The sequence below is a fragment of the Phormidium sp. FACHB-1136 genome, assembly GCF_014697375.1.
Classification (GTDB): domain Bacteria; phylum Cyanobacteriota; class Cyanobacteriia; order Phormidesmidales; family Phormidesmidaceae; genus Nodosilinea.
This window is the reverse complement of the sequence record NZ_JACJRS010000023.1, coordinates 1-57,671: the sequence shown is the minus strand read 5'-3', so window position 1 is coordinate 57,671 and position 57,671 is coordinate 1. Positions and strand designations below refer to the sequence as shown.

Here is a 57,671-nt window from a genome sequence, read left to right as displayed (position 1 = left end):
CATTGATTTCCTGAGTACTTTGTCCCTGAGTACTTTGTCCCTGAACACTTTCAAGGAATGATTCTTTTACTTCAGTTGAGGTTTTATGGCCTGGAAATTCTAACGTAGGTTTAGAAATAGTACTTTTTATAAGATCAGGATTGCTCTTCCCCACTCTCTGAATACTTTCAGGTGATGATGATTTAATCTCTGATATAGTCTTATTGATGGCTAACTCTGTTGTAGGTTCAGATATAAGATCTGGTGTAAATAATATATTGCTTTCACCAGATCTCTGGATGATTTCAGGCTGTACTTCCTCAGAACTTCTCAGACTTTCAACAGTTAGAGGGTTTTCTATTGGTGAGGATATAGCCCCTGCTCTGGACTCGGGATAACTATCATTCGATAGCTGAAGGCTAGCAAGTAATATCTCATCCTCCTCTTTGGGCTCAGGATAGTTATCATTCGATTTCTGAAGGCTATCAAGCAATGTTTCATTATCCTCTGATAGAACTTCAGAGCTTAAAGAAGCCTCTATGGGCTCAGGTTTAGAATCAGAGGGGAAGAAAAGACCAGCCTCGCTAAATCTCTGCACACCTTCAGGAGATAGTGCTCTAGGAACTGATAGACTTTCTGGATTTAGAGAATCTGTTGTGGATGTGGGTATGAGTTCGGTTGAGGGGATAGAATTGTCTGATCCAAAAGCCTTGAGTCCAACCTCAGAACTAGGCGAATTCATCTTAGATGTTGCTAGAGCATCTGATAATAATGCTAGCGGACTATCATTTGTTCTTTGAACATTTTCAGAGGGTAATGTTTCAGATCTGGGTAGATTCTCAGAAATCAAGGACTCTGCTGTGGGTGTAGAGATAGAATCTGTAGAGAAGACCGCACGGCTCTCGCTGGATGTCTGAATACCTTCAGGAAATGTGGATTCAGTTTTTTGTGAATCTTTAGATTTTTGTGAAGGGATAGAAATTGGAGTGACTTCAAAAGTTGAAAAATTTGCTGAAGATATCAAATCTTCTGAAAGCGTGAATTTCTGTTCACTAGATCTCTGGATTATTTCAGGTATTGATTCCTCAGATTTTGGAAGAGTATCAGAACTCAAAGAATGGTTTGTAAATATCTTATCTGGAGATATTGATGTGGAATCTCCTGCAAAGTTAGTCGTGTTCTCACTGATTCTCTGAACACCGACAGTTGATGATTTTTCAACCTTGGATGGAACTTCAGGGTTGGCAAGATCTGCGGTAAGTGCTGGCGTAGTATCTGCTTGAGGTGAAGGCATAGAACCTGCGGAGAAGAGAGAACTGTCATCACTCAGTTTTTGGATATTTTCAGATGATGCCATCTCAGCTTTTTGGGCACCTTCAGGAATCAGGGAACTCGCCGCAGGTTTAGAGGTAGGATTTTCGGGAGAAGTAAAATAGTCTTCACTAGATCGCTGTTTTTTTTCAGGAGAGGATACCTCAATCCCAGACAGAATTTTAGAATTAAGAAAATTACTAGCAGATTCAGGTACTTGACCTAGCGAAATAACGGGATTTTTCTCACCTACCCTCTGAATAACCTCAGACAGTCTTGTCACCCCTTTTGGCAGAACCTCAGAATTGAGGGAGTTTTCTAGAAAATCTTTTGGGGAAGCAGGATTATTTTGACTAGATCTTTGAATATGCTCAGGTGATGAGTATTCAGTATTGGGTCGAGTTTCAGCGCTGAGAAAATCTGTTGCAGCTATTGATATCGGATTTACTAAGGAACTGAAATTATCATCACTTTCTTTTTGAATATTTTGAGGTGATAACTGTCCAGCTTTTGCTAAATCCTCAAAGCTTGGAGGATTGACTATAGAAGCAGATTCTGCATCGATTATGAAGCCGGGATTGCTCTTCTGATATCTTGGTATTCTTAAAAGCGATGCTTCTTTATCATCAGCCTTTAATGGGTTCTCCAAGCTTTGAAAATTTGTCATTGCTGTCGATGTAGTATCCGATGACAGATTGGATGCTATATCACCAGTCTTCTGAACACCTTGAGGTAATGTTTTCCCATGCATTAGCGAATTTTCTGACCCCGAAGAATCTTCCATAGGTGCTGATGTAGCATCCGATAGGAGATCGGACGCTACATCACTAGATCTTTGAATATTTTGAGGCCATGAGTTCCCAGGCATTAGTGGGTTTTCTGGACTTGGGGACTCTGTTATAGATGATGATGTAGCATCCGATGAGAGGCCGATATTATTATCGTTAGACCTTTGAACACTTTGAGGCAATGTCTCTCTATGCCTTAGTGAATTTTCTGAATTTGGAGAATCTGCCATAGATGCCGATGTAGCATCCAATAAGAGATCGGAGTTATCATCACTAGATCTTTGAATATTTTGAGACCACGTTTCCCTAGGTCTTAACGAGTCTTCTGGGCTTGGGATCTCTGTCATGGGTGCTGATGTAGCATCCGATGAGAGGCCGATATTATTATCGTTAGACCTTTGAACACTTTGAGGTAATGTCTCTCCATGCCTTAGTGAATCTTCTGGATTTGGAGAATCTGTCATGGGTGCTGATGTAGCATCCGATAGGAGATCGGACGCTACATCACTAGATCTTTGAATACTTTGAGGCCATGAGTCTTCAGGAATTAGTGGATTTTCTGAGTTTGGTAGCTCTGTCATAGATGCTGACATAGCTGCCGATGAGAGGTCACTATTATTATCGTTAGGGCTTTGAACACTTTGAGGTAGTGTTACTCCATGCCTTAGTAAGTTTTGAGGATTTGGAGAGTCAGCTATCAGTACTGATGTAGTATCTGCCAAAGAAGAGGAACACTTCTCGCTAGATCTTTGGATATTTTCAATGGATGATGATGATGTTTTATCTGTTCTAGGCAGAGCTTCAGGACTTGTGAAAAAGGTAGAATTAGGTTCATCTAATTTTTGAATAATTTCAGATGAAATAACTTCATTTCTTGGGATGACTTCAGCTTTTGTGATATTCGCTGCAGAGTCAAATGTAGGATTTTCACTAGGAACAAAGCCAACCTCATCTGACTTTTTAATATTTGTAGAAGGATGAATTTCTTCGGACTTTGGCAATATGTTGATATCTAATAAATCTACTAGAGATGTAGATATAGCATCTGCTGAGAAGATCGCATCACTATTGCTAAAATTTGGAATGATTTCAGCTCCCAGTTCTTCATCTATAGGTGAAGTTTTAGGATCTGGAACATCTGATACGTGACCAGATATAGAATCGGTTGGGAAGGTTGGGTGAATTGCGCTAGATCTCTGAACGGTCGTATTCGATAATGATGACTGAGGTTGGCTTTCATCATTGAATGGAGTAGCGCTGGATTGTGTGTCTAATGTTTCTGATTGGGTCTCAGGTGTTAGCGGTACTGTAATAGGTTCTTCGCTGGAACGGTGGATGATTTTAGAGGAGACTTGACTGGATTGAGGTAAAGGTTCTGGAGTATCTAGTCTATTTAAGGCATCTGAGTGATGTTCAATCTCTGAATTAATGACATCCTTAGGCGTCTCTTGCAACGATTCGACCGAGAAATAATCGTTTTTTGCAATGGTTTGGTTTGATTGAAGAGAAATAGAATATCCAGGATTAGAATCAGACGTTACTTCTAACGCTGTCTCTGGTTGGGAAGAAAAACCACTTTCATTTGCCTGCTGTGTTTGCAGAGGAGTGGGTGGGGTGGAGAAATCAATCACAACAGGCAAATGATCGTGCCCTGCTAGAGGGTGGTTTTCTGTCCCTGGGGTTGGCTGGATTTTGGTATTGGGCTGGGGGTGGAAGAGGCTTTCTAGAGATGTGTCATTGGGTGTGGTTGGAGACGGTGGGGTGCTTTCCGAGGATGAATGGCTTTGAATGAGGGGATTCTCAGACGTTGGAGTAGGGATTGAAGGGATATTTTTCGGTGCAGATTGTCTGTTCACTAAGCGAGGTGCGGACGCTGGGAGAATATGTCCTGAATCAGCGGGCAAGGAGACCTCACCCCTACGATTTGACGGGTTGAGAATCGGGTTTCTCTGATTCGGATTTGGTATGAGAGGATATTCAGAGGTGGGAGTGGAAGCTGAGGAGACGTTCTCACCTGGAGCATTTATTGAGATAACAGGATGGTCAGATGTTGAGGAAACGTTCTCTGGTAGAGCCTTTTCTGATGTGGATTTTCTGTTGATGAGGGGATGCTCAGCGGTGGGGGTGGCCTCTTCGGTGAGAGGTTCGATATCGGGAAGGCCAGCCGGAAAAAAGTAGGCTAGGTCGAGCACGCCCAGGGTACGTACACCGAGAGGCTGGTGATGACCCAGGGGTTGATTGGCGGCGGCGGCGAGGGAATCGACCATTGGCACAGAGAGAATGGGGAATTAGTTGCTAGAAAAATAGCCGGAGGCATCGCGCCGAAGATTGGTAGATGCGCCGCCACTGCTACCTTTGAAGACGACTTTCAACCCCTCGTAGGCAAGGGTCAGTTCTTCAAGAGCTACGGTGGAGGAATCGGCCTGGAGGGTGGGGGCTTTCCAACTAATTGGAACGGCCCCAATCAGCGTCCAGCACTGCATTGTTTCGCCCGCTTGGTTGAACAGTAAAATGTTGATATTGCGACGGTAACTAGGCGGATTGCTACTGCCGGATCGCTGGGTCAGGAGAGGCGAAATCCAGTCCCAAAAAACAGGATCATTGCTGAGGCCGCGCCGTAGGGTAACGTCGGAAAATTCCGCTGGCCCTAACAAAATTCGTTGCTGTTCGTTCACTCCCCCTTCCATTAGGATTTCTTTTTTAATTTGCACACCTAGGCCACTGCACTCGCTAAAGGAAGCCGTGATTTGGCTCTCGATTTCCACATAAAAACGGTTGGAGGTGACGTAGTTGAGCCCAAAGGTGTCGGCTCCGTTTTTGGCATTGGTGGAAGAGGGGGGTGGCATGGTTTTGGTTATTGGCTCTTAGCGGTTAGGGGCGGATTAGAAAATACGACATACGTCCTAATAGAAAATTAACGGGTTCGTTGGCGGAAAAGGTCTGTTTGGAGGAGGGTATAGATGTGGTCGCAGAGGTGCTGGAGAGCGATGGGGTCGTCTAGGATTTCGGCAGCGAGTTGGCTGATGGTCGCTCGGTCTTCGTTGGTGAGAGCGTCGGTGTGGAGTAATGGTGTCCCGATGGGGGTAGATCCTTGAGCAGGGTTGGGCACTGTGGGGAACTGGCTGGTAAGATCTGTGAGGTTTTGGTGGTTTGCCATGGCAGTTAGGGTCTCGCCGGGGTTGGGTGGGGACGTGCCGCCGTGTGTCCGTCCAGGGGATTGGGGCTATTCGGTAAGGTCGTTGATTTGGTCAATCCAGCGGTTGCGATCACGGTGTTCTAGGGTCAGGATTTCCTCCAGCGTCCAGTGAACCTGCATGGATAAAAAGGCTACCTCCGCTTGCAGGTCGGCGGCGGGGTAGCTTACCACTCCCCCGCCAGGGCAAGTTCTAGATGAAAAACGTGTTGGCATTGGGGGCATTGGGCCGGAAGGTGAACTTCTCCTGACTGGTTGATGCGGTTATAGAACTCACGCAAGTAGGCCAAATCTACGGTAAATAGGTCTTCCAAACAAGCAGGGGTGAGATTGCCCAGATTGCCGAGACGGGTGATGACCTGGGAAAGCATGACCAAATCCCCATAGCCCGGTTGAGCCTGGGCGGTGCGGTTTCGCGCTACCGTCATCTCGTCGCGGGCGGTGGCCAGTCGCATTACCCCCCGCCGATGCAGGACGCCATCGGCCCCCACGAGGCCACGGGGGAGTTCAAAGGGAAATTCAGTGGGGGGGAGGGGGGAGGGCATGGGGGAGTCGAGAGTCGAGAGTCGGGAAGAGAAAATCGAGAGGCGTGACTAGGGGGTGAGATCGTTGATGTGGCGGTAGAAGCGTTGCAGGTAGTCGAGGTCGCAGGCGAAGAGGTCTTCGATCACCAAGGGTGAGACTTCAGGGAGGGTACCGAGGCGGGTGATCACCCGCGACAGAATCAGCACTGTGGCGTAGGCGGGGTTGGCCCGCACCCTGGGATCGCGCATGGGCACAATTTCGTCCATGGCTTTGGCGAGGCGCATAATTCCCTGTCGATGGCAGTTTCCGGTACTGTCTAGGTAGCCCTTGGGTAGTTCAAAGGCGAATTCTAGCTGAATTGACCCAGGTTGTGGGGTAGCGGGCGAGGCTGGCGCAGAGGCCACAGAGGCCACAGACCCCGACGCAACCGAGGGCTGGGCCGGGGCAGATTTGACCACGGGGGGCAAGTTCAGGTTGTTGCTCATTTGTATGGCCATCGGTCACCTAGCCTTGTGGAGTTGAGCGTTATCGGTGGTGCATTGCTTCGCGTTGGCAAAGCCTCGCCTTGGCGTTATGCACCTACGTTAGGTGGGTTTGACTCCGGAGCGTTTGAGGGATTCCACGACAATTTCCATTTCTTCGATGTTAAAGTCGCCGCTTTTAACGTCGAGGTCGGAGATTTTGTAGCGCATGGGCCAAGCGCGTTCAAAGGTGAACCGAAATTGTTCTTCTCCCGCTTGGTTGTAGATGACTAGGGAGCCATCCCGACGTTGGTCGGCCCATTGACCGGATTGCACCTTATCCAGCCAATTCCAGAGGGTCATGGAGGTGGTGAGTCCTCGCCGCAGGGTGAGGTTGGTATAGGTGGAATTTCCTGGCAACTTAGTTCGGATCACTCGCCCCTTAGAATCGCCATTTTTGCCCCAAAGTTGGGGCGTTACCTCACTAATTTCGATGACATCTTGGGACGACTGGAAGCCACTACAATCCATAAAAATTCCGTCCACGCTATCGGTGCTGCCGTCGAGTTTGATCTCTAGGTAGAACCGGGCGCTGGTGAGAATTTCTGGAAAGGCTAGCATGGTTTGGTTTCCTATACCTTGCGAGTTACCTGAGTAAAGTATAGCTCTAGGCTATCTTCCGCTAGTTGTCCACCACTATCCACGGAGAGGGAGTTAATTTGAGTTGCCGTACCGGGAAATAGATCCGTGAAGTTAAAGCGCATGGCTTCTTTACCGTCTGGATCGTAAATCACTAAGGATCCGGTTTTTCGGCTTTTGGTGGCCTCAGAACCGCCGCCAGAATAGGTATCAACGTGGCATTTGTTGTACCAATCGTAAAGTTTCTTTTGGTCGGATTCGTTCCCCCCTACGTAGGTGAGTGTGATCCGAGAATCATACTCCACACCACCAATGGTCGCCTGGGTCTGGGTTTTGGCATCCTTGGAGACGCCAATGGCGGCATCCCCCCCGGCCACCTTGAGCGAAATGGAAGGGCCACTCACCTTTTTGACGAACAAACTGGTGACGCCATCAATTTCAAAGTAAAATCGCGAGCTGGTTAAATACTGAACCATGATCAGTTATTCCTCAAATAACACCAAGTACTCACATCCCTACTACTTCGTTCGGTTAAACTTTTCGCAGGTAATGGTATAGGTTTCCTCAATGTAGCTATCGGTGGTGATATCTAGATCGGCACACTTGTATTTAGAGGGCCAAGCTACTAGGAAGTCCCAACGAGCCACCTCTTTGCCATCAGTATCATAGGCGGTGATACTACCTTCCTTGGTGCTGTCTCGCCATTTGCTTTTACCCCCATTGGAAGCAGGTAAGCATTCCTCAAACCACTTATACATTTTGACACTGGTGCTCGACCCATCGCCGCTGGCGATACAGACACAGTCAAAGTTAAATAAGCCTTCAAAGCCTGCTGAGTTGACCTGCCAAATAGTTTTGCCACCCTTAGTAGTGCCTACGGCCTGTTGTCCACCTTGGACTTTAGGCTGGTAGTTGGGAATATTAACGCTCTTAAAGATCGCTTCTTCCCCTTCGGCAATTCCCTTAATCTCCAAATAAAAACTACTGGGAGCAATGGGTGTATTCAGTTCTGCCATAACAACGTTTCCTCCTGAAAATCATACAAAATGGGGTATCCTCCCCCCGATCTAATTCGAGATATCAGGGAGAGGAATGGGGATCTTTACTGGTTAGGTGCCCATTGGCTGATGCGGAAGATGACAAATTCCGCCGGACGCACGGGGCAAACGCCCACTTCCACGTAAAGGCGGCCCAGCATCATGGTTTCGTGGGTGTTGAGTTCGCCATCGCATTTGACGTAGAAGGCTTCGGCGGGGGAGGCCCCAAACAGGGCACCTTCGCGCCAGAGCCGTTCTAGGAAGTTGCTGACGGTGCGGCTCACCCTGGCCCAGAGGTCTTGGTCGTTGGGTTCAAACACCACCCACTGGGTGCCGATCTCGATGGATTTTTCGATGTAGCTGAGCAAGCGGCGTACGCTGATGTAGCGCCACTGCACGTTGTCGGGTTCCACCAGGGTGCGGGCACCCCACACTTTGAGGCCCCGCTGGTAGTTGGCGAAGTTGCGGATGCAGTTGATGCCCATGGGGTTGAGCAGTTCTTGCTCGCGCATGTTGGTTTCGTAGGAGAGGCCAATCACGCCCCGTGGGGTTTCGTTGGCCGGGGCTTTGAACACGCCACGGGATTCGTCGGTGCGGCACCAAATGCCCATCATGTGGCCGCAGGGGGGCACCATAATCGGGCGTCCGGCGTTGCGGGGGTTGGCCACTTTAATCCAGGGATAGTACAGCGCCCCAAACATGGATCGGCGGTTGAACAAACTGAGCCACTGGGCCACGTCCTGGGGTTTTTGCTGCTCTGGAGCCACCGGATCCATGCTCTTACCAGGCTTGACCGGGGGCGCATCCAGCACCGCCATACGGTAGGCGGGGCCGGGGAAGGAGTTTTCGCACATGCTGAGCATGGATTCCATCACCCCATGCACCTGATCCATATCCATCAGGCCGTTTTGGTAGACCCGCATTAGGTCGGGGAAGGCGATCATGGCCGCTTCATCCACCTCAAACATGCCCTGCATCCCGGTGCGGTCGTCTCGCTGGCCCTGGATATCGCGGGAGAGGCGGCCTTCGGGGGAAATGTAGGGCGGGGGGGCCACTTCATAGATCCCATTGGCGGGGCGGCGGGAGAGGGCTTGACCAGAGACGGAAATATCCGCCAGGGTGACGTATTCCGAATCGGCCAGGGCGGTGACGACGTAATCGGCCACGTCGGCCTCCGGCTCTGGGTTCATGGTGAGGTTGGGGTAGCGCTCCAGTTCTTCGCCGTTTTGGGTAACGATGACGGTGAAAAACTCCCCGGTATTCAGGGGCGGTTCGGCGTCTTCGTCGGCATCGTCGCCCAGGGGCTTGGGTTCGCCATCGGTAACCACCACCCGCACCCGACTGCCTCCGGCGGGGGGCAGGGCCGGGGCATCGCTGGCCTCCGCCACTTGCAGGTTAAACCGCAGGGCGGGCTTGCCGCTGGAGGTCATTAGCTTGTGGCCCGTATCCTCTGGGGGGGGCACCGGGGAACCGGGCAGGCGGGTGCCAATGCTGGTCACCCAACAGCGACCACCACCGTTCATAAACCAGCCATTCACCGCAAAGGGTAGGTAGGCATCAAAATCGGTAAAGCCGTCGGAACCGGGTTTGGCAAAGGCTTCGAGATACTGGTTCCAGTTGGTGACCAGCATGGGCTTGAAGAGTTCGGCATCGCCCCGCACATCTTCGGTAAAGCCGATAAAGCCGCCCACGCTGAGGCTGACCCCATCAATGGGGCGACTACCGCGATCCACTTCTTCGACGTATACACCGGGAGCAAAATAATCTAGGGCCATGGGCCGCCATCCTTTTCTAAGCTAGGGGTTCGGTTTTGGGTCTATCTGGAAATTGGGCGCACAAAGGCCACCGCACCTCCTCACGGCGGCGCATGGGGCAGCGGCAACTCGTTTACCCCCAGCCGCTCGCCTAGGGGCACATCAAAGGGAGCCGTCACCGAAATTTGCAGGGCCGGACGCAGGGGAATGCCCAGGGTGAGCCAAAAATCGGGCTGGGCCATGAGGGTAATGGGGGCCACATGCAGGGGCAGGGCCGGATAGTGGCGCAGGGTTGGTGACAGGAACCGCTGGGGCAAATGGGGCGATTGCAGCAGCAGACTGAGGCTTTCTGACAGGAGGGTCTGCTCCCCTAGGGCGGTGTGGTCACAGGCCATCAGCGCGAACACGATATTGAACCAAATCGGCTGCAATCTGTCCCCCTCATCTACCCTGAAATCCTCAGCCCTACCTAGGCCGGAACCCCGGTAGGGCTGAGGATAGGGACTCTGGGCCGACTGAATCTCATAGTGGTATAGGTGCAGGCAGGGCTTCATTTCATGGGTGATCTGCCCTGGATAGCCAAAGTCAATCTGCTCGGTGCCCGTAAGGGTGGGGCCGGATGCCAGTAGGTTCGCTACCGCCTGGGCAATGGCAGAGATCATAGACCTGACCGAATAGGTTCGCAGGTATAGCTTAGGCCCGCTCCATCGTCTCCACGATTAGACTTAGGTCGAAACTTTGGCCGATCCATAGACGATCCCCCTGGGCGGTGGTTGATCCCCACCTAGCCAGAATCCCTCTGCGTCAGTCCTTCCTAGGGCGAGGGAATTCTAAATTTTGTTGAAAAAGTACGGCCAATCTGCAAAAAAAACGAGACACTAGCCATAGTTATTCCTTTGTTTTTCTTCAATTTTTTTTAAACTCCTTTTACAAGAAAATAACCTGATATATAGCCCTAGGAGCCCCTTGCCATCCCCCACCCCTACAGCCCTAGAGCCTTAGAGCCTTCAAAACCTCAGAACCTTCAAAATGGATGACTGGATACACACTAGTTGGCTGGCAAAGCTTGCTAGAACCCAGTTCCGGCAAGGGTATGCCCACTAATAAAGCATCCAAGCTCAGCCCTCATCCCCCAACCCCTTCTCCCTTAGGGAGAAGGGGAGCCAGATTCAGAACTCCTCTCCCTTGGGATAGGGGCAGGGGTGAGGGCTCAGGTCATGGCAAATGGATAGTCATTTCTATGGAACACTCCAAAGAGGGTTAGGGGCTAACCCCTACATTATCCCAAGGCTGTAGGGGCGCGGTTGCCACGCCCAACGCAGGATACTTTGTCAGTCAACCAGAGATACACGCCTTGTTTTCACCTAACAATTCCTAGGATATCCCCCTAAGTTTCCCTCTAAAAAGGGGATAAAAAAGGGGATCTGATCCGCCAATATCATTCATATGGAATATGTCTTAAGAACTTAAGCTTTTATTCAGAATTAACCGAGCCTTCATCGTTCTATTGATGGGTTTACTGAGAAGCTTCTCCAGGTCATCTGCCAAGATTTTTGCCTTTTCGTCCTTTGGAAATCCTAGCCATGATGATATCAGCGGCCCCAATGGTACCTCAGCCCAACCCCTATGAACCTGAGGAAAGTGGGGAAAGTGAGGATTTAGGCTGGGGGGATGGCTCGTCGGTCTGCCAGTTGCAGCTTAGGGGACTGGTGCGGCAGGGGGCGGCGGCGGCGGGATGGATGGCCTACGCCATGGGTTCGCAGTGGCAGAGGTGCCAGGTGGTGGCCCCAGGGGTGGCCGAGGGCACTGTACCCGACTCGGCAACCGTCACTTCGGAAACCTTTTTGCAGCGTCTTACCCGTCAGACCACGGAGGTGCAGCCGGAGGTGTGGGCCTTTTGCCATCGCCCCCCCAGGCCGGGGCCGGGATGGATCTACGGCGTGAAGTTTCGGATTTTGCACAGCACCGACTGGGCCTATGTGCTGCTGTGGTTTCCCGATGCCCCAGATTTCGGTGTCCCAGGTCTGGCTACCCCAGAGGCCGAGGCTCTAGCCCCGACCTTTCCCAACCTGCTGACCGAGGTGGCGGCATTACAAACGGCCCTGCGGTTGGATCGGGAGCATCAGCATCAACGGCAACAGGTGGATCACTACCAGGACATTTTGCGTTGCCTGGAGCACCAACTGCGCCATCCCCTGGCTATGGTGCATCTCTATGCGGCGAATCTACAAAACAGCTTGACCCAGGAAGGCGACCGCCAACAGGCCCAAACGATCCGCGAGGCGGTGGGCCACCTCAGCGATCAACTCACGGATTTAATCGCCGGATGCCAGCGCTCCCAGGTGCAGGCGGAACGATGCTCGGTGCCTGATCTGTGGGCGGAAGCATGGCAGGGGCTGCGGTTGGTGGCCCAGGGTAAAGGGGTAAGCCTGGATTTGGGGGATCGCCCCCTGACGATCTGGGGAGACCGGGCGCAGTTGGTGCAGGCCTTTACTAATTTGCTGCACAATGCCCTTTGCTTCAGCCCGCCCCAGGGTCAAATTCTCGCCCAGTGGCAAGCCTTTCAGCGGGAGGTGGTGATCACCCTGGCGGATCAGGGGCCGGGGTTGTCGCCAACGGATCTCCAGCAGATGTTTCGGCCCTACTATTCCCACCGTCCCCAGGGCAGCGGTTTAGGGTTAACGATTGCCCGCCACATTGTGCAGCAGCACGGCGGTAAACTCTGGGCCGAGAACCTACCCCAGGGCGGCGCACAGTTTTCCCTGGCGTTACCCCTGGCCTGCCCCTAGCCGACGTTCCGGCCTGGGGCTGGAGAGAGGGAATGGTGTCTGAGTTCGATGGTGTCTGAGTTCGTCTGAAGTTCCGCGTTTGGTCGTTGTTTTCTACCCGTTATGGATAGCCTCGCTCCCGTTTCGCTGCTGTTGGTGGATGATTCTCAACCCTTTCGCCAGGGCATTCGTACCCTGCTGGAGTTTTACAATGCCAGCGCATCGCCACCGCTGACGGTGGTAGGGGAGGCGGTAACCGAGGCCCAAGCGGTGAAGCTGGCCCAAACCCAGCACCCTACCCTGATGCTGCTGGATATGGAACTGGCCCAGGGCAATGGTTTGACGGTGTTGGGCCACCTGCGAGACATGGCCCACGCGCCCAAGGTGCTAGTGCTGTCGGTACATCGGGAGGATGAGTGGGTGTTTCGGGCCATGCAGGCCGGAGCCCAGGGCTATGTGTGCAAAGACCGGGTGGCCGACCAACTGATTACCGCCATCGCCACAGTGTTGCGGGATGAGGTCTATCTATCGCCGCAGCTTGCCGCCAGCTTTTTCCGGCTGTTTCGGTTCTATGGGGGCCAGCCTCGCCACAGCAACCACACCGTCCACCTCACGGATCGCGAACAGGAGGTGCTGCACTGGCTGGTGCAGGGCGCGTCTAACGATGCCATTGCCCGCCATCTCCATGTCACCGTGGCCACGGTGAAGGCCCATCTGACGGGCATTTTTGAAAAACTCAACGTCACTAGCCGCACCCAGGCCATCGTCAAAGCCCTCAAACTCGGACTGGTTTCCGCATGAGCAACCACCTCGCCATTGCCACCGTCACCGCCGTGCTCCAGCGCACCCTCCAGGCCAGCGTGCAGCGCCATGTGGAATCGGTGCGGATTTCCACCGTGGCCCCCCACCGCATTGGTCAGGGCACCCCCGAAACCGGGATTAACCTATTTCTCTACCACGCCAGCCGCAACAACGCCCTGAAAAACCCCGATGCCCAGGCCCAACGCGCCCGCAACAAACGCACCCCCTGGCGACAAACCGCCCTCGAACTGCACTACATCCTCAGTTTCTACGGCAACGAGGCCGAACTGGAACCCCAGCGGCTGATGGGCAGCGTCGTTCGCACCTTTAACGACCGCACCACCCTCTCCACCCAACTGATCCAAGACACCCTCAACGACTCCACCTTTAATTACCTAGAGCAGTCTGATCTGTCCCAGCAGGTGCAGGAATTGCAGATTGTGCCGGAGGATTTGTCCCTAGAGGATTTGTCGAAGGTGTGGTCGGTATTTTTCCAAACCCCCTACGCCCTCTCCCTGGCCTACAAAGTGATGGCCGTGGTGATCGATGGCGAAGACCCCGCCGAACGGGCGCTGCAAGTGCGGGAGCGGCCCATCCAGGGCATTGCCCCCTTCCCCAGTCGGCCCCAGGTCAATCGGGTGTTGGCCGACACAGGGCCGTACCACCCCATCCTGCCCACCACCTGCCTCCAGATTCAGGGCCATCACCTCAAGGGTGTTCACACCCAGGTGCGCCTGGGCCAGCAGGAGGTTACCCCCCAGGATTTGGCTGACGATCAGATCAGTCTGTCCTTGGCCACGGTGCCCACCCTACGGGCCGGAATCCAAAGCCTGCAAGTCATCCACCACCGGGAAACCGTGCGTCACCCAAGCGAACCCGCCGCCCCCAGCCTGGGCCTGAGTTCTAACCCGGTGCCCTTTACCCTCTGCCCGGTGCTGCAATCCGTCCAGGTTGAGGAGGTCTCGAACCACGATGGCGACACCTGCACCGCCCGCCTCAGCCTCACCGTTACGCCCACCGTGGGGGCCAGTCAGGGGGTGATGATCTCCCTCTACGAATGGTCTACCCAACAGCCCGCCACCTACCTAATGGAAGCGCCCTCCCGCACCGAAGACAGCGACCAGCTCACCATCGCCGTCCAGGGCATCCAACCGGGCACCTACCTGGTGCGCCTGATCATCGACGGAGCCGAAAGCCCCCTCGACATCGACCCAGACCCCGCTAGCCCCACCTACCAGTGGTATGCCCAGCCCAGGGTTCACATTGCCTAGGGCCATTCGGTTTCGCCATCGGGTTTGCTACCATACCCAACATCAATCCTAGAGAACATTAATCCTAGAGAACGCAACCATGACAACTCCCTTTCGTGTGGGTGTGGCTGGCCCGGTGGGATCCGGCAAAACGGCCCTGGTAGACCATCTCTGCAAGACCCTGCGCAACCGCTTCTCCATTGCCGTGGTCACCAACGACATCTATACCCAGGAAGACGCCCAGTTTTTAGTGCGCAGTCAGGCGCTCAGCCCCGACCGCATTGTGGGGGTGGAAACCGGGGGCTGTCCCCACACCGCCATTCGCGAAGATGCCTCCATGAACTTGGTGGCTATCGAGGACTTGGAAGCCCGTTTCGACCCTCTGGATCTGGTGTTTGTGGAAAGCGGCGGCGACAACCTGGCCAGCACCTTTAGCCCCGAACTGGTCGATCTCACCCTCTACGTCATCGATGTGGCCGCCGGGGACAAAATTCCTCGCAAGGGTGGCCCCGGCATCACCAAATCCGACTTTTTAGTGATTAACAAAATTGACCTAGCCCCCATGGTCGGAGCCAGCCTAGCGGTGATGGATCGCGACACTCGCACCATGCGCGGCCCTCGCCCCTTTGGCTTCACCAACCTCAAAACCACTGACGGACTCCCGGCCATCGTCGATTTCATCCTAGACCGGGCTGGTCTCAGCCCAGAGGATCGCCCAGCCCCCGTTGCCCTGGAACCGTGAGACTTCCCCCGATGACGGCCCTTCCCCCTTCTCCCTCGGTCGATCTCACGCCAGCGGTCATTCAGCGGGTGCGGGAGGGGGTAGCCATGGCCCAAAACCCCACGGTGCGGCGGCATATTGCCCAGGATTTAGAAGCCCTGAGCGCTATGGCCTCTGGGCGGGCCGATGGGCGAATGAGCGGTCGGTTTCGGCGGTGGCTGCTGCGGCGCTTTATCAAAGCCTTTTTCCGGGTGCAGATTGAAAATCCTCAGTACATTCCCACCCAGCCCAATGTGCTGGCGGCCAACCACCTCAGCCACCTAGACCCGTTTTTGATTCTGGCCTTTGTGCCGCCCCACCCCTACTACTACATCCTGGGCGATGCCCGCACCCTCTACAACAAACGCTGGAAACGCTGGCTACTGGGTTGGGCCAGGGGGGTGATTCCCCTAGAGCGTTGGTGGAAGGAGGAGATTGCGGTGATGGCAGCAGCCCAGGCCGACCGTCCAGATTTGGTAGATCTCGCCGCCACCATTCAGCAATCGGTGCCTAATGGCAGTTCCATTCAGCAAATGCGCCAGATTGACCAGGCCGTGCAAACCATTTTGGGCCGAGGAGACGGGTTGATGATCTTCCCGGAGGGCCGTTTGGGGGAGCGGGAGGGCCAGATGCATCCCCTCAAACGAGGCACCGTGCTTTACGCCATGCGATCTGGGGTGCCCATTGTGCCCGTGGCCATCATTGGAACGAAGGAACTCTACTTTCGCAAACGGCTAACCCTGCGCTTTGGCCCTCCGGTGTCGGTGCCCCACCAGGCTCGCCCCAAGCGTCAAGACATTGATGCCGCCCTGGCCCAGTTTGAGCAAGCCTTCGCGGCACTGCTGCCTGCCAACTACCAAGATCCCCCCGGCCCCAAGTTCCTGGCCCACTGGCTCAACCACCTGTTTTGGTAGAGGCCAGCGACCCCACGACCAAGCGTCCGCGTCTCATTTTTTGGCAAAAGGGCAACAAATTCATGCCCAGGTGGAACAATGGTAAGTACCATCGTTTGAGCCTCGTTCCCGAAATTGTTTCTGTTTTGGAGCCTCTGGTTAGGGCTGAAACAGTCAGTGGCAATACTCTAGTCAGACTAACGGTGGGATCTTCGGGTTTTCTGCCCTATTCCCTACCCTGTGCCCATGCGTATCTCCACCGTGCCAACGCTGTCTCCAGAGTGGATTCTGGAACTTGTGGCTGAGATGACTCTCCAGCGCCAGGATGGTAGGGCGACGGGGGGGATTGTGCAGGGGATGACCACCCAGGTGCGGGAGGTACTCCAGGCCGACCGCGTACTGATTTACCACCTGTCCTCCCAGTCGGAGCCCATCGTTGTCGTTGAGGCCCATACTCCCGCCGTTGCCGATCTCCTAGGGCAGCGGGTCTTGGATCCGCTGGCGGGGGCCGCTTGGTGGCCGCACTATCTACGGCGGCAGTCCGTCGCCATTGCCGATGGATCCGACGATAGCCGTCTCTCCCCCCAAGACCGATCCCAGTGGCAGCACTTATCCGTGCGGTCGGCCCTAGTGGCCCCGGTGCTGGTGGGGGGAACTCTGTGGGGGCTTTGGGTGGTGCAGCACAGCCACCAACCCCACGATTGGCTCCCCATAGAATGCCAACTTTTGGAGCATTTAGCCCTGCATAGCGGCCTGTTCTTACCCCAGATGGACGACTCCGCAGCCCTCACTATAGGATCCGCTTCTCCCCAGTCTAGTGCCCCAACTCAGCCCTCCTCTCACCCTTCCCAACGGGCCATGGCGGTGGGGATTGCGGAAGCAACCCGTCAGGCCGAAAGCCGCTGGCAGGTCGCCCTAGAGGGAGCTGGGGCCGGGGTGTGGGACTGGAATATGCAGACCAACCAGGTCTTCTATTCGCGCCTGTGGAAGGCCATGTTGGGCTACACCGAAACCGAGGTGGGCAACGACTTCATCGAGTGGGATAGCCGCGTCCATCCCGACGACAAAACCTACACCTACATAGCCCTGGAGGATCACATCCAGGGCCGCACCCCCCATTACCAAAGTGAGCACCGCCTCCGCTGCAAAGACGGCACCTATAAATGGATGCTGGATCGGGGCCAGGTGATTGAACGCACCCCGGACGGTCAACCGTTGCGAATGATTGGCATTAACCACGACATCACCGACCGTAAGCGCATGGAGGAATCCCTGCGCCAAAGCGAAGAAGCCCTGCGGGAAAGCCGCAACAAATACCAAACCCTGTTTGAAACCCTACCCCTAGGTATTGCCATCACCGATGCCAAGGGCCAATTATTAGAAGTTAACCCCGCCTCCGAACAGTTGCTTGGACTCACCGCCAGCGAACAAACTGCCCGCACCTACGACGCCCCCGATTGGCAGATCATCCGCCCCGATGGCAGCCCCATGCCCGCCTCGGAATATGCCAGCGTCCGCGCCCTGACGGAAAACCGTTTTGTCCATGATGTGGAAATGGGCATTGTGAAAGCTCAGGGAAAAATTACCTGGATCAGCGTTAGCGCCGCCCCTATTCCCCTAGAACAGTATGGGGTAGCGATTTGCTATGTCGATATTACGGCCCGCAAGCGGCTAGAACAATCCCTCGCTCTTGCTAACTTTTCCCTAGAACAGCTTGGGATAGCTGCCCTTTGGGTGAATCGAGAAGGCAAAATTTGTCGCATGAATAGCCAACTCTGTATATCCCTGGGTTACAGTCGCGACGAATTATTGATGCAGCCCATTGAACGCATCATCCCCGATCTAGCTCCTACGGATTGGGCTAGCTTTTGGGCCACGGTTGATCATCAGAAACATCTCATCACCCAGGTTCATCATCGTACTAAACAGGGCACCGATTTCCCCGTTGAAGTGATGGTGCGACATATTCAATTTATGGGGAAAGAATATCTGTTTGCCCTAGCACAAAATATTCAAGAGCGGTTACATACTGAAACCCAACTGCGCCTACAAAGTGCAGCCCTAGAAGCCTGTGCCGACGCCGTGGTGATTACCGACGTGCAGGGGCGAGTGGAATGGGCCAATCCTGCCTTTACCGCGATTACTCAATACACTCTAGCTGAGGCGTTGGGAAAAAATCCCCGTGAACTGGTGAAGTCGGGGGAACATCCTCCATCCTTTTATCAGAACCTTTGGAAAACCATTCTATCGGGCCAGTGCTGGCGTGGCGAAATTATCAATCGTCGCAAGGACGGTACACTGTACTACGAATTTGCGACGATTACGCCTGTCCATGATCATCGCCATGACATTCATCATTTTGTTGCGATCAAACAAGATATCTCTGAACGCAAGGCCATTGAACTTTCCCTACGGCAGCAAGCGGAACGGGATCAAATGATCCAAGTGATCACCCACCGTATTCGCCAAACCCTAGATCTAGATCAGATTCTAGAAACCACCGTAGATGAGATTCGTCATTTTCTAGATGTAGATCGGGTGTTGATCTATCGCTTTAATACTGACCAGAACCGCATTGTTATCGCCGAATCAGTAGCCCAACCCTGGCCCTCATCCCTAGGCTATGAAATGCCAGACCCCTACTTCTTTGAACTCAGCGATGGTCAACTGTATCAAGGCTGCATTGAGGCCATTGACGATGTAAGTAAAGCTGACCTTCAGCCCTGCCACCAACAGGTATTAGCCAATCTTCATGTGCAGGCTAAACTGATGGTTCCTCTCTGGCAAGGCGAGACACTGTGGGGCATGATGGTAGCCCACCAATGTCGATCTCCACGATTATGGAAGCCTTTAGATCGAGGCTGTTTAATACAATTAGCCGTGCAGGTAGAAATTGCCATTTATCAGTCGGAATTGTACCGCCAACTAGAGCAAGTCAACCAAGAACTCGAACAACTTGCCACCCAAGATGGTCTCACCCAAATTGCCAATCGTCGCACCTTTAATCGGGTGCTAGAGCAAGAATGGGATCGAATGCAGCGGGATCAACAACCGCTTTCGTTGCTGTTGATCGACGTGGATTATTTCAAGCTCTACAACGATCACTATGGGCACCAGGCAGGCGATCATTGCCTCTGCCAGGTGGCCCAAGTATTGAAGAAGGCGGCTCAGCGTCCGGCGGATTTGGTGGCCCGCTATGGTGGCGAGGAATTTGCTGTTTTGCTACCCCAAACCGATACCAGAGGCGCTATTGAAGTCGCCCAGGCCATCCAGCGCCTCCTTCACGACCTAGCTGTTGAGCATCGCTATTCCCCCATTAGCCTCCAAGTGACCGTCAGCATAGGGCTAGGCACCATCATTCCCAGTTCCACCGCGTCTATGGATGAGTGGGTTTACCAAACCGACCAAGCCCTCTATGCCGCCAAAGCCCAAGGTCGCAACAGCTATGTTCAGGCTCAGGCGACCATCTCACTGCCACCCTCCGACACCTAGCCCATCGCAGCCGATCCCGTTCAGATGTAGGGCAAATCCGTTGATCGGGCTAATTTAGCGGGAACAATTCTTCTCAAGGCAACCAATCACGACGATCCCAGCATCCGCCATAGATCGCGACAATCCTTCAACGTTTTTCTGAATAGGGATTTCAACCCTTACGGCCCTGGTGCCCAGGTTGGCTTGACACAAAACTTAATATTTTTCTATTGAGAATCATTCCGACTTGTGGTGTGATGGGCTTGTTGAACTTGGTTCTCAATAAGCTCTGGCTGAACTGAGGGCCGTTGCCATAGGATGTCTTCATCATGCAAACCTACGGAAATACTGACGTTAACTACGACTGGTGGGCTGGAAACGCCCGCTTTGCAAACCTTTCGGGCCTATTCATTGCGGCCCATGTCGCCCAAGCTGCCCTAATTGCCCTCTGGGCCGGGGCCTTCACCCTGTACGAACTCTCTTGGTTTGATCCGGCCCTACCCCTGGGCGAACAGGGGTTAATCCTGCTGCCTCACCTGGCCACCTTGGGTTTGGGAATTGCCGATGGCGGAATGATTGTGGATACCGAACCCTACTTTGTGGTGGGGGTGGTGCACCTAATTTCCTCGGCGGTGCTGGGAGCGGGGGCGCTGTTCCACACTGTCAAAGCTCCTGCTGATCTGAAGCAGGCCGAGGGCTGGGCGCGGCGCTTCCATTTCGAGTGGGAAAACCCAGCCCAATTAGGAATGATTCTCGGTCATCACCTGCTGTTTTTGGGGGCGGGGGCGCTGCTTCTCGTCGCCAAAGCCACCACCTGGGGCGGGTTGTACGATGCCACCCAGCAAACCGTGCGCCTGGTGCAGCCCACCCTCGATCCCTGGGTGATCTACGGCTACCAAACCCACTTCGCCAGCATTAGCAGCCTAGAGGATTTGGTCGGTGGGCACCTCTATGTGGGCGTTCTGCTGCTGGCGGGGGGCCTCTGGCACATTCTGGTGCCGCCGATGAAGTGGGCCAAAAACCTGCTGATGTTCTCCGGCGAGGCGATTTTGTCCTATTCCCTAGGGGGCATTGCCCTAGCAGGTTTTGTGGCCGCCTACTTCTGTGCCGTCAATACCCTGGCCTACCCCGTGGAATTCTACGGCCCGCCGCTGACGGTCAAACTCGGCATCATGCCCTACTTTGCCGACACCGTGGCCCTACCGCTGAATGCCCACACCTCCCGCTGTTGGCTGGCCAACGCCCACTTCATCCTGGCCTTCCTGTTTTTGCAAGGGCACCTGTGGCACGCCCTACGAGCTATTGGATTCGACTTCCGGCGCGTTGAACAAGCCCTGAGCGCCATCGAATCCTAACCCCGTTGGATCCGTTCTCCTCTCTCTCTTTGGGGGGCATTTATAGGCTCCAACATCCTGCCCCCCTTTTCTCTTTTTCCCCGCATTTGATGTTTGCAGCACAGCGATTTAGGTCGTCAAACTAATGAGTAAGATTGGTCTCTTCTACGGCACTCAAACCGGAAACACCGAAACCCTAGCCCAAGCCATCCAAGCCGAATTTGGCGGCGATAGCGTTGTCACACTCCACGACATTGCCGACGCTAGCCCCGATGATTTTGCTGACTATGCCTGTTTGATTGTGGGTTGCCCCACCTGGAATATTGGTGAACTCCAGGCCGACTGGGAAGGCTTCTACGACGAACTGGATGAGATTGACTTTAGCGGCAAAAAAGTCGCCTACTTTGGCGCGGGTGATCAAATTGGCTATGCCGATAACTTCCAAGATGCTATGGGTATTTTGGCCGAAAAAATTAGCTCCCTCGGCGGCACCACTGTCGGTCAATGGCCTACGAGCGGCTACGAATTTAACGAATCCAAAGCCGTCCAAAATGGCAAATTTGTCGGCCTTGCCCTAGACGAAGACAACCAGCCCGAACTCACCGAAAGCCGCATTTCTAACTGGGCATCTCAAGTCAAAATGGCCTTTGGTGTTTAGATCTCAAACCACCATAAGTCGAGGGATTTCCAATACATAATGTGGCGAATTCCACCTGTGTGAAGTACATAGCAATGATCCCCCCTGCTCCCCTTGAAAAGGGGGGTACAGAGCGAAACCTAGCCCGCTAGGTGCTGGGGGGATCTAGAACCCAACAACGGTGTGCAGTCTTTGGCTTGCGCTGTAACCCACCCTTACGAGAAGCAAGCTACACCCTAAATCCCTCTCCCCCAGGGATTAGATAGGCAATCTTTTCACCCTGCTCATCCGATTCCATTACCCTGATTGACCAGCCATTTTTGATGACTTTCCTCCCTAACCCAAATCCCATTCCTATGCTTCAATCCACCCAGCCCGAAGCCCTTTGGCTTAATGTCAGCCCCAGTTTTCAGCGGTTTGATCAAGCGCTTTTAAAAACGCTAGCCCGCCACATTGATATTTCCCACTGGGCCTATCGCCAAACCCCCGACGAACCCAGTTCCTTGGCTGTTGCCCTGGATTTGCTGCACGATTTTATGGCAGACCAAACTCGCCCCCTGCACCTAATTGGCCACGGCACGGGCGGACTGGTGGGGCTGCTCTATGCCCGTCAATGCCCGGAGCGGGTGCGCTCCCTCACCCTGCTCTCCGTGGGCGTTAACCCCATAGTGGACTGGCAGGCCCACTACTACGCCCAGTTGGAAGCCCTGCCCTGTTCCCGTCATCGGGTGCTGGCGCAGATGGCCTATACCCTGTTTGGTCACCAGGCCCGCCCCTTAGTGAGCGGCTGGGTGCGGCTGCTAGAAAAGGATTTGGCCCATTCTCCCTCACCCCATTCCCTTTGGAAGCGCCAGAGTTCCTTTCCCGGACGGGTGCCCGTGCCGATGATGGTGTGCGGCAGCGAAGATGATGCCGTGATCAGCCCCGACCAAATCCAGGGCTGGCAACCGTGGCTAAAACCAGGGGATCGGCTGTGGCAGTGCCCCGGTGGGCGACATTTTTTCCATGCGGCCCATCCCGAAGCGGTGGCCCAGGAGGTGCTGAAGTTTTGGCAGGTTCCCACCGCCCTGCTGCCCCAAGACCTAGTTTGCCTTGCCAGCCTGCGCGATGCCTAAGCCCAAATCCGAGCCAGAAGACCCCGATTCCCAGGCCGACAACCCCTAGGGGCGAGGTCTTCTCGCCCGCTGATAGCGTGGGTAAGTAAGCTGGATTCGGCGTCAGATCAGACCGTCCCAGTCCCCAGACCAGTCCTCTTACGTCCAATTGAATTGAGTCCGAAGCCCCCATCCCCATTCCTGGAGTAAACGTTGGCGATATGCTGACCGAAAACCCTGGTACCATAAAGGGTCTGTCAAAAAGTTGCCCCAGTTTAAGGATTTCGGTTTAGGATTTCGATCTATTCAATCTAAATAATGTAGGGGTGGCTAAATGGGTAAGACCAGCCTATGGTGGGGCCAACTTAGGCAAGCTCGGTCTTGGGGTTGGCCCGTTCGGATGATGGCCCGGTTTTCGGACATGGCTGATTGCGGGGCCAAGGCATAATTGCAGGGATGAGGAAGGCAAGAACTATGGCGCTGATCGTACAGAAATATGGGGGCACCTCCGTGGGCACCGTGGATCGCATCCAGGCGGTGGCGCAACGGGTGAAGGCTACGGTGGAGGCTGGCAATAGCGTGGTGGTGGTGGTCTCTGCCATGGGCAAAACCACCGACAGCCTAGTGAAGCTGGCCAACGACATTACCGATCAACCCAGCCGCCGCGAGATGGATATGCTGCTCTCGACGGGGGAGCAGGTGTCCATTGCGTTGCTTTCCATGGCGCTGCACAGCCTCGGCCAAGATGCCATCTCCCTCACCGGGGCGCAGGTGGGTATTGTCACCGAGGCGGAACATACCCGTGCCCGCATTCTCACCATCAACCCGGAACGGATGCAACGCCACCTGGCCGAGGGCAAAGTGATTGTGGTGGCGGGCTTCCAGGGCATTAGCCAAACCACCGATTTAGAAATTACCACCCTGGGTCGAGGCGGTTCCGATACCTCGGCGGTGGCCCTAGCGGCGGCCCTCCAGGCCGACAAGTGCGAGATCTATACCGATGTACCGGGGATTCTCACCACCGACCCGCGCCTGGTGCCGGAAGCGCAGTTGATGGAAGAAATCACCAGCGACGAAATGCTGGAACTGGCCAGCCTGGGGGCCAAGGTGCTGCATCCCCGTGCGGTGGAGATCGCCCGTAACTACGGCGTGACCCTAGTGGTGCGATCTAGCTGGACGGACGAACCGGGCACCCGCGTGATTTCGCCCCAGCCCCAACCCCGCCCCCTAGAAGGCTTGGAACTGGCTAACCCCGTAGATGCCGTGGAGTTTGACACCGATCAGGCCAAGGTCGCTCTGTTGCGGATTCCCGACCGTCCCGGCATTGCCGCCCGTCTATTTGGGGAACTGGCCAACCAAGACCTCAATGTAGACCTGATCATCCAGTCCATCCACGAGGGCAACACCAACGACATTGCCTTTACCCTGGTGCGATCCAACCTCAACCGGGCCGAAGCCGTGGCCGAAGCCATTGCCCCCGCCCTGCGCAGCAACCCCACCGACACCACCCAAGCCGAGGTGATGGTGGACACCAACATGGCCAAAATCAGCATCGCCGGGGCCGGGATGATCGGTCGTCCGGGGGTGGCGGCGATGATGTTTTTGACCCTAGCCGAGGCGGGGATCAATATTCAGTTGATCTCCACCTCCGAGGTGAAGGTCAGTTGCACCATCGACGCCAAGGACTGTGATCGCGCCATTGCCGCTCTCTGCCAAGCCTTCGAGGTCACCTCCTCTCCTCGGCCTCAATCGGCATCGGAAAATACGTCCCTGGCCTCAACCCAAACGACCCCGGTGGTGCGCGGTGCCGCCCTGGATACCAAACAGGCCCAGGTGGCCATTCGCCATGTGCCCGACCAACCGGGCATGGCGGCGAAAATCTTCCAACTCCTGGCTAACAACGGCGTCAGCGTGGATATGATCATCCAGTCCCAGCGCTGCCGTTTGGTGAATGGCCACCCCACCCGCGACATCGCCTTCACCGTGGCCCAGGCCGATGCCCGTCTAGCCAGGGAACTGATGGAGCAAGCCGCCCAGGAACTTGGGTTTGGGGAAGTGGTGGTGAACGAAGCCATCGCCAAGGTCAGCGTGGTCGGCATCGGTATGATCTATGCCCCTGGCGTGGCGGCTCGGATGTTCAAGGCGCTTTCTGAGCAGGGCATTAACCTACAAATGATTGCCACATCAGAAATCAAAATTAGCTGCGTGGTGGATGAATCGGAAGGTGTTAAAGCGCTCCAGGCCATCCACAGTGTCTTTGGCCTCGCTGGAACTAAGGCGGTGGTTGTCCCTGCCTAGGCGTTTTCCAGGTCAAACTCTCGGTGTTAGCCAGCGTCTTCCCTCAACCGATTCAGTATGACAGTCGTATCCAAGCGCACCACGATACGACGCCTCGACAGAGTGACTTTAGTCTCAGGCTCTATGGCCAACGCTGGATCTATGCCATGGAGTTATGGGCCGACTGCGCACTCCAACGGATAGCACTCAAACCCCATAAGCAGCGCTATTTTCAGCGGGGTTTCCATGCTCTATCCCTGATGCAGCAAACTCTCTAGGTGCGTTGTCACCCGTTGAGGAGTCTGTCATGATCAATCCTCCATGCGGCTTATCCCCCATTCAAACGCTGATTCCGCTCAATGCGTTTCGGCTCACTGAAATCCGCTATGAATTAGTTCAATCCGTTCAATCCGTTAAAACTGAGCCATCCAATACTCTCGACGTAGCCGAGCAATGGCGTCGATGGAAATTCCCTTTGGGCACACCGCCTGACATTCTCCATGGTTGGAACAATCGCCAAACCCTTCGGTAGCCATCTGATCGGTCATGGCTAGGACACGGGCTTTGCGTTCAGGATGGCCCTGGGGCAATAGGGACAGATGGGCTACCTTTGCTGCCGTAAACAGCGCCGCCGAGGCATTGGGGCAGGCCGCCACACAGGCTCCACAGCCAATGCATGCCGCATAGTCGAAGGCTTTATCGGCCTTGGCCTTGGGGATGGGGATGGCGTTGGCTTCCGGGGCCGATCCGGTTTTAGCGCTGATGTAGCCCCCTGCCACCATGATTCGATCTAGGGCGGTGCGGTCTACCACCAAATCCTTAAGCACGGGAAAGGCTTTGGCCCGCCAGGGTTCTACGGTAAGGGTTTGGCCGTCTTGGAAATGGCGCAAATAGAGCTGGCAGGTGGCGGTTTCGGTTTGGCCACCGTGGGCTTGGCCGTTAATCATCAGGCCACAGGATCCACAGATGCCCTCGCGACAGTCGTGGTCAAACTCGATGGGGTCTTCCCCTTGGTGGATCAGTTGCTCGTTGAGCACATCCAGCAGTTCCAAGAAGGACATATCGGGATGGGCTTCAGCCAGGGTGTAGGTCTGAAACTGCCCCGGCCCATCGGGGTTCGGTTGTCGCCAAACCTTGAGATGAAGTTGCATAGCGCGAGATCGAACAACAGTGACAGCCCTAGGGTTTCGGAACTTAGGTTTTCGCTGATCGGGCCGTTTCTTTAGGGTATACCCGATCCGCAGAGAAAAACACAGCCTGATACCGGAGTAAACCAACTGGATTGAACGAGGTTAAGGATGCAACCAAACCCGCTTTAGACACCCCCAATTCCTAGCATCCGAAAACCGTCATCCGAAAACCGTAGGGGCAAGGTTTCCTGACCCGTTAGATACCGGGGGTAAACGAGTCGGACTTAATCGGGAGTGCCCTCCACAGGCTATTTTGTAGCCATGCCCAATGATGGACTTATGGACTGCAAGGAGAATAGCGTGGCGTCTAAACGACTGATTATTGAAATGGGGATGGGGGTCGATCAGCATGGCCAAGATCCGACCGTGGCGGCGGCGCGGGCTGTGCGTAATGCCATTGCCCACAATGCCCTGCCTGGGGTGTGGGAGGTGGCGGGCTTGAGCCATCCCAATGAAATGATGGTGGAGGTTCAGGTGGCGGTGCCCTTTCCAGACCAGGTGCGTCAGGACGAGGTGCTGTCGGTATTGCCCTTTGGCCAAAAAACGCTGGTGCTGAGCGATGGCGGTATGGTGGTGGCGGGGCGGGCCATCCCCGAACTCGACGACAAAAATGATGATATGTACGTGGCCATTGCCGCTGTCACGGTTTCCATCCCCGTCTAGCAGCCTATCCGGGCTAACACAAACGATTCCTAAACCCAGCCACCCGTAGGGGCAAGGTTTCCTCGCCCGCTGATATCGCGGGTAAGCCCGTCGGCCTGAGTCTGCATCAGGAGTCTAGCCCGATCTAGGAAAGGCTATCTCAGCCTAGGAAGTGGCCAAGGCCGCTTGCTGAGCGGCAAGGAGTTGTTGGATGCCCCGTTCGCCCAGGTCGAGGATCTGGTTCATGTGCTGACGGCTAAAGCTGCCTGCTTCGGCGGTGCCCTGGACTTCGATAATATCTAGGGCATCGTTGAGCACCACATTAAAATCCACTGTGGCCGCCACATCTTCTTCGTAGGACAAATCTAAGAACGCCTCGTTCTCTAGCAGCCCCACTGAAACCGCCGCCACTTGATGCACCAAAGGCGACTGGGTCAACATGCCCTGGTCTAAAAGGGACTGAATCGCATCCTGCAAGGCCACATAGCCCCCGGTAATGGAGGCGGTTCGGGTGCCCGCATCGGCCTGCAATACGTCGGCATCCACCAGTAGGGTACGCTCCCCCAGCAGGTCAAAGTCTAGGGCGGCACGCAGGCTGCGGCCAATCAGCCGCTGAATTTCCTGGGTACGCCCCGACAACTTGAGCATTTCGCGGGTTTGACGCTGGGGAGTGGCTCCGGGCAGCATCCGATATTCCGCCGTCAGCCAGCCTCGCCCCGTGCCCTGCAAGAATTTGGGTACCCCCTCCTCCACCCCCACGGTACAGAGCACCTGGGTCTCGCCACAGCGGGTCAGCACCGAACCCTCGGCAAACTTGGTGAAACGGCGCTGAAAGCTTACCGGACGGAGTTGATCGGGGGCGCGACCGTCTGGACGTTGCCAAACCATAGATACCAGGGAAATGGGTCGTCCCCTAGAATACAGCAGGCGGCTGGGCTTGGGCGGAATTTTTCACCCCATCCTGGGGATCAGGGCTCCATCAATTCTCATTACATATGGCGTTAGAGAACCGTGTAAGACCCAGAAAGTACGCTATATTTAGCCCAGCGTTTTTCACCGTCCCCCGCCCCTGTCTGATGGTCTCCCAACTCAAAGTGACGGGCTTTTCCCCGTCGTCCCCCACCGTGCTGCGCCATCCCTTGCTCCAAGCCATTGAGGGAACGGTACAGGTGTATACCTCGGTTCATCGCAGCTTTTTTACCAATGTGATGGTGCAAGCCCTGCGCACCGCCGAACAGGGTAAACCCGTCCTCATCGTGCAGTTTCTCAAGGGCGGGATGGATCAAGGCCCAGAGAACCCCATGCAGCTTGGCCAAAACCTAGACTGGGTTCGCTGTGCCCTGCCCTACTGCATCCATGAAGCCCCGGCCAGCCCAGAGGCCCGACAGGCCGTGGCCGATCTGTGGCAACATACCCAGGCGGTGGTCAATAAGGGCCGCTACGGGCTGGTGGTGCTGGATGAACTCAGCCTTGCCGTCCACTACAACCTAATTGTCGCCGACGAGGTGGTTGACCTATTGCGCCACCGTCCACCCCAGATCGATATCATCCTCACTGGCCCAGAAATGCCGGAATCGCTGCTAAAGGTGGCGGATCAGGTGACGGAACTTCGGCGCAATATCCCGATTTGAATGGTTGAGGGTTAAAGTGTATATCTCTTTATGACGGCTTAAGATTCTTGATATACTCGTGTAGTACAAGCTTCAAGAATCTTGAAAGCATCTTGATTCAGGGCTGAAGGGGGGCACCTATACCTATAAACTCGCCTGGGGTTCCCAGAGTCTGATGTGAGGATTCCAACCCCATCGAGAAATTCAAACTGTCGCCTATCTAACCTCACTGGAGCCTCAATCCATAGTGACTTTTATAAGGCTGTGCTGTACTGATAACCTTATTCAAGCTAGGATTGCCATGTTAGCCCACTCCTTGTAAAGTTACAAAGTCCCTAAGAGGAGGGTAGCAATGCGTCCGGGAGAGTTTACGTACAGACCAGAACATAAGCCAAACCAACTTATTTGTGGGAAAGGACAAACGGCAGTAATTACAGGCTGGACTGTCAAGAAAATCGTAGCCAAACACCTTAACCCGGAGGATTTCGCCGTTATTGGCCAACTATATAGTCCAACTAGGGGTATTAACCTTCTAATTCGTAACCTTCTACTAAATCCTCATGTACGTTTTCTTGTCATACTAAATGCGACAAGGGAAGACAGCAGTTCCGGTAGCCAGAGATGTTTGGCGGACTTTTTTCAATACGGCTTTGAGAAAGGATATAGCGATACTAACCGTCCTTGCTGGGTTATACGTTCTAGCATTAAGGGCAATATTGATATTGAGGTCGATCAGAAGGCTCTAGAGACTCTAAGAGAGGCTATTGAATGGAAGGAGGTTGAAACCCTGCAAGAGGCAATTAGTGCTACGAAGTACTATGCTAGTCGCCCTCCAGTTGAGCCTTGGGGTTCTCCGTGTGACTTCCCTTTGGAGATCAAGGAGCCGGATGTGCTTCCTGGCGAATTATATGGCCATCGAATAGAAGGAAAAACAATTGCAGAGACATGGGTTAAGATTATTCACCGAATTAAAACCACAGGGGTTATGCGTCCAACTGGTTATGATGGGCAGCTTCAGGAACTCATTAACCTGATGGCTGTAGTAACTCATGAGGTTGAAGACCCTAAAAAAATCTGCATACCTGACCCAAATTACCTGCCCTGCGATCAAGATTCTATCAATGCGTATCTTCCTCAGATTTTAGAAGATTCCCCAGTAGTTGAGGGCGTAAAATATACCTACGGCCAGCGACTTCGCTCTTGGTTTGGAGTAGATCAGGTAGAACAAGTCATTGAGAAATTAATCAGTGAAATAGATGCAGCGAGTGCTGTTATGTCACTATGGGATGTCCGGGATCATGAAGTCGGGGGAAGCCCATGCCTAAACCATATTTGGCTCAGGGTTCTAGAAGGTGAACTAACTTTAACCGCTCTATTCCGAAGTAATGATATGTTCTCCGCATGGCCAGCTAATGCGTTTGGATTACGTGCTCTACAGAAGGAAATCAGAGATTCCATAGTTCAAAGAACCTCAGGCCGGGATGACTTAGGCAAGTATAAACTGAAGCTAGGTTGCCTCATTACTATTAGCCAAAGTGCTCACATCTACGACGACTGTTGGGAAAATGCGGAGCAGTTGATCAACAACCAATATGCCAAAATTCTCCAGGCGGAGATGAATGCGGAAGATGACGAGTACTATAGGGATCCTGCGGGCAATTTCATTATTGAAGTATTAGCGAATAAACAGCAGATCCGTGTGCTGAGAACAACACCTGGCAATGATGGGACAGAGGTGAAGGCTTACATTGGTAAACGACCACTTGATTTGGTACGGCAAATTTGTAATGATAGTCCGTCAATTCGCCCCGATCATATTGGCTATCTTGGTATAGAGCTTCAAAAGGCAAGACGTGCATTACTTTTGGGTGAAGAATATGTTCAAGATGTAGATACTACACGGTGAAGCTAATGATTCAGAATAAGAGAATTAGACCGACATGGGACGAGTATTTTCTGATGTTAGCCAAGTTGGCAGCAACACGCTCGACCTGTCTAGCTCGACCTGTCGGGGCTGTTATCGTTAAGGATAAGCAAGTCATAGCTACTGGATATAACGGCCCTCCATCGGGTTCAGAACATTGCCTTGAACTCGGCTATTGCTACGAGGGCTTGCATAAATGCACAGATCGCAAAGATCTTCCCTCTCGTGCTGTTCATGCCGAGATTAATGCAATTGCTCAAGCCGCTAGACGTGGAGTTAGTACTGACAACGCTAGTATTTATGTAACTTTAGAGCCTTGTCTCTCCTGTCTGAAGTCGATCATTGCTTCAGGTATACGAGAGATCATCTATGAATCCCCTCTTGGCAATGAAGACTCGGAAAGAGTTCGCGACTTTTTTGTTCTAGAAGGGCTTATAAAACTCAGGCAAGCTAAGGTCTCAGAAGAATTCATGGCTAAAATATTACTGTCAGAGCTACAGCTAGCTCCTGTCAATGAGGGCGATCTATGACGTTTATGTCTTCAAAGGAAATCTGTCAATGTATCCGAAGTGGCAAGATAAAAATAGCCTATTACGCCATTCAGTTTGATCCAGAAAAATCGGAAAAAATTGGCCAAAAAATATTCGTAAAACCTGATCCTGACGAAAATGATACCGCTTTAGACAAAGCGATTAGGGATTACTTTTTTGACTCTCTTAAGGGCGACAGCTTGTACTTTCATACTGGCCCCTACGTTAAGATCGAATATCTTACTAATCTGCAAAGACGTAGATTTCGTGATGGCAAGACGGATGTTATCTCGCTTGAAAAAATTAAATCACTAGTTGTTGCATCTGGAGAACATCTGGTCATCTCTACAAATGAGTACATAGAGCTTTCAGATGACGTAGGTGCTTCAATATGCGCAACTGTCAGCAAAACTGACGTCGGGTTTTCCCATGTATCTACGATTATTGACCCGTTGTGGAGAGGAAACCTCCAAATCGGAATGTCTAATCTCTCAAGACGAGGTTGCACACTAAAATATTTAGATAATCTTTGCTCCGTTAGATTTCATTATCTAGAGGGCGAGATTGACGGGACATGGGAAAGGCGAAGGAACTGGAAGCATTTCGCAAACAACTACTTTGAAGAAGATAAACAGCCGAAGATTCCGATTAGTTCTGAGGAGTTAGACAATATCGTCATCCCATGGAGAGATATTGCTTTGACGAGGCAAGAATGGGAGACTTTCATCAAGAGACTATGTCAAGGTCTCGGCGTTACAGCAGCCCTAGTTACTATAACTTTTTTAAATAGGTTACACATTCAACTTCAGACTCTAAGTAGTCTATCAGAGAACTTGCGAATTAATGAGGCAGAAATTGGAGAAGTTGAACTCAACCTGGCAAGAGTACAAAAGGATTTAGATACTTTAAATACTAGGATAGATAAAGTAGAGAACATGGTGGTGGCTTCTGGAGAAGCTGGAATAGCATTTTCTAGTCTGAAAAATACCGAAGAACTAAGAATCCCTATGAGTTTTTTGTTGTCTGATGAATCAGTGTCTGATGAATCAGTATCTATATATGTGCTGTTTAAAGGCATCTCTTCCTCTAATCTTACCTATGAAGTGGTTCTGCCAGAAGAGGAGAGTACTGTAAATTCCCAGTCCAGGAAGAAGGAGGCCATCTTACAAGTACAGTATTTAGGAGAAGTAGCAGAGGGTGAAGAAATATCAGGGACTGTAGAATGGATTGTTGCTCGATAATATATGGGCGCTAACATTATGGATATTGTGGATTCTGTAATGAAAGTTGAAAATGAAGATCGAATTCACTGCATAACCTAAGAATATTAGGAGCTTTGATATGTCTAAGGTTTATTTGTCAGGGGCGCTCACGGGGATTAAGGAGCCTGATCAAGTTAAAAAATTCTATGAGGATATTGGAACATTATGTAGGCATCTTCAGTTGAATCCCTACATACCTCACACTGTTTCTGATCCTATCTTCAATCAGGATCTTGACCCCAAGAGGGTATTCGAGATTGACAAGACGCAAGTAAAGCAATCAGATTTGATTATTGCTTACCTCGGCATTCCTTCCTTTGGAGTAGGCATGGAGCTAGCTTATGCTGAGTGCTACGCTATCCCAGTCATCCTTCTGTATGAGGAAGGGAAACCTATATCGCGATTTGCAAGAGGGATTCCAACTATTATTGCTGAGATTCGTTTCAAAGAACAAAGAGATGCCTTTGATGAATTGGAAATTGCACTGAAAGCATTTTCAGGAGCTATGCAGTTATAGGCCTCAGTAACTAATCTACGGACTGACGCTATACCCTTCCAGCCCAGGTTGGTGCGCCACGTTGGACGGGAGGGGGTGCCGGGGTTGCATCCGGTGATTAGCTATGGCCTCTCCTCCTACGGTTACGACATTCGTCTATCTCCGGCGGAATTTCGTATTTTTCGCCACATTCCCGGCACCGTGGTCGATCCCAAGAACTTCAGCCCCGCCAATCTCGAACCCACGGAACTCAAATCCGACGACCAGGGCGACTACTTCATCCTGCCCGCCCACTCCTACGGCCTGGGGGTGGCCCTGGAAAGAATCGCTGTCCCCGACAATATCAGTGTGATCTGTATAGGTAAGTCTACTTATGCGCGTTGCGGCATAATAGCCAATCTTACGCCCGCCGAAGCGGGCTGGCGGGGGCATCTCACCCTAGAGTTTTCCAACTCCTCCAGTGCCGACTGCCGCATCTATGCCGGGGAAGGGGTTGTCCAGCTCATCTTCTTTGAGGGCGAGCCCTGTCAGGTCAGTTACGAAACCCGACGGGGCAAATATCAAGACCAGGACGAACGGGTCACCCTGGCGAAGGTCTAACCTCACTTCACGCCATGGCATCAGCGGATTCACGGATAGGGTGGATCCGCTGTTTTGGGCAGGAAGGGTAGGTTTGCCGTCAATATCCGCCCATTATCCGTGAAACTACGCTTGTTTGTCGGGGCTCAGTTTCTATCACCTTCCCCTGGACAACATCCTTAATATCCCTTTATGGGGAGAAAACAGACCTTACAGTCCTTTTACACATTTCTACAAATCATTCAGTAGATTGGCATATAAGGGCATCTACAACGGACGTTCCGCTCTAGGCAAGCCTGTGTTTCCCTTCAGTGGATCGGCTCCGTGTTCCCATGGCCTCATCATTAGTTCGCGGTTATGGATTCTCTGGCCCATTAGTTTAGTGCCTTAACTCTTGACTTTAGGTGATTACTTTGTAGCTTCAGGTTTTTGACCTACCTACCCGTTGATCTCAGATTTTAGGTTTCAATTATGAGTCAGTCATCCTTCGCTCAATCTCTGTTTGCATCAGCCTGTGTCACTGGGGTTATTTTTTCGGCTACTGCCCTACCCTTTGCAGCGTTGAAATCGAATGTCGTTAACGTTGAAGTTCAAAACAAGCCTATCGTTACCTCAGAATTGCAGTACCTCGCGGCCCCCTACCTTGCCGTTGCTGGTGGGGTGAGCCTAGCGGTAGGTGTGGGTGTGTTTGGTCTCTTGGGCTGGCGGAATTCAGGGCAAAAACTGGCCAGCACCACCGAAGCCAAGGATGACTTGTCCAAGCGCTTGGCGGCTCACCAGTCCGAACTAGAGCGGATTAAGTTCTCCGACGCACGGCTGAAGTCCCAGGATCTCAGCCAGTTTTTGCAGGCCGATCCGGCATGGCCAACTCCTACGGTTGTTAGCGCTCCCAGTCCCAGCAGCAACATTCAAATTGTGAACGACCAACCCGTCATTCCAATTCATTATATCGAATCGCCTGCGACCAGCCCTGCCAAATTGGCCCACGCCATGAAACCCAGCGTTGTATCTGCCGTTATCTCCCCTACCATGGCGGCGGTGGAGAGCAGCCCTAGCGGATCCCCAGCGGTAGCCCATGAGCCCCTAGATAGCCTCATGAGCCAAATTCAGCAGCTTTCTCGCCAGGTTGAAGAACTCCGTAGCCATTCCTCCACGCGGATAGCGGCCTAAGCCTCTTAACCATGGCCTAGGATCATGGCCTAGCCGCAGACACTGCTCTAGCGCTCAGATCCTAGGCTAGGTCGGAGCTTTCCCACGGGGTGCGCCGAAGCTCACCCCGTGACCATCAGGGCTAATTCTTATTGTTAGGTTTATCGCATCAAGCGATCCTGCGCTATCGGTAGGTTGTCCTCCTGCAAAAATGGAGGTTCTGAAATTTGTTCTATGGCGGTATTGGTGGCATCTAAGGCAGATCGGCCCTGCCAGGGTGAGCTGGGCGGTTGGGCCTCCTCCAGGCGAGAAGCCTGAACATTGTTGGGGAGCGGCAACGGCTGGGTTGTGATCACTCGCAAATAGGGTTCCCCGTCGGGGGTGAAATGTAGAAGTTCGTTGATGGCCGCTTCGAGCCGATTAGGAATGGCAGGAGTCACCGACCGAGAAAATTCCTCCGGTTCTACGGTGACTAAGAAATCAACGGTAGGGTTCGGCTCTGCTTCCTTCGTTAGGGCGGTTTCAGGTCGCTGCCAGGGCTCCTGATAGTAGCCTTCTGCATTGGGTTCCCACAGCATTAGGGTGGCTTGCCAACGCCCCTCTTCCAGGGTAGCGGTCTTGCGATCTAAAATCCCGTAAAGCGGTGGTTGCCCCTCGACTCCATCAGCGGAGTTGAGGCGGCGCACCGCAGATACCGTCAGATTAACTTCTCCTGGTAGGGCCGCTTTACCGGAGAGTAGGAAGCGACCAGGTGCTCCTCCCTCGGCTACTTGGTCAATGGTGAGGAGGCTGCTGGGGGGGGGGGCCGCCGTGAAGCCTACGAGGCTACAGGCTGTGTTCACCATCACAACCACAGCCAACAGGACTTGAAATAGGGTTCTCTTCGGTTTCATAGAGGGTGTTTTTTCCATAGCGCATTACAGAGTCGCGAGAATCGTTACGGCAGACTGGTCATTTAAGTCATTTAGAGGTTAATCTCCTAGCAACGGCAACAGCCTGCTACGTCTTAGGCAAGGCCATCTTTGAGGTCAGCATTTTCAAGACCCCGACATACGGAGACATTAGCTATCATGCCCCCAAGAGCTATCATGCCCCCAAGCCGTAGATACTCTTACATCTTTTATCCCCACCTCACAGGATGGATTGCCCTGTGGTTGCTCGTCACCAGCGGTGTTGGTGTGGCCTATGCCGAGGAAGCGACTCCTAGCCCAGAGGGGGCAGCGATCACCGCTACCCAGGCTCACGGGGCTGAGGATCAGGCCGTCGGGGAAGCCGTTCCTAACGGGGTGCCTAACGTTGAGGGCTCGGAACACAATCAGCGACTTGGTACACAGCCCCCCGATACAGCCCTGGCCCTGGCCCCTGAGGCGGTTGTTAATTGGGCATCGGTTCCAGACCCATCGCCTCCCCCTGGTGTAGCCCCTGCCGCAGTCGTTCCCGTTGAAGTCGTTCCCGCTGAAGCTGTCCCTTGGGATACCGTCGTTAGTGGCATCGACCCTGCCCTTGTGGCCCAACATGTGCCCACGTTGTCCCAGCCGCATTCCGGCACCCCAGTGGGCTGGGATGCGTCAGTAGGGAGTGCCGCCATGGGACAGGCCAGTGCTTTACCCCATCCCCCACCCAATACCCCAGTAGGCTACCCCACCGGAGCCTTAGTTGCTATTCCGGCTAGCCCATGGCCTGCCTATCCCGTGGGTGTCCCCCAAACCAACGCACCGATCCCTTCCATGGGTGGATCTGTAGGGGGGGCACCTATCCCGTGGGCAATGACGCAGGGGGGCGGAGGCACCATGGTGCCTGGAATGCCTGGAATGCCTGGAATGGCCGTAGCACCCGGAATGCCCGGAATGCCTACGGGAGCAGGCATGTGGATGATGGTTTGGGTTCCCTACGGGGCTCCGATGGTGCCGACCCCAGGTAACATGGCCCCACCGCCTGGGTCTGTTCCTCCCGGCATGGTGGGCTATGTACCCGTGCCCTACGGGGTCATGCCGGGGATGCCTATGCCGGGGATGCCTATGCCGGGGGGCTACGGTATGCCGCCCAACCCCTACGCCTATGGTACGGCGGGGATGCCCTACGGTGTAGGCGGAGCCATGCCCCCTGGGATGGTGGTGCAGCCCTACGCTCAAGTTGAGCCACCACCGACCTCAGCGCCGCTGGCGGTTCCCTCCCTACCCAGGTTGCCCAGTTCAGGGAATCCCACGCCGTTGTTACCGCCGAGTTCCTCAATCCCCGCTGTGCCTGGGGGAGGAATGACCACCGCCCAGAGCCCTCCATTCCCAGGGGCAAGCACCGCGCCTTCGGTCACCACGCCCTTCAGCAGCCCGGATCCCTTTAACAGTCCGGCCCCGTCGCTCACTAGCCCCGCCGTGGCGGTCGCCCCACCCCTAGAGGATTTGAACCAACCGATTACCGAGACCAGCCTCAGTTTGCAGGGGCTGTATGTGCTGCAAGGGGATCAATCTTCGGCCCGTGCCCGACTGTCGGGGGATACCTTTTTAACCCCCAACCTTTTGGTGGGCGGGGCGTTAGATTTGGCGACTGGCCCAGATTTAACCAACCGCGACGGGGTACAGCTTACCGAACTCTATGTGGCGACCTCGGTGTCGGGAGCCCCCGGACTGCGCTTTCGGTTGGGGCAATTGGATATGACCTCCTACTTTGATCGCAACAGCTTCGCGAAGGATGTGGGGCGAGATTTCTTTAACGCCACCTTCCACACCAATCCAGCCCTGATTGCGGCGGCCAACGCCACGGCCTCGCACCCTGGTGGTCTGGTGCAGTGGTCGCTGAATGACAACCTGATCCTCAGCGCCTCAGCCTTTTCCTCGGCAGCGGATCTCACCAACTTTGCCCTAGACGGCTTTGCGGGGGAAGTGGGCCTACGGACAGGAGACTTGATTTTGCGCGGTAGTTTCTTAACGGGCCAGGATACAGACTTCCGGGGCACCGGGGATCGGTTGGCGGCTTACGGTCTCAACGCCGAATGGTTTTTGCCCCAGGCGAATATTGGCCTCTTTGGTCGCTACGGACGGCTGAACAGCAGCAGCGGATCCCTAGGGGAGAACTACAGTGTTGGCCTGACTGCCTTTGATGTGTTTATGGATGAGGATCGCATCGGGTTGGCCTACGGGCGCAATTTGCCCACCGCCTCGGTGGATGACCGGACGCCCGATGTGTTGGAGGTGTTCTACGACTTTGTGGCCCTGCCCAATGTACGGGTAGGCTTCACCTTCCAACAGCGCAACCAACTTCAGGAGTCCTTCGCGGGCTTCCGCATCCGCAGTGACATCGATCTACTCCCCAACCCAACCCTTCGGTGAGATATTGGTGATGACTATGACGCGACGCAGCCAAGGACAACGGAGGGCCGTATTTAGCCTAGGGCTAGCCCTGGCCTTGGCCACAGGAAGCCTAGCCCTGCCGCCCGCTTTGGGGTTGCTGGGTAGTGCTCCGGCCCTCGCCCAATCGGCGAATGTCAGCCGGGGCTATAGCCTACTCTTGGAGAACCGGGTGGGGGAGGCGGTAACGGTCTTCCAACAGGCGGTGCAGGCCAACCCCAATGATGTGGATGCGTTGGTAGGACTGGGGATTGCCTATCGGCGAGCGGGGCGCGATGCCGAAGCCCTGGCTACCTACCAGCGTGTGCTGGAACTGGATCCCAATAATCGCCTTGCCCTGAGCACCATTGGCCTGCTGGGCACCTTTCGGCCCCAGTGGCAACCCCTGGGCATTCAGGCGCTCACTCGGCTGCTTCAGCTTGACCCCGACAACCTAGAGGCTAGGGCCAGACGAGCCGAACTCTACTACTACCAAGGCTTGTTCTCCCAGTCCCTAGCCGACTATGCCCTGGTGTTGCCCAGAACCGCCGACCCCAATATTGTGGGGCCAGCGGCGGAGGCCCACACCTTTAGCGGCGACTATGCCACTGGGCTGGCCCTGTTTGATCGCTACCGGGCGGGCCGGGGCGTGATTCAGGGGGATCGGACCATTGCCTACGCCCAGGCACTACGGGAAAGTGGCCAACTCTCGGCGGCGATTCAGCTTTTGGAGCGGGAACTGGGGCCAATCACCAACCGCGAGATTACCCCTGCCCAAGCCCGTCTGCGCGGTGCCCTGGCCAGCAACTACGCCGCCAATCGCCAGTTTCAGGCCGCTTTAGACCTGGTGCAGCCCTTGCGGGGCCGAGGGGATGCCCGTCTGACCCTAGCCCGTGCCCTGAGCGCCATTGGAGACTATGGCCAGCAGCCCAGCTATAACCAGGAGGCCGCCGCCCTCTACCGCGATGTGCTCGCCACGGCCACCAATGTTACCCCCGGTATTCGCCGCGAGGCCAGCCTTGCCCTGGGGACTTTGCCCGACCAGCGCCCCCTGGCCCTGCAACTGGTGAACCAACTGGCCCAGGAGCAACCGGAGGATCGTAGTCTGACCCTTCAGCAGCAAATTCTGGCCTTCCAAACCGGGCAAATTAGCCGTAATGCCTTGGTGCAGCAGGTGCGCAATACCTTTCCCACCTTGCCCGCCGACCCGGTGCAGGTGCGATCCATGGGGCAAATCCTCAGCCGCCTAGATCCGCCACCGCCGGAGCTATTGCCCCTGTACCAAAGCCTGGTGTCGGGGGGAGCCACGGAGGCCTTTCTTCAGTTTCGCATCGCCCAAATTTTGATTCAGCAGGGGCGTTTGGCCGAGGCTCGATCCGCCCTGTCTGCCTATGCCGCCACTCCGGCAGGTAGCCGGGATGGGGAAACTACCCAACTCCTGCTGGCGGACATTGAACGGCGGGAGGGTAACCTGGCCCAAAGTCAGCAGCGCTACGAACAACTGCTCCGCACCAGCACGGCCCCGGCGATTCGGTCGGGCGCGGCCCAGGGCTTGGCGGCGGTGTATCAAACCCAGGGTCGCATCCCGGAAGCCCTCGCCCTCTATGACCAGTTGATCGCGGCCAATCCCCAGAACTTTGCCTATCCCCTGGGCCGAGCGGCCCTGGCCTACCAGGCGGGGCTGATCACCGAAGCCCAGGCCGAGGCCGTACTCAACCAAGGGCTGCAACAGTATGCCAACACCACGCCGCCCCAGGAACTGATTACCCTGGTAACCGCCCTGCCCCCCAGCGCCTCGCGGGCCGGGGTGTATCAAACCCTGCTGGCCATCGATGCGGGCAACCCCCAACTCCAACTCCGAGCCTTGCAGGTGCTGGCCGAAACCAACCCCACCCAGGCCGAAGCCCAGGCTAGTCAACTGGTGGCGGCGAATCCTGCCGTCCTCGATTGGTACTTTGTGCTGGGGGAGGTGGCCCAGCAAACCGGAAACTACGACCTCGCCCGCCAGAGCTACCTGACCGTGCTTCAGCGCCACCCCAATCACCCCGATGCCCTGCTGGCCTTGGCAGGTTTGGAGTTTCAGGTGGGCAACTTCGACCAAGCCGAACGGCTCTACCAACAGGCTCTAGCCCTAGATGGCGACAACGGCACCGCCCGCACCTCCCTAGCGGCTCTCAATGCAGCCCAGGGCAAACCCCTAGCCGCCATCGATCAACTCCAGGCATGGCAGCGGCAACAGGCCACCCAGGGCATTCGGGATCCCCAGGTGAGCCAGCAAATTCAGCAAATCCAAGAAAGTTTGCTGATGCAGCGCGGCATTCAGCCGTCCTGGGAACGCTTTTAGGGGGCGTAGTGATGTGCCATCCTTGCGTTCAGCCCTCGCCCGCATCGATTCCGTTGGTCATGCTTCATTGATAATCTCCCTGCTATGCCCCTCCCCTTTCCGAACGCCATGGTGATGTCCTTGACCGTTGCCCTCGTGGGTAGTGCGGGTTGCGTACCAACGTTAGATCCCATCGCCTTTGAGCCCCTCAGCTTTGAAGGCCTGAACCTCAGTCCTACCTTCTGGTATGGCACAGGGCAAGATTCCGCTAACCTCAGCCGTAGCGATCTGCTGGCCGAAAGCTGGCAGGTCTATCGACAGCGGTTTATTCAGTCCGATGGTCGGGTGATTGACTGGGAAGCCGGGGGCCGCACTGTCTCCGAAGGGCAAGCCTATGCCATGCTGCGGGCGGTGATGGCGGATGATCCGGAGACCTTTGATCTTACCCTGCGCTGGGCCGAGGATAACCTGCGGCGACCCAGTCAAGCCAATGATGCCGATGGGGTAGATCACCTCTGGGCTTGGAAGTGGGGGCGGGCGACGGATGGGAGTTGGCAAATTTTGGACGAAAACTTTGCCAGCGATGCCGATATTGACGCCATTACAGCCCTGATTTGGGCTGCTCGTCGCTGGCAACGACCCGATTATCTCGATCTGGCGCGGCTTAAGCTGGCGGATTTGTGGGATCAGTCCACCCTGGCCCTAGACATAGAAAATCGACCCCGCTATCTGCTGCCGGGGCCACTGGCCGCCTTTCAACCCGATGCCAACACGCTTTATCTCAACCCCTCCTACTTGGCCCCCTATGCTTTTCGGCTCTTTGCCCAGGTGGATCCCGACCGGGATTGGCTCTCCCTGGTGGACAGCAGCTATGCGGTGCTGGATCAAGTTTCGGTGCTGTCGGCCAAGGGCTTGCCGGGCGATTGGGTCCGTTTGGATATGACCACCCAGACCGTGACCGCCGTGGCGGAGGGGTCAACCCTCAGCAGCCAATACGGCTTTGATGCCCATCGGGTATGGTGGCGGATCGCCTGGGATGCAGCCTGGTTTGACGAGCCTCGGGCCACCGCCTTTCTCACAGAGAACCTATCTTTTTTGGAACAGCTTTGGCAACAGGATCAGCGGATTCCAGCCATTTTGTCCCTAGCGGGCGACCCCCTGGTGGACTACGAAGCCACCGGGCAATACGCCATGCTGTACATTGCCTTTGATCAAATCCTTCCCACCATTGCCACGGAAATGTATCAACAAAAACTCATCCCCGCCTACCGCCATGGCATTTGGGATAACGCCAATGCTTACTATGTGCAAAACCTGGCCTGGTTAGGGCTTTTTCCTCCGGAAGACCTGCCCCCAGCGCTGTTGCAAGGATCAGAATAGCCAGAATAGCCAGATTGAGTCAGACCGGAATCGCCCTATCGACCGTTGGGTTGAACCCCCTGCCCTAACTGAAACACAGGCCCGCCGGACGGGTGTATTAGGAGTAACCTATGCGTAATGAACTAGATAAACGCCCCCTAGATAAACGACGGCATCGCCCTCGATCCTTGGGGCCATGGCCTCGCCTAGGGCTTGTGGCCCTAGGGTTGGGGTGTGCCCTGCTGATTAGCCTGGGGCGGTTGGCCCCTTCCCAAGCGCAATCGGGCGGCACCGTGGAGCAGCAGGAGGATGCGGTGATTCAGCAGCATTCCCTACCCCAAACGCCCCCCCCTGCCCCGGTGGTGCGTCCGGCCCCTCGGCCCCCGGCGAATAATCGCCCTACCCCAGCCGCCCCAGTGCGGCCCGTCCCCACGGTTCCCACCCGCCCCCCTACCACCACACCTGCCCCTGGGGGCACCTCCCCCAGCCCAGCCCCAGCGGCACCGAGCGAGGCAGATCCTGAGGTTGAGAATCCCTCCCCTGAACCCACTACCCCAGCCGCCCCCCTCAGCCAGTACGTGCTTCAGTTCAACCGATCCCCCGTGGTGGGGAATGCCTTGCAAATGCAGGGGGTGCTCTCCCAAGCCCGCATTGGGTTTACGCGGCCCCGCCATTGGCAGGTGGAATCGGCGAGGGTGATTCTGCGGTTCCGGCATTCCCCCGCCCTCTACGCCAATCGGTCGAACCTGACGGTGCGGTTTAACAATCGCCACTTGGGCAGCGTGCCCCTCAACCGCGAGGAGGAGGCCATTGGCAACGTGGCCTTTAGTATTCCCCCTGACCTGATTCAGGATTTCAACAATGTGATCATGGAGGTGCAGCAGCACAATTCTCCTACCTGCTCCGATCCCACTGACCCGACCCTGTGGACGGAGATTTTGCCCGACTCCCAGGTGGTGTTGAACTATCGCCCCCAGGCCATCGCCCTCGATTTTGCCAACTATCCCTACCCCTTCCTCGACCGCCTGGGCCTCGATGCGGATCGGCTCACCTACCTACAGCCGAAAACCATCGATACCACCTGGCTAACCGCCAGCAGTCGCTACCAGGCGGTGGCCAGTCGGGCCAGCAGTGGTCGAGCGATTCAAACTCGCTTGATTAAACAACTCGACCAGGTAAACGACGGGGATCGTCTGGTGATTCTGGGCACCCCCGCCCAGCAGCCCGAACTAGCGGAATTGACCCTACCCTTTGCCGTTGAAAACAACCAGGTACTCGACGGCAATGGCAACCCCCTGCCTAACGGAGTTGGGGTGCTGATGCTCACCACCACCGCGAATGGTGCGGCCCCGGTGCTAGTGGCCACGGGCAACGATGATGCGGCGGTGCTGAAGGCGGTGCAAGCCTTGGCCCAGCCCGTTGATCAGCAACTCCTGACAGGCCAAGCCACCCTCGTGAACCAGGTGACGGATGTGGCGACGCCATCGGCGATGGATTGGCCAGGGTACCTCCCTGAAGGCGTTCGTCGGCTGCGGCTGAGCGATCTGGAAGTGGCCCCCAACCAACTGTTCCAGGATGTGACGGTGAATGGTTTGCCTGTGCCGCCCCCGGTGGAAATTCCCTTGCGGGTGTTGCCCAACGAGCAGGTGATGCGGGGAAGCCAGTTTACCCTGCGCTATAGCTATGGCCCTGGGGTGGATCCCAAGCGTTCCTCGGTGTCGATCATGCTGGATGGCGAAGGGATTGGGGGAGAACGGCTGCGATCCCGCAATGGCGGCAGCGACTCGGTGACCGTGACCATCCCGCCGGAACTGGTGACCGCCAACTCCACGCTGGCGGTACAGTTCTATACCTTCCCCGATTCCCCCACGAGCTGCGGGGTGCTGCCGGATCAACCCATGTGGGGCGCGGTTCATGGCAACAGTGTGATCGATCTGAACCGATCTAACGTCATCCAACTCACGGATCTCGATAACCTAAAAACCGGGTTTCCGTTCACCGCTCCCCAGGATTTGTCCAATTTGGCCCTAGTGTTGCCTAGTCAGCCCTCCGAAGCCGACGTGGCCACCCTGCTGGCGGTGGTGGATCGGATGGGACGCCTGAGCCGAGGGCCATCCGTGAAGCTAGGGGTCTACACCGCCGATGCCCCCGCCGATGCCTTGCAGGAGCGGAACCTGGTGGGCATTGGCCTCCGGGATGACTTCCCGATTCCAGAGCTATCCCAGGCCTCGACGAGCTTTCGGCTGGGGGAACAGTTTTCCCGCCAAGGCCAACAAAGCCAGCTTCAAACCCTGCCCGACCAAGCCGGGGTGATTCAAGCCCAGGTGTCGCCCTGGAACCCCGAACGGCTACTCCTGGGTCTCTTGGCCCAAACTCCGGCGGGCCTCACCGAGATTCAGCAGGTGTTTCAACAGGATGCCCTGTTTGCTCGGCTGAATGGGGATACGGTGATTGTGCAGCGCACCACCGCCAACCCATCGGTTTACAACCAGGCCGATTTCCAGGTGGTGAGCCTTAATCAGCAGGCTCCAGCCACCCTGGATCGGCGTAGTCCTTGGGGCCGTATCGTTACCTTTGTCCAGCGCAACTGGTTCCTCTTGCCCGGTGGCCTCGTCGTTCTGTCGCTGCTGCTGTACGGCATCTCACAACTGTATCTCAACCGCTTAAGTCGTCCGGAGGGAAGCCAATGACCCAGCCATCTACCTCAACCTCTCCCCGTTCGGGGTCTGGATTAGCCCGTTTTATTGATCGCCTGCCCCTTTGGCTAGAGTCTACCTTTGGTGGGCGGGGGCAGCGGAACCTACTGTGGCTGATGGGGGTGGCCCTCCTCCTCGCCTTGCCCCTGATGGTGACGCCGCTGACGCTAAGGCAACAGAGCTTTCTGGCGGTGTTTCTGATTGTCGTGGGCTGGTTCTTGGTCAATCTAGAACAGCGGCAGCAAAATGATCGCACCAGTGAACACATTCACCTGGTGCTGGTGTGGCTGAGTATCGTCGTAACCCTGCGCTACCTCTACTACCGCACCTTCAACACCCTCAACTTGGATGGCTGGGTGAACAGCATCTTCAGCCTGCTGCTCTATGCCGCCGAGCTCTACGCCATTGGCACCTTGATTTTGGCCTATTTCCAAACCCTCAAAATCAAGCATCGCACCTCCATCAGCATGGAGGCGGTACCCCTCGACCAATGGCCCCCTGTGGATATCTACATTCCCACCTACAACGAGGATATTGAGATCGTCCGCAAAACGGCCCTAGCTGCCCTGGTGATTGATTATCCGGCGGGCAAAAAGGGGGTGTATGTGCTGGACGATGGCCGGAAATACCCCGAACGGCGGGTCAAATTAGGGCAAATGTGCGAGGAGATCGGCTGCGAACTGGTCACCCGCGACAACAACGACCACGCCAAGGCGGGTAACATCAACAGCGCCCTCAACCGCACCCCCGGCGATTTCGTGCTGATCCTCGACTGCGACCACATTCCGACCCGCAATATTCTCAAGGAAACCATCGGATTTTTCCTCAATCCCAAGGTATCCCTCGTTCAAACCCCCCACTGGTTCTATAACCCCGACCCCTTCGAGCGCAACCTGCTCACCCAGGGGAAGGTGCCCGTGGGCAACGAGTTGTTTTACAAGGTGCTGCAAAAGGGCAACGACTTTTGGAATGCCTCCTTTTTCTGTGGATCGGCGGCGATTGTGCGCAAAAAGCACCTGCTAGAGGTGGGGGGTATTGCCGTAGAAACGGTGACCGAAGACTGCCATACCTCCCTGCGGCTGCATTCCAAGGGCTACGAAACCGTCTACTACGACAAAATTATGGTGGCTGGGCTGGCCCCAGAAAAATTCTCCTCCTACGTGGGGCAACAGGTGCGTTGGGCGCGGGGTATGGCCCAAATTCTGCGGCTGGAGTTCCCCCTGTTTAACCGCAAACTCACCATCCCCCAGCGGATTTGCTATACCTCCGCCACCACCCACTTTTTCTTTGGCTTTCCGCGCCTGATGTATGCCATTGCCCCCATCGCCTTTTTGATCTTTGGCATCAACCTAGTGCGAGGGTTGGGGATTGAAACCCTTACCTATGCCCTGCCCTCCATCTTTCTGGCCCTCAACGCCAACTACATTATCCAAAAGGGGGTACGGTTCTCCTTCTGGAACGAGATCTTTGAATATTCCATGGCCTTCCAGGATGGCATCGTCACCTTTATGGCCCTGGTGAACCCCAAGATGGGTAGCTTTAACGTTACCGATAAGGGGCTCCAAGTTACAAAACGCGACTTTGACTGGGCCTCGGTGCGCCTGCTGGTGATTATCGGCCTACTGTGCATCCTTTCGCTATTTTTGGTGCCCTACTGGCTGATTACCGAACTGCAAGACGCCGACGCCGTGTGGATTAACGCCGTGTGGTGCGTGGTCAACCTGGTGCTGCTGTCGGCGGCGATTCTGGTCGCCCTAGAACAGCCCCAACTGCGTCAGTCTCACCGCCTTAACCGTAACCTGCGCGTGACGGTGTTCTCCGGCAACAGCACCTTTAATGGCACCACCATAGACATCAGTGAAACCGGGGCACAAATTTTGCTGAACGACTGGCCTAACCTGCCCGATACGGTAGATGTGGAAATCCATGGTGATACCACCAGCCGTGTCTTCCTCCAGGGGCGCGTGCTGCGGGTAAACCCCCGTAACGACCAAGAAGTCGCCATTACGGTCAACTTTGAGGACATGACCCAGGCCCAAAAGGACGACCTCGTCCTAGTCATGTTCTCCGATGTGAACCAGTGGTACTCCCAGGTACGCAACAATGCCGACAAGCCCCTAGAGTCTATTCGCTTCCTGATGACCAGCCTCCTGCGGGCCTTCCGAGATCCCAAACCCCACGAGGCGAAGCCCGTCTATAAAACCGTCAAGGCCCATACCCAGATTTACAGCCAAGGCCACTACCTCGATGCCATGGCCTACGCCATGAACAGTCGAGCCATGCAGGTGGTGATTGCCCAGGATCATAACTTGGTGCTTCACCCCGAAATCTTTGGCATGGGGGAACCCGTCGGGCTCATGGTTCATGCTGGCGATCAGGAGGTCGTCAAACTGGTGGCCCAGTTGGATGCCATTCATCCCTCTCCCACCGCCACCACCCTCGACCTGAGCTTTCCTAAGGTGCTGGATGTGCAGCAGAGCCACCGCATTAAGGCGATCCTCCATACCCTCCAGGGCGCTGTTCTAGAGGAGGTACTCCCCTCGGAACTGATGTAGTCCCTGGGGTAGACCCCGTCGGCAGGCAGGGATCTTGGGCTATCCTCGGCGGCGCAGGACGGCGAGCAGCGTCTTGAAGTGGGTTGGGAGGGGGGCGTGGGCAACGAGGATTTCCCCCGTGGCAGGGTGGACGAGTTCGAGCCGTTCCGCATGGAGGGCTTGGCCCGGAAGGTTCACCCCCACATCGCGCCCAGATCCGTAGGTGGGATCGCCCACGAGGGGATGGCCGATAGAGGTGCTGTGGACGCGGATTTGGTGGGTGCGGCCCGTTTCCAATCGAAAGCGCATCAGGGTGTAGTTGCCCAACCGCTCTTCCACCTGCCAATGGGTGACGGCATGGCGTCCGCCCTTTTCGAGGGGCAGGATGGCGTTTTTTTTGCGATCTTGAGGATGGCGACCGAGGGGAGCATCGATGGTGCCGGAGTCGGCCTGGGGGGCACCGTAGACCACGCCCAGGTATTCTCGGCGGGCGGTTTTGGCCTTCATCTGGGCCTGGAGGTGGCTGTGGGCCAGGTCGGTTTTGGCGATCACAATCGCCCCGGTGGTGTCTTTATCCAGCCGATGCACAATGCCAGGACGCTGGACGCCGCCAATCCCCAATAACTGATCGCCACAATGGGCCAGCACCGCATTCACCAGGGTGCCGCTCATGTTGCCGGGGGCGGGATGCACCACCAACCCAGCAGGTTTGTTGATGATCATGAGGTGATTGTCTTCGTACAAAATATCAAGGGGGATGTCCTCTGGCGTGAGTTCCAGGGGCTTGACGGCGGGGATGGTCAGCCGAATTTGATCTCCCACCTGCACCACCGCTTTTTTGTTAGTACAGATCTGCCCATTCAGGGTCACATACTCCCAATCAATTAACTTTTGGATACGATTGCGGGAGATCGGCCTGACATGGGCTGTCAGCCAGCGGTCTAGGCGGGGCGGATCGGCCTGGTCTACCCTGAGATCAAGGTGCTGATCCTGGCGCTGGATCTCTGCCAGGGGTAAGGAGTCGGCATCGTCAGTAGGATGGAGATCAGCGAAATCGTCAGCAGAATCGTCAGCGAGAAGGGAACCCATCAAGGCAGTGATAGCTGGGGAACATGAATCGGCAGACATCCACTCTTCCAGTCGTTTAGTTCCAGGACTGTAGAATTTTCCTGCCCTATGGGCATCCTAACCTGTGGGGGCAGGGTTAGGGCACAGGTTATCCGGTATCCTGATAAACGTCGCTTCTACTAAATGTCACTTTAGTCGTTAACAACAGCGATGGAGCACGGAGTAGGCCACTCCAGTATCGAGGCAGAGAAATTATGAGTACAGTCTTGGTTGTGGATGACAGTTCAACCCTCCGGGAGATGATCGCCGGACTTTTGCTCAAGGCTGGGCTAACGGTGCTGGAGGCCAAAGACGGCTCAGAGGCCCAGGCCATGATCCAAGCCTCCCCACCCGATCTGGTGGTACTCGACATTGTGATGCCGAACATGAACGGCTACGAACTCTGCCGATGGATTAAAAACAACGCCACCACCCAATCCATTCCGGTGATTATTTGCTCCTCTAAGGGCGAAGAGTTTGACCGCTATTGGGGCATGAAACAGGGGGCCGATGCCTACATCACCAAGCCCTTCCGCCCCGACGACATGATCAGCACCGTGCGCCAACTCCTCCGCTAGGGCCCCAGGGCTAGATAGGTCACTATGGCTGGATCGGCTCCTGAAAATAGACCGCTGAAGGCAAAAAGCCGCCTGAGGACAGGCGGCAGCGAGACAGTTGAGGCAAAATATTCCAGCTTGGGCATGGCCGGGGTAAGCCCCTATTCGTAGTAACGGCCCTCCAGCCACACCCGCAGTTCGGCCTCGGAGGAGAACCGTTGGTTTTGCTGGGTAACGGGATCGTAGACCCGCCAGACGAGGCCATCAGGGTGCCAGCGCTTGCGAATCACCGGATCTTGACCGTTGGTCAAAAACCTCACCATGGCGTGACCAGCCTGTTGCAGCACCCGGATGAGGGAGGGACTGGGCTGGGGCCGCACGAGGGTTTCGAGCTGCCGCCGCTGTTGGTCGAGATCGTAGCTGGAATAGGGCGTGCTGTTCATCGTTCCTCCGGGGTTCATCGCTGTTATGGAAATCGGCGGCCTACATGGCAGGGTGCCCATGGTGGGGTTCCCAGTCCCCAGGGGGTAGACTGATCAGGGCATCCCCACAGGGGGGATCCAGTCAGCGGGGCAGATTGGGGAAAAGCTGGGGCTAGACCAAGCCCCGTTCACCACCGTTGCGCAGCGGATGGATGATGGGGCAATAGGTAACAACCGATACGTTTAATGTATCGGGCTACCCCAAAACCACCAACGCATAGGATAGATAGGTTCTATGCAAAAAATCGATACGATATCGTTAACCCTATCGGCTAGGGTAAAACCATCCATTCCCTGGGGGCTGTGATGAACCCTGGCAAGCTGAAACTGTCTCAACTGCGGGCGCTCGTGGCCATTGCCGACTGTGGCAACTTTAGCGAGGCCGCCCTAGAACTCGATCTCTCCCAATCCACCATTAGCCATGCCATTGCCACCCTAGAGGAGGAACTGGGGGTGACGCTGCTGCAACGGGGCCGCCATGGGGCCAGGTTAACCCCCGTGGGAGATCGCATTCTTCACCACGCCAAGAGTGTCCTGGGTTTGATAGACACCATTGCCAGCGAGGCCAACCAGGCTAGGGGGCTCCAGGGCGGACAGCTACGCATTGGCAGTTTTCGGAGTTGCGCCACCCATGTCCTGCCAGGGGTGATCGCCCGATTGCACCGTCGCTATCCCGCCATCGCGATCAGCCTGATTGAAAAGGATGAGGTTCACGAACTCAAAGACCTCCTAATCAAAGGGGAAGCCGACCTCTGCGTAGCTGAAACCATTGAGGGAGCAGAGTTTGAAAGCCTGCATATTTTTGATGATGACTATGTGGCGCTGTTGCCCCCAGGGTTTCAGATGCAAGGTAACCAGCTTAGCCTGGAGGATTTGCGATCCGTGCCGCTGATTGGATCCTCCCACAGCAGTTGCGGTCTGCGAGTGCGTCGCGTGCTGGGGGCGCAGAACCAACCCCTAGCCATCTCCTACTGTATCCGCCACGATTCTTCCATGGTGGCGATGGTGCAGCAGGGGTTAGGCATCGCCATTTTGCCCCGCCTCGCCGCCGAACCTGTGCCCCTAGAGGTGCGGATTTGTGCCTTACCGTTGCCCATTTCCCGGCCCATCGGGGCCACCATTCTCAAGGACGCCCTCCACACCCCTGCCCTCTACGCCTTTTTGGATGCCCTGCGGGAAACCGGAGAGTTTAGCCGCGCCCAAGCCGTTTAAAATGCCCCTATGCGACACCTTTACTTTCTCCTACCGGGCACCCGCAAGCGCTACGCCTGTGGTGGGCTGTTTGCCGAGATCAAAACCCTGAAACTGGCCCAGAAGCTCTGTTCTGCCGAGGTGGTGACCTACGAACAGCGGGAGCCAGAAACCCTTTTTTTGGATGACTTGCTGCAACGGCCCGACCTAGAAAACAGCATTTTTGTGATCAGTTGGGGATTCCATGTGCCCAAGTTGGCCAAACGGCTACGGGGGCAAAACCTGGTCTACCACGCCCACAGCAGCGGCTATGGCTTTTCTTTGCCAAGCGACGTGCCGATCATCACCGTCAGCCGCAATTCCCTGGGCTATTGGGGCCAGCACCACGCCAATGGGCTGCTGTTCTACCTGCCCAACCACATTGATGAATCCTTTACCAACCGCCAGGTGCCCCGCGATATTGACGTGCTGGTGCAGGTTCGGAAGTCCTCGGAATATCTACTAAATACCCTAGTTCCGGCCCTCAAACCCCATGGCAATGTGGTGTGTCTGGAGGGCTTTGTGGACGACCTCAGCGAACTGTTCAACCGCAGCAAGGTGTATCTGTATGATTCGGCGGAATATTGGGCGCTGAGCCGTGTCAGTGAAGGGTTTGGCCTGCCTCCCATGGAAGCTATGGCCTGCGGTTGTCAGGTGTTTTCCAGCGTCAACGGTGCCCTAGCAGACTATTTCGATCCCGGCTTTAACGGCCAAAAAATCGGCGTCTATTCCACCGCCTACGATGTGGAGCGTATCCTCGCCGCCCTGGCCACACCAACGCCAAAAATCATGTCTCCTGCGGATTTACAACCCTACCGAGAGGAGTCCTTAATTCCCCGGTTGGCTGTGATTTTAGCGGAACTCAACCAATTCTTCGACCATCGGGCCAACCATCCCGGTGATATTCCTGGCCTTACCCCGCCCCGCCTCACCCGCCTTTACCTGCAACGGGTGATCGCCAAAATTCGCCAAAAACTGGGTTAGTCGGCACGACGAATCGGTAGGGAGCGGGGGCCAGAAACGGCTCCAAGTCCCTCTCCCAACGAGAGAGAGATTTAGGGTGAGGGCCAACTCACAGCGAAAGAGCATGTTTTCGATGACTGAGGTTACTGCTGTAGCCGAGGGGCAGGGCTAGGCTGAGAGGGAAGCCAGGGGGCGCTTTTCTTCCTGGATGGGAGCACTCAGGGCGTCCTCTAGGGGGGCGCGGCCCAGGCGTTCTTCCAGGATATCCATCACCTCGCGGCCAAAGTCGTCGGGGTTGCGCTGCCAAGCTTCTAGGCAGACTTCCCCAAAAAATGACCCTAGGGGTTCGGGGTTCCACAGCAGCTTTTTCGACACCCAGGGTAGGTGAATATCGAGGGGGTTGTAGTCGCGCTTGAGGATGTTTTGCTCGAAGGCGTATTCTTCCAGGTGGGTGTGGGGTTGCAGGCCAATGAAGAAGATGGCGGGTTCCACCTTGTCGCGGCCAAAGACTTCCTCTAGGGCGCGGTGGTAGGCGAGGGTTTGGCGGATGGTGTCGGGCCGTTCGTCAATCACATTAAAGGAGTAGTTGACGGACACTAGGTCATTAAACCCCGCCGCTTTGAGGTCTTTGCAGTTTTGCAGCACCGTGCGCAGGTTGTAGCCCATCCGCATTTTGCGTACTAGCTCTTGGGAACCGCTGGTGATGCCGATTTCAAAGTAGTTCATGCCCGTGGCGACCATCAGGTCGGCCAGTTTGGGCGTGATGTTGTCGGCGCGGATGTAGGCGGCCCAGTGGATGTCCTCCATGCCCGCATCGAGAATTTTTTGCAGCAGTTCTTCGGCATCCTGCATAAAGCGACGAGCCGGGATGAACTGGGCATCGGTGAACCAGAAGTTGCGCACCCCTCGGTCGTAAAGCTGGCGCATTTCCGCCACCACTTCGTCGGCGGGGTTGATGCGAACCTGCTTGCCTTCTACCACGGTGTAGACGCAGTAGCAGCAGTTGTGGGGACAGCCGCGCTTGGTTTGCACCCCGATGTAAAAGTCTTTATCTTGCAGGTAATAGTCGAATTCTGGCCAAATTTGTTCGATATAGCCGTAGTTGCAGGCGGATTTTTCGATAGGCTCTGGTTCTTCGTGGATCAGGCGTTGGCGGGGTGTGGTTTCTCCGGCAATGTAGCAGCGCTGGTCGGAGAAATCTTGCCCCCGCAGCAGGCGTTCTAGCAAGGTTTCTCCTTCGCCCACGGAGATGATGGTGCCCTTGGGCAGGCGGTTGTGCAGTTGCTCGTAAAACACACTGACAGCCCCACCCCCGACCACGACCGTGACATTATCGTGGTGCCGTTTGGCCCGTTTCAATCCGCGTTTAATGAGACCCTGATTGCGCCACAGTTCCGCTAGGTAGGTCGTTGCCATACGTAACCCACCCATCGCCCCCCGTGCCTTCAGGAAGGGATTACGGGCGTAGAAAAATTCAAAGGCGTTTTGCAGTGGGTTGCCGCCTCGTCCGCCCACGGGGGCAAAAATTTGGATATCTCGCCAGGAAAAGACCAGCAGCGTGGGCCGAAACTCGTCAATGCAACGATCTAGCGCCGCCCCATAGTCCAAGGGGGGCACCGCTCCCAGGTCAAAAATTCGCTGCTCCAACGTTGGGAACAGCTTGTGAAGATGATCGGCCAGATAGACTACTCCGATAGGAAAAATCGGGTTACAGGGCAACCGGACATAAAGCACACGGGGCAGATCGGCGGATTGAGGGGTCATCATGCGCACGCGGAGAGACAGGCAGGGTGATTGAGCAGGTTAGCCTCCGGCGCAGAAGCGCTAATGCTGAGAAGGGTTCACCTATCTTTACAATAACACTGTCCATTCGAGGGGATGGCCCTAGAGCAATTCGCTTCTAGCGCTGTCGGAATAGACCGGGATCAATAGATTATCCAGAGATGATTCCGCCCCCATCGCCGTTAACCTCAGGAAGGTTGCCCCGGCCATGGTCGAGACGATTCACCTTCGGTATCTCAAGGCTTCGAGCCCACAATGATTGAGTAATCTTGGCTACACAACGGACGGCAAACTCTAAAGAAAAGATTAAATTTTGACAAAAGAGTCGGCCCTAATCCCTCCTGAGAATCGGCCATGATCGGCACCCTAGGGCCGATCAATCCATCGAAAAGATAGATAGAAACCGCGATTTATCATGGCTAAAGTTTGGTGGACACCCTCAGGGATAGATAAAGTCTCCCTAAGAAATCTTGCCTTCTGTGCTGTTTCATTACAGTTCTACAGGGGTTGGTAGTCGCCTTTACAGCCATTGGGGATCACCAAGTGTTAGGGTCTCCATAGTGATTCATGCAGTTATGCTCGCAGCATCAATGGCACAAATTCTTGATCCCATCCCATCCGATACTTCCAGGCAGGTGCTCTGTTGCTATGTCAACGCCACCAGCAAGATTCAGATCGCTCGCATTACAAACGTTCCCGATTGGTATTTTGAACGGGTGGTCTTTCCAGGCCAGCGGTTGATGTTTGAAACGGTGTCTAGGGCCATGTTGGAAATCCATACGGGCATGATGGCCAGCGCCATTTTGTCCGATACGATCCCCTGCGAACGCCTCGCCATCGACCAGGATGAACTAGGGGGTGAGGCTGACGAGTCTCCCGCTGAGACGAGCGCCGCAAAGTCGGTGGTCGTAGCGTCCTAGTCGTGTCCCAGGTGATTTCTGGATGGGCCTTCTAAGGGTTACTAGGGCTACCTTTGGGCTAGATTCTCCCTTGAATCCACCCATCGAGTTGTAACATCCCGTGCCATTGATCGCGCTGCTGAAGCAAGGTCATGCTATGCAAAAGGTAAGTTTTCCTGCGTTTGGGCTCAAACTTTGGACTTACCTTCTTTTTTATGGCTATGGCGCATTGCGGCTTGGTCGATGGGTCTCACCCTGACGGGCTATGGGCTCTTGGCCGCAACGGGGGCTTATTGGGCCTATCGTCGTCGCCAACCCGATCCACCCGCTTGGCTGCGGCTTCTGCACATCACCCTGGGCATCACCCTGGTGATCCTAGTGTTGCTGCTGCTGTCCGTCGGCATTGTGGGCACCCTGGGCGAATACGGTCGTCTGGGGCATTCCGTTCATCTACCCCTAGGTCTAGGAGTGGTGGGCCTAGTGCTGGCCTCCGCCTGGAGCGCCAGCCGCATTAGCCTAGAACGACCCTGGGCTAGGAAACTTCACCTTGCCCTGAATGGTGGCTTGGCCCTAGCCTTAGCGGGGGTGGGCCTGTCAGGTTGGCAGGTGGTGCAAAAGTATTTACCTTAGGGAAAGTACACCCCAATCATCGGTTCGCCAGCCATGGAGTCAACCCCTGTGGATTGCAATCCCTCGGAGATCACCGAGGCGGTGGGGAGTGAACTGGGCCAGGGATCAGATCGCCAGGTGTTTCCCATTGCGCCCTTCATTCGCCTGACGTTGCTGCTGTTGTATATCGCCCTGATGGGGCCACTGCCCTTCCTAGCCCAGGCCACCCAGGCTCCGGTGTCGCCCCTGTGGCTGACGGTGGGTATTGCCCTGGGTTGGATCGGGCTCTATGGTGCCCTGGGCCAACGAGTGATGGTGGATGATCAGGCCATTGAAGTCACCTATCCGGGCTGGATTCGCTGGTTGTTTCGGGGCGGCTGGCGGTTGCCCTGGGATCAGGCTCAGGCGCTCAAACCTCGATCCACGGGCCAGGGCGGCATCGTCTACTACTTCGTGGGCATCGATCCGGCGGGGGAAACCCAGCGGGCCTACCTGCTGCCGATGCGGGTGGCGGGGTTCGCTCGGTTAGTGGGGCTTGTAGAACGCTACACCGACCTCGACACCCAGGACGTGAAACCCCTAGCCCAGCCCTGGATGTACGGCCTTTTACTCCTGTTCACCCTATTTTTGCTGTGGATTGACCTGTGGACAATTTCGACGGCCCTTTCCCTAGCGAATGCCGCCCCAATGCTTTAGCCCTGTTGGCCCGAAGGGTTGGCCTGCTTGCCGGTCCTAGCCGTCTGAACCATTGCCAGCCCAGGGGCGGCGCAGGTGCAGGGGCAGGTGGCTACAGTCATTAAAGCGGTGTACAAAGGGGCCGTACTCCTGAAGTTCCACAATCGAGAGCGACGTAACGGGCATGGCGAGGCGATCCCGGTAGCGGCCCACATCCACCCCCAGCAGGGTACAGAGCATAATCCGCAGGGTGGCCTTGTGGGAGACAATCAGCACGTTGCCGCTGGGGTAGGTTTCCTCCACTTCCGACAGCACATCGGCAATGCGGCGGGCCACTTGGATCCCCTTTTCGCCCTGGGTAGGGCTGTTCCAGGCGGGGTCAGCCAGCCAGCGAATGTAGTCATCGTGGAAGGTGGTATTGACTTCGGTAGGGGCCATCCCCTCCCACTTGCCAAAGCCCAGTTCCCGCAGGCTGTCGCGGCATTCTACCTGTAGTCCGGTGGCGCGGCAAAAGGGCTGGATGGTGGTGATCGCGTGGTGGAGGGGGCTGCAAAAGACGGCCTTCCAGTCCAATGGGTAGTAGGCTTTGGCGAAGAACTCAGCCATCTGCTGCCCCCGATCCGTTAGCTCTACCCGGTCGCGACTACAGTAGCGTCCGGTGCGGCAATATTCGGTTTCGGCGTTGCGGAGCAAGTAAAGCCTCAGGGTCATGGTGGGCCGTCCTTAGGTGGAAGGAAGGGATCGCAGGGCATCGCTGAGGTGGGATCGGTCGGCGATGGTGTGAAACAGCGGCCCCCGTTTCGCCAATTCCACCACGCTGACAGCGGCCACGGGCATATCCATCCGATCCCGGTAGCGGCCCACGTCGATCCCCAGCAGGGTGCAGAGCATAATCCGAATGGTGGCCTTGTGGGAAACTACCAGGATGTGGCCTTGGTCGTGGGTGCGTTCAATTTCGTCGAGCACCTGGGCCGACCGTCGGGCAATGTCCACCGCCCGCTCGCCGCCCACCGGGGCATACCAGGCTGGATCAGTCAGCCACGCCACATATTCATCATGGTGTTCCCGATCCACCGCCGTGGGGTGCATTCCTTCCCAAATGCCGTACATCACCTCGCGCAGGCCGTCCCGCAACTGCATCTCCATGCCCACCCGCTGGCAGAGGGGTTTGGCCGTTTCCACCGCCCGCCGCAGGGGGCTCACGTAGGTCGCCGTCCAGGGCAGGGCGGCATAGGTTTCGGCAAATTCTTCGGCCATGGCGATACCCTCCGGGGTCAGTCCAGGATCATTTTCTGGCCTGCCGCAATAGCCCCCGGTGAGGCTGTAGGCCGTCTGACCATGTCGTAAAAAATAGAGAAATACGCCCATCGGTGCCCTGCCCTAACCCCAGAAGGCCCCCGCCCTCGCTGTGCTTTCTCTACTCTAACCCACCAGCGCCAGCGCCCTAGTCCAAATCTCGCCGCCCTTCTAGCGCCCTCGCCAGGGTGACTTCATCGGCATATTCCAGGTCGCCGCCCATGGGCAAGCCAAAGGCAATGCGTGTGACGCGGGTAAAGGGTTTCAGCAGTTGGCCCACGTACAGCGTCGTCGTGTCGCCCTCAATGCTGGGGCTGATGGCCATAATCACCTCTTTAATGCCCTCCCTATTCACCCGATGCACCAGGGGGCCAATGTTGAGTTGTTCCGGGCCAACGCCGTCCATGGGGGAAATCAGCCCGCCCAGGACGTGATACTTGCCCCGGTACTCGCGGGTTTTTTCAATGGCGATCACATCCCGCGAATCGGCCACCACGCACAGGGTTTGCTGATCTCGGCTGGGGGCACGGCAAATGTCGCACACCGGATCCGCCGACAGGTGAAAACACACCGAGCACTGCCCCACCTGAGATTTCGCATCCAGCAACGCCTGGGCCAAGGCTTGTACCTCCACCTGGGGCCGTTTGAGGATGTGCAACGCCAACCGCTGCGCCGACTTGGGGCCAACGCCAGGGAGTCGCTGAAGTTCTTCAATCAATCGGGCCAAGGGACGGGTGTAGATGGCGGGGCTCCTTTTGGGGGATGGAGTGATGGGGAGACGGGGGGATGGAATGTAACGAAGGTTATTGTATCGCCTGGGTGCAGTCTAGGCCGCAGGACTTGGAGGGACGAGACTTACGCATACATCGGTAGTGCATTAATCTACGGGTCAGAGAAAAAACAGCCAAAAACAGCAATCTACTGCCGTAAGGTCTCTAGGGTCGCCTGATTATTCTCTAGCCTGTAGGAAACTAGGACCACCCATACATCTAGGGCCAAAGCAACGAAAAATTCTAAATACTCGGCCAATTCAAGGTTGAAGTGCAACCCCTGCTCAAATTCGCTTGCAGCCATGGATCTAATACTAAGCCTATGAAGGAGACCTATAGCCTGCTGTGCTGCGCTGTACCGTGTTCCTGGTTGTAGTCATGACCGCGAAGGCTGACAGTGGCTCTGAGACGGAGTGTTGCACTTCAGATTTGAGTCTGCGTTGTATAACTAGGCACTAATAACTCCACATCTGAGCTCGACTTTATCCAATTAGGCAGCATGGCAAAGTAACTCGGCCCAGATGTCGAAGATAGGGCGCGGGACTTTAACGTACTCAAGGTCATCTTGCGATGTCTGAAAAAGCCGAGAGGCCCATAGATAGCGCCGGACAAAGGCCAAGGCATCAGCAAAGGTCGGGTGTTGCTTGATGTACCAGGCGGTATGAGGTAGGGGGAAGGTAAATTGGGGGTGCAGGCGCTGGGTGAGGAGCAC

Annotated in this window: 50 protein-coding genes and 1 pseudogene (1 of these 51 running past the window's edge); 30 read left to right on the top strand and 21 right to left on the bottom strand. The window is 55.5% G+C overall.

Translation table 11 applies throughout. The features are described 5' to 3' along the window. From H6G62_RS09350 to H6G62_RS09300, 11 genes are all read right to left on the bottom strand, one after another. On the bottom strand, window positions 1–3,982 hold the 5' portion of the coding sequence (locus tag H6G62_RS09350; protein ID WP_190494375.1) for a hypothetical protein. The gene continues 2,975 nt to the left of window position 1, outside the view; 3,982 of the gene's 6,957 nt are visible here — the first part of the coding sequence; the start codon lies at window positions 3,980–3,982; its stop codon lies off the left edge, out of view. A 384-nt stretch (window positions 3,983–4,366) separates the two neighbouring features. Then, complete coding sequence (locus H6G62_RS09345; protein WP_190494373.1) at window positions 4,367–4,924, bottom strand: phage tail protein; 558 nt, start codon at window positions 4,922–4,924, stop codon at window positions 4,367–4,369. A gap of 68 nt (window positions 4,925–4,992) precedes the next feature. Next, on the bottom strand, window positions 4,993–5,235 hold the full coding sequence (locus H6G62_RS09340) for a hypothetical protein (RefSeq protein ID WP_190494371.1): 243 nt from the start codon (window positions 5,233–5,235) through the stop codon (window positions 4,993–4,995). 66 nt (window positions 5,236–5,301) lie between these two features. After that, on the bottom strand, window positions 5,302–5,445 hold the full coding sequence (locus tag H6G62_RS09335) for a DUF6760 family protein (RefSeq protein WP_199324868.1): 144 nt from the start codon (window positions 5,443–5,445) through the stop codon (window positions 5,302–5,304). Then, on the bottom strand, window positions 5,439–5,816 hold the full coding sequence (locus H6G62_RS09330) for a phage tail assembly protein (protein ID WP_190494368.1): 378 nt from the start codon (window positions 5,814–5,816) through the stop codon (window positions 5,439–5,441). Before H6G62_RS09330 ends, H6G62_RS09335 begins: the two co-directional genes overlap by 7 nt. A gap of 48 nt (window positions 5,817–5,864) precedes the next feature. Further along, window positions 5,865–6,281 carry a hypothetical protein gene (locus H6G62_RS09325; RefSeq protein WP_242051908.1) on the bottom strand — a complete coding sequence of 139 codons (417 nt, stop codon included), beginning with the start codon at window positions 6,279–6,281 and terminating at the stop codon, window positions 5,865–5,867. 99 nt (window positions 6,282–6,380) lie between these two features. Then, a complete protein-coding gene (locus H6G62_RS09320; protein WP_190494367.1) occupies window positions 6,381–6,878 on the bottom strand; it encodes a phage tail protein in 498 nt (165 codons plus the stop codon). Window positions 6,879–6,889: 11 nt separating this feature from the next. Next, window positions 6,890–7,372, bottom strand: a complete 483-nt coding sequence (locus tag H6G62_RS09315) for a phage tail protein (RefSeq protein ID WP_190494365.1) — start codon at window positions 7,370–7,372, stop codon at window positions 6,890–6,892. Between the two features lie 42 nt (window positions 7,373–7,414). After that, a complete protein-coding gene (locus H6G62_RS09310) occupies window positions 7,415–7,912 on the bottom strand; it encodes a phage tail protein (protein ID WP_190494362.1) in 498 nt (165 codons plus the stop codon). An 86-nt stretch (window positions 7,913–7,998) separates the two neighbouring features. Then, complete coding sequence (locus tag H6G62_RS09305) at window positions 7,999–9,708, bottom strand: phage tail sheath C-terminal domain-containing protein (RefSeq protein WP_190494359.1); 1,710 nt, start codon at window positions 9,706–9,708, stop codon at window positions 7,999–8,001. Window positions 9,709–9,788: 80 nt separating this feature from the next. Further along, window positions 9,789–10,349 (bottom strand): Pvc16 family protein, encoded by a 561-nt coding sequence (locus tag H6G62_RS09300; protein WP_190494357.1) that lies wholly within the window; start codon window positions 10,347–10,349, stop codon window positions 9,789–9,791. A 921-nt stretch (window positions 10,350–11,270) separates the two neighbouring features. Between H6G62_RS09300 and H6G62_RS28300 the strand changes: the two genes are divergently transcribed. The 11 genes and pseudogenes from H6G62_RS28300 to H6G62_RS09245 form a co-directional block, all read left to right on the top strand. After that, window positions 11,271–12,476: a HAMP domain-containing sensor histidine kinase gene (locus tag H6G62_RS28300; protein ID WP_190494355.1), complete on the top strand. Its 1,206-nt coding sequence runs from the start codon at window positions 11,271–11,273 to the stop codon at window positions 12,474–12,476. A gap of 102 nt (window positions 12,477–12,578) precedes the next feature. After that, entirely contained in the window at window positions 12,579–13,256 is a 678-nt protein-coding gene (locus H6G62_RS09290; protein ID WP_190494353.1) for a response regulator transcription factor, read from the top strand. Next, window positions 13,253–14,527 (top strand): DUF4255 domain-containing protein, encoded by a 1,275-nt coding sequence (locus H6G62_RS09285; RefSeq protein WP_190494351.1) that lies wholly within the window; start codon window positions 13,253–13,255, stop codon window positions 14,525–14,527. The genes H6G62_RS09290 and H6G62_RS09285 overlap by 4 nt, the downstream gene beginning before the upstream one ends. A 79-nt stretch (window positions 14,528–14,606) precedes the next feature. Continuing rightward, the gene (gene ureG / locus H6G62_RS09280; protein ID WP_190494349.1) at window positions 14,607–15,248 is read left to right on the top strand and encodes an urease accessory protein UreG; all 642 of its coding nucleotides are present in this window, start codon (window positions 14,607–14,609) and stop codon (window positions 15,246–15,248) included. 11 nt (window positions 15,249–15,259) lie between these two features. Further along, window positions 15,260–16,180, top strand: coding sequence for a lysophospholipid acyltransferase family protein (locus H6G62_RS09275; RefSeq protein ID WP_190494347.1), 921 nt, complete (start codon window positions 15,260–15,262; stop codon window positions 16,178–16,180). Between the two features lie 225 nt (window positions 16,181–16,405). Then, window positions 16,406–19,651 (top strand): PAS domain S-box protein, encoded by a 3,246-nt coding sequence (locus H6G62_RS09270; protein WP_190494345.1) that lies wholly within the window; start codon window positions 16,406–16,408, stop codon window positions 19,649–19,651. 308 nt (window positions 19,652–19,959) lie between these two features. Continuing rightward, window positions 19,960–20,985, top strand: coding sequence for a chlorophyll a/b binding light-harvesting protein (locus H6G62_RS09265; protein WP_190494342.1), 1,026 nt, complete (start codon window positions 19,960–19,962; stop codon window positions 20,983–20,985). Between the two features lie 124 nt (window positions 20,986–21,109). After that, a complete protein-coding gene (gene fldA / locus H6G62_RS09260) occupies window positions 21,110–21,622 on the top strand; it encodes a flavodoxin FldA (protein ID WP_190494340.1) in 513 nt (170 codons plus the stop codon). A 335-nt stretch (window positions 21,623–21,957) separates the two neighbouring features. After that, window positions 21,958–22,716 carry an alpha/beta hydrolase gene (locus H6G62_RS09255; protein WP_190494338.1) on the top strand — a complete coding sequence of 253 codons (759 nt, stop codon included), beginning with the start codon at window positions 21,958–21,960 and terminating at the stop codon, window positions 22,714–22,716. 453 nt (window positions 22,717–23,169) lie between these two features. Further along, window positions 23,170–24,993 (top strand): aspartate kinase, encoded by a 1,824-nt coding sequence (locus tag H6G62_RS09250; RefSeq protein ID WP_190494336.1) that lies wholly within the window; start codon window positions 23,170–23,172, stop codon window positions 24,991–24,993. Window positions 24,994–25,058: 65 nt separating this feature from the next. After that, a pseudogene (locus H6G62_RS09245) lies at window positions 25,059–25,250 on the top strand (IS4 family transposase); the annotation flags it as partial. Window positions 25,251–25,385: 135 nt separating this feature from the next. Here H6G62_RS09245 and H6G62_RS09240 read toward each other — a convergent pair. Then, window positions 25,386–26,123, bottom strand: coding sequence for a succinate dehydrogenase/fumarate reductase iron-sulfur subunit (locus tag H6G62_RS09240; protein WP_190494334.1), 738 nt, complete (start codon window positions 26,121–26,123; stop codon window positions 25,386–25,388). 339 nt (window positions 26,124–26,462) lie between these two features. Here H6G62_RS09240 and H6G62_RS09235 point away from each other — a divergent pair, with 339 nt between their 5' ends. Continuing rightward, window positions 26,463–26,825: a Lin0512 family protein gene (locus tag H6G62_RS09235; protein WP_190494333.1), complete on the top strand. Its 363-nt coding sequence runs from the start codon at window positions 26,463–26,465 to the stop codon at window positions 26,823–26,825. A gap of 144 nt (window positions 26,826–26,969) precedes the next feature. Here H6G62_RS09235 and rph read toward each other — a convergent pair whose 3' ends face one another. Next, on the bottom strand, window positions 26,970–27,692 hold the full coding sequence (rph, locus tag H6G62_RS09230) for a ribonuclease PH (protein ID WP_190494331.1): 723 nt from the start codon (window positions 27,690–27,692) through the stop codon (window positions 26,970–26,972). A gap of 188 nt (window positions 27,693–27,880) precedes the next feature. Between rph and H6G62_RS09225 the strand changes: the two genes are divergently transcribed. The 7 genes from H6G62_RS09225 to H6G62_RS09195 all read left to right on the top strand — a co-directional run bounded on the left by H6G62_RS09225 (window position 27,881) and on the right by H6G62_RS09195 (window position 34,375). Then, window positions 27,881–28,435, top strand: a complete 555-nt coding sequence (locus H6G62_RS09225) for a P-loop NTPase family protein (RefSeq protein ID WP_190494329.1) — start codon at window positions 27,881–27,883, stop codon at window positions 28,433–28,435. Between the two features lie 604 nt (window positions 28,436–29,039). Then, complete coding sequence (locus tag H6G62_RS09220) at window positions 29,040–30,320, top strand: thymidylate synthase (RefSeq protein ID WP_242051907.1); 1,281 nt, start codon at window positions 29,040–29,042, stop codon at window positions 30,318–30,320. A gap of 5 nt (window positions 30,321–30,325) precedes the next feature. Then, window positions 30,326–30,868, top strand: coding sequence for a dCMP deaminase family protein (locus H6G62_RS09215; protein ID WP_190494326.1), 543 nt, complete (start codon window positions 30,326–30,328; stop codon window positions 30,866–30,868). Next, a complete protein-coding gene (locus tag H6G62_RS09210) occupies window positions 30,865–32,109 on the top strand; it encodes a hypothetical protein (RefSeq protein ID WP_190494324.1) in 1,245 nt (414 codons plus the stop codon). Before H6G62_RS09215 ends, H6G62_RS09210 begins: the two co-directional genes overlap by 4 nt. A 100-nt stretch (window positions 32,110–32,209) precedes the next feature. After that, window positions 32,210–32,647, top strand: coding sequence for a nucleoside 2-deoxyribosyltransferase (locus H6G62_RS09205; protein WP_190494322.1), 438 nt, complete (start codon window positions 32,210–32,212; stop codon window positions 32,645–32,647). Between the two features lie 51 nt (window positions 32,648–32,698). Continuing rightward, window positions 32,699–33,226 (top strand): dCTP deaminase, encoded by a 528-nt coding sequence (dcd, locus tag H6G62_RS09200; protein ID WP_347239320.1) that lies wholly within the window; start codon window positions 32,699–32,701, stop codon window positions 33,224–33,226. Between the two features lie 450 nt (window positions 33,227–33,676). Then, window positions 33,677–34,375 (top strand): hypothetical protein, encoded by a 699-nt coding sequence (locus H6G62_RS09195; RefSeq protein WP_190494320.1) that lies wholly within the window; start codon window positions 33,677–33,679, stop codon window positions 34,373–34,375. 140 nt (window positions 34,376–34,515) lie between these two features. On the opposite strand, the gene H6G62_RS09190 is transcribed toward H6G62_RS09195, so the two are convergent. Continuing rightward, window positions 34,516–35,247 (bottom strand): hypothetical protein, encoded by a 732-nt coding sequence (locus H6G62_RS09190; protein WP_190494318.1) that lies wholly within the window; start codon window positions 35,245–35,247, stop codon window positions 34,516–34,518. 195 nt (window positions 35,248–35,442) lie between these two features. On the opposite strand from H6G62_RS09190, the gene H6G62_RS28295 reads away from it, so the two are divergent. From H6G62_RS28295 to bcsA, 5 genes are all read left to right on the top strand, one after another. Next, on the top strand, window positions 35,443–37,680 hold the full coding sequence (locus H6G62_RS28295; RefSeq protein ID WP_190494316.1) for a carbohydrate porin: 2,238 nt from the start codon (window positions 35,443–35,445) through the stop codon (window positions 37,678–37,680). 16 nt (window positions 37,681–37,696) lie between these two features. Next, the gene (locus H6G62_RS09180; protein WP_190494314.1) at window positions 37,697–40,021 is read left to right on the top strand and encodes a tetratricopeptide repeat protein; all 2,325 of its coding nucleotides are present in this window, start codon (window positions 37,697–37,699) and stop codon (window positions 40,019–40,021) included. An 84-nt stretch (window positions 40,022–40,105) separates the two neighbouring features. Beyond that, a complete protein-coding gene (locus tag H6G62_RS09175; RefSeq protein ID WP_199324864.1) occupies window positions 40,106–41,380 on the top strand; it encodes a glycosyl hydrolase family 8 in 1,275 nt (424 codons plus the stop codon). A 110-nt stretch (window positions 41,381–41,490) separates the two neighbouring features. Continuing rightward, a complete protein-coding gene (locus H6G62_RS09170) occupies window positions 41,491–44,049 on the top strand; it encodes a cellulose biosynthesis cyclic di-GMP-binding regulatory protein BcsB (protein ID WP_190494312.1) in 2,559 nt (852 codons plus the stop codon). Continuing rightward, on the top strand, window positions 44,046–46,610 hold the full coding sequence (gene bcsA / locus H6G62_RS09165; protein ID WP_190494311.1) for a UDP-forming cellulose synthase catalytic subunit: 2,565 nt from the start codon (window positions 44,046–44,048) through the stop codon (window positions 46,608–46,610). The genes H6G62_RS09170 and bcsA overlap by 4 nt, the downstream gene beginning before the upstream one ends. Before the next feature lie 39 nt (window positions 46,611–46,649). On the opposite strand, the gene H6G62_RS09160 is transcribed toward bcsA, so the two are convergent. Further along, window positions 46,650–47,717 (bottom strand): RluA family pseudouridine synthase, encoded by a 1,068-nt coding sequence (locus tag H6G62_RS09160; RefSeq protein ID WP_242051906.1) that lies wholly within the window; start codon window positions 47,715–47,717, stop codon window positions 46,650–46,652. A gap of 194 nt (window positions 47,718–47,911) precedes the next feature. Here H6G62_RS09160 and H6G62_RS09155 point away from each other — a divergent pair, with 194 nt between their 5' ends. Beyond that, window positions 47,912–48,274: a response regulator gene (locus H6G62_RS09155; protein WP_190494309.1), complete on the top strand. Its 363-nt coding sequence runs from the start codon at window positions 47,912–47,914 to the stop codon at window positions 48,272–48,274. A 140-nt stretch (window positions 48,275–48,414) separates the two neighbouring features. On the opposite strand, the gene H6G62_RS09150 is transcribed toward H6G62_RS09155, so the two are convergent. Further along, window positions 48,415–48,756: a hypothetical protein gene (locus H6G62_RS09150; RefSeq protein WP_190494307.1), complete on the bottom strand. Its 342-nt coding sequence runs from the start codon at window positions 48,754–48,756 to the stop codon at window positions 48,415–48,417. A gap of 285 nt (window positions 48,757–49,041) precedes the next feature. On the opposite strand from H6G62_RS09150, the gene H6G62_RS09145 reads away from it, so the two are divergent. Both H6G62_RS09145 and H6G62_RS09140 read left to right on the top strand, forming a co-directional pair. Beyond that, window positions 49,042–49,947: a LysR family transcriptional regulator gene (locus H6G62_RS09145; protein WP_190494305.1), complete on the top strand. Its 906-nt coding sequence runs from the start codon at window positions 49,042–49,044 to the stop codon at window positions 49,945–49,947. Window positions 49,948–49,956: 9 nt separating this feature from the next. Next, a complete protein-coding gene (locus tag H6G62_RS09140; RefSeq protein ID WP_190494303.1) occupies window positions 49,957–50,949 on the top strand; it encodes a glycosyltransferase in 993 nt (330 codons plus the stop codon). A 147-nt stretch (window positions 50,950–51,096) separates the two neighbouring features. Here the strand turns inward: H6G62_RS09140 and H6G62_RS09135 are convergent, their stop codons facing one another. Continuing rightward, entirely contained in the window at window positions 51,097–52,695 is a 1,599-nt protein-coding gene (locus H6G62_RS09135) for a photosystem II high light acclimation radical SAM protein (protein WP_199324863.1), read from the bottom strand. A gap of 605 nt (window positions 52,696–53,300) precedes the next feature. Here H6G62_RS09135 and H6G62_RS09130 point away from each other — a divergent pair. The 3 genes from H6G62_RS09130 (at window position 53,301) to H6G62_RS09120 (ending at window position 54,914) form a co-directional block, all read left to right on the top strand. Then, window positions 53,301–53,630, top strand: coding sequence for a DUF1830 domain-containing protein (locus H6G62_RS09130; protein WP_190494301.1), 330 nt, complete (start codon window positions 53,301–53,303; stop codon window positions 53,628–53,630). A 174-nt stretch (window positions 53,631–53,804) separates the two neighbouring features. Continuing rightward, window positions 53,805–54,239, top strand: coding sequence for a DUF4079 domain-containing protein (locus H6G62_RS09125; protein WP_190494299.1), 435 nt, complete (start codon window positions 53,805–53,807; stop codon window positions 54,237–54,239). Window positions 54,240–54,272: 33 nt separating this feature from the next. Beyond that, window positions 54,273–54,914, top strand: coding sequence for a hypothetical protein (locus tag H6G62_RS09120; protein ID WP_199324862.1), 642 nt, complete (start codon window positions 54,273–54,275; stop codon window positions 54,912–54,914). A 36-nt stretch (window positions 54,915–54,950) separates the two neighbouring features. Here the strand turns inward: H6G62_RS09120 and H6G62_RS09115 are convergent, their stop codons facing one another. The 4 genes from H6G62_RS09115 to H6G62_RS09100 all read right to left on the bottom strand — a co-directional run. Then, a complete protein-coding gene (locus tag H6G62_RS09115; protein WP_190494296.1) occupies window positions 54,951–55,604 on the bottom strand; it encodes a histidine phosphatase family protein in 654 nt (217 codons plus the stop codon). Between the two features lie 12 nt (window positions 55,605–55,616). Continuing rightward, window positions 55,617–56,261: a histidine phosphatase family protein gene (locus tag H6G62_RS09110; RefSeq protein ID WP_190494295.1), complete on the bottom strand. Its 645-nt coding sequence runs from the start codon at window positions 56,259–56,261 to the stop codon at window positions 55,617–55,619. 76 nt (window positions 56,262–56,337) lie between these two features. Next, entirely contained in the window at window positions 56,338–56,931 is a 594-nt protein-coding gene (recR, locus tag H6G62_RS09105; protein ID WP_190494387.1) for a recombination mediator RecR, read from the bottom strand. 518 nt (window positions 56,932–57,449) lie between these two features. Next, window positions 57,450–57,671 (bottom strand): hypothetical protein (locus H6G62_RS09100; protein WP_199324860.1); only part of this gene is annotated, 222 nt, incomplete at its 5' end.

Excerpts from the sequence above, each read along its gene's own strand:
- H6G62_RS09345 (WP_190494373.1), bottom strand. The coding sequence starts at position 4,924 with ATGCCACCCCCCTCTTCCACCAATGCCAAAAACGGAGCCGACACCTTT.
- H6G62_RS09340 (WP_190494371.1), bottom strand. The coding sequence starts at position 5,235 with ATGGCAAACCACCAAAACCTCACAGATCTTACCAGCCAGTTCCCCACA.
- H6G62_RS09330 (WP_190494368.1), bottom strand. The coding sequence starts at position 5,816 with ATGCCCTCCCCCCTCCCCCCCACTGAATTTCCCTTTGAACTCCCCCGT.
- H6G62_RS09325 (WP_242051908.1), bottom strand. The coding sequence starts at position 6,281 with ATGAGCAACAACCTGAACTTGCCCCCCGTGGTCAAATCTGCCCCGGCC.
- H6G62_RS09320 (WP_190494367.1), bottom strand. The coding sequence starts at position 6,878 with ATGCTAGCCTTTCCAGAAATTCTCACCAGCGCCCGGTTCTACCTAGAG.
- H6G62_RS09315 (WP_190494365.1), bottom strand. The coding sequence starts at position 7,372 with ATGGTTCAGTATTTAACCAGCTCGCGATTTTACTTTGAAATTGATGGC.
- H6G62_RS09310 (WP_190494362.1), bottom strand. The coding sequence starts at position 7,912 with ATGGCAGAACTGAATACACCCATTGCTCCCAGTAGTTTTTATTTGGAG.
- H6G62_RS09305 (WP_190494359.1), bottom strand. The coding sequence starts at position 9,708 with ATGGCCCTAGATTATTTTGCTCCCGGTGTATACGTCGAAGAAGTGGAT.
- H6G62_RS09300 (WP_190494357.1), bottom strand. The coding sequence starts at position 10,349 with ATGATCTCTGCCATTGCCCAGGCGGTAGCGAACCTACTGGCATCCGGC.
- H6G62_RS28300 (WP_190494355.1), top strand. The coding sequence starts at position 11,271 with ATGATGATATCAGCGGCCCCAATGGTACCTCAGCCCAACCCCTATGAA.
- H6G62_RS09290 (WP_190494353.1), top strand. The coding sequence starts at position 12,579 with ATGGATAGCCTCGCTCCCGTTTCGCTGCTGTTGGTGGATGATTCTCAA.
- H6G62_RS09285 (WP_190494351.1), top strand. The coding sequence starts at position 13,253 with ATGAGCAACCACCTCGCCATTGCCACCGTCACCGCCGTGCTCCAGCGC.
- ureG (WP_190494349.1), top strand. The coding sequence starts at position 14,607 with ATGACAACTCCCTTTCGTGTGGGTGTGGCTGGCCCGGTGGGATCCGGC.
- H6G62_RS09275 (WP_190494347.1), top strand. The coding sequence starts at position 15,260 with ATGACGGCCCTTCCCCCTTCTCCCTCGGTCGATCTCACGCCAGCGGTC.
- H6G62_RS09270 (WP_190494345.1), top strand. The coding sequence starts at position 16,406 with ATGCGTATCTCCACCGTGCCAACGCTGTCTCCAGAGTGGATTCTGGAA.
- H6G62_RS09265 (WP_190494342.1), top strand. The coding sequence starts at position 19,960 with ATGCAAACCTACGGAAATACTGACGTTAACTACGACTGGTGGGCTGGA.
- fldA (WP_190494340.1), top strand. The coding sequence starts at position 21,110 with ATGAGTAAGATTGGTCTCTTCTACGGCACTCAAACCGGAAACACCGAA.
- H6G62_RS09255 (WP_190494338.1), top strand. The coding sequence starts at position 21,958 with ATGCTTCAATCCACCCAGCCCGAAGCCCTTTGGCTTAATGTCAGCCCC.
- H6G62_RS09250 (WP_190494336.1), top strand. The coding sequence starts at position 23,170 with ATGGCGCTGATCGTACAGAAATATGGGGGCACCTCCGTGGGCACCGTG.
- H6G62_RS09240 (WP_190494334.1), bottom strand. The coding sequence starts at position 26,123 with ATGCAACTTCATCTCAAGGTTTGGCGACAACCGAACCCCGATGGGCCG.
- rph (WP_190494331.1), bottom strand. The coding sequence starts at position 27,692 with ATGGTTTGGCAACGTCCAGACGGTCGCGCCCCCGATCAACTCCGTCCG.
- H6G62_RS09225 (WP_190494329.1), top strand. The coding sequence starts at position 27,881 with ATGGTCTCCCAACTCAAAGTGACGGGCTTTTCCCCGTCGTCCCCCACC.
- H6G62_RS09215 (WP_190494326.1), top strand. The coding sequence starts at position 30,326 with ATGATTCAGAATAAGAGAATTAGACCGACATGGGACGAGTATTTTCTG.
- H6G62_RS09210 (WP_190494324.1), top strand. The coding sequence starts at position 30,865 with ATGACGTTTATGTCTTCAAAGGAAATCTGTCAATGTATCCGAAGTGGC.
- H6G62_RS09205 (WP_190494322.1), top strand. The coding sequence starts at position 32,210 with ATGTCTAAGGTTTATTTGTCAGGGGCGCTCACGGGGATTAAGGAGCCT.
- H6G62_RS09195 (WP_190494320.1), top strand. The coding sequence starts at position 33,677 with ATGAGTCAGTCATCCTTCGCTCAATCTCTGTTTGCATCAGCCTGTGTC.
- H6G62_RS09190 (WP_190494318.1), bottom strand. The coding sequence starts at position 35,247 with ATGAAACCGAAGAGAACCCTATTTCAAGTCCTGTTGGCTGTGGTTGTG.
- H6G62_RS28295 (WP_190494316.1), top strand. The coding sequence starts at position 35,443 with ATGCCCCCAAGCCGTAGATACTCTTACATCTTTTATCCCCACCTCACA.
- H6G62_RS09180 (WP_190494314.1), top strand. The coding sequence starts at position 37,697 with ATGACGCGACGCAGCCAAGGACAACGGAGGGCCGTATTTAGCCTAGGG.
- H6G62_RS09175 (WP_199324864.1), top strand. The coding sequence starts at position 40,106 with ATGCCCCTCCCCTTTCCGAACGCCATGGTGATGTCCTTGACCGTTGCC.
- H6G62_RS09170 (WP_190494312.1), top strand. The coding sequence starts at position 41,491 with ATGCGTAATGAACTAGATAAACGCCCCCTAGATAAACGACGGCATCGC.
- bcsA (WP_190494311.1), top strand. The coding sequence starts at position 44,046 with ATGACCCAGCCATCTACCTCAACCTCTCCCCGTTCGGGGTCTGGATTA.
- H6G62_RS09160 (WP_242051906.1), bottom strand. The coding sequence starts at position 47,717 with ATGTCTGCCGATTCATGTTCCCCAGCTATCACTGCCTTGATGGGTTCC.
- H6G62_RS09155 (WP_190494309.1), top strand. The coding sequence starts at position 47,912 with ATGAGTACAGTCTTGGTTGTGGATGACAGTTCAACCCTCCGGGAGATG.
- H6G62_RS09150 (WP_190494307.1), bottom strand. The coding sequence starts at position 48,756 with ATGGGCACCCTGCCATGTAGGCCGCCGATTTCCATAACAGCGATGAAC.
- H6G62_RS09145 (WP_190494305.1), top strand. The coding sequence starts at position 49,042 with ATGAACCCTGGCAAGCTGAAACTGTCTCAACTGCGGGCGCTCGTGGCC.
- H6G62_RS09140 (WP_190494303.1), top strand. The coding sequence starts at position 49,957 with ATGCGACACCTTTACTTTCTCCTACCGGGCACCCGCAAGCGCTACGCC.
- H6G62_RS09135 (WP_199324863.1), bottom strand. The coding sequence starts at position 52,695 with ATGATGACCCCTCAATCCGCCGATCTGCCCCGTGTGCTTTATGTCCGG.
- H6G62_RS09130 (WP_190494301.1), top strand. The coding sequence starts at position 53,301 with ATGGCACAAATTCTTGATCCCATCCCATCCGATACTTCCAGGCAGGTG.
- H6G62_RS09120 (WP_199324862.1), top strand. The coding sequence starts at position 54,273 with ATGGAGTCAACCCCTGTGGATTGCAATCCCTCGGAGATCACCGAGGCG.
- H6G62_RS09115 (WP_190494296.1), bottom strand. The coding sequence starts at position 55,604 with ATGACCCTGAGGCTTTACTTGCTCCGCAACGCCGAAACCGAATATTGC.
- H6G62_RS09110 (WP_190494295.1), bottom strand. The coding sequence starts at position 56,261 with ATGGGCGTATTTCTCTATTTTTTACGACATGGTCAGACGGCCTACAGC.